This window comes from Mycolicibacterium phocaicum, from assembly GCF_010731115.1.
GTDB lineage: Bacteria > Actinomycetota > Actinomycetes > Mycobacteriales > Mycobacteriaceae > Mycobacterium > Mycobacterium phocaicum.
Map to the genome: position 1 here is coordinate 1 of NZ_AP022616.1, position 56,418 is coordinate 56,418.

The window sequence follows — 56,418 nt, forward strand, 5'->3', positions numbered from 1 at the left end:
CGAAGTCGACGGCAGCCACGCTGCCTGCCAGTTCTTCACCGGGGATGCCGAGCGGGCGGTCGGACTGGGCGCCGATGGCGTAGATGACGGCGTCGTACCGCTCCGCGAGCTCGGCGGCCTGCACGTGCTCACCCACGGTGATGTTGCCGAAGAACCGGAACCGGGGATCGTCGGCCACCTTGTCGAACTGCGCCGTCACGGTCTTGATCTTCGGATGGTCGGGAGCCACGCCGGAGCGCACCAGCCCCCAGGGCGTGGGCAGCATCTCGAGCATGTCGATGCGCACCTCGACCGGGTCATCGGTGGCAGCCTTGGCATCGGCGAATTTCAGCAGTGACGCGGCAGCGAAAAACCCTGACGGGCCGGATCCGACAACCGCCACATGGTAAGGGCGCATATGTATGGTTTGCCTTCTTGTTCTGCTCAGTGCGCGCAAGGGGCTGTCGCGACGCGGCCGAGCGGGTTACACGGCGATGCTAAACCGGTCTAAGCGATCAGGGCTTGCAATGTGAAAGTCCGTCTCACTGGTCGGTACCCTCATCCTTTGTGGACCTCGACCGTCAAGCCGACATTGCCGCCCTCGACAGCACCCTGACGACTGTGGAGCGGGTGCTCGACGTCGAAGGTCTGCGCGCGCGAATCGCCAAACTCGAAGACGAGGCATCTGATCCCAAGTTGTGGGACGACCAGGCCAACGCGCAGAAGGTGACGAGCAGCCTGTCGCACGCACAGGGCGAGCTGCGCCGCGTCGAGGAGCTGCGCGGACGGGTCGAGGACCTGCCCGTGCTCTACGAGCTGGCCGAGGAGGAAGAGGGCGCGGCCAAGACCGACGCGATCGCCGACGCCGACGCCGAACTGGCCAAGTTGCGTGAGGACATCGAAGCGCTCGAGGTTCGAACGCTGCTGTCGGGGGAATACGACGAGCGGGAAGCTGTCGTCACCATCCGCTCCGGCGCCGGTGGCGTCGACGCTGCCGACTGGGCCGAGATGTTGATGCGCATGTACATCCGCTGGGCCGAGAAGCACGGGTATCCGGTCGAGGTCTTCGACACGTCGTATGCAGAGGAGGCCGGCATCAAGAGCGCGACCTTCGCCGTGCACGCCATTCGCCTACGGCACGCTGTCGGTCGAGCAGGGCACCCACCGGCTCGTGCGGATCAGCCCCTTCGACAACCAGAGTCGCCGTCAAACGTCATTCGCCGACGTCGAGGTGCTGCCGGTCGTCGAGACCGCCGACTCCATCGACATCCCCGAAGGTGACATCCGAGTCGACGTCTACCGCTCCAGCGGCCCGGGCGGTCAGTCCGTGAACACCACCGACTCGGCGGTCCGGCTCACGCACATCCCGACCGGCATCGTCGTGACCTGTCAGAACGAAAAATCGCAGCTGCAGAACAAAGTTTCCGCGATGCGAGTGCTCAGCGCCAAGCTGCTGGAACGCAAGCGCCAGGAAGAGCGCGCCGAAATGGACGCCCTCAAGGGCGACGGCGGCAGCTCCTGGGGCAACCAGATGCGCTCGTACGTGCTGCACCCCTACCAGATGGTGAAGGACCTGCGCACCGAGTTCGAGGTCGGCAACCCGGCCTCGGTGCTCGACGGCGATATCGACGGCTTCCTGGAAGCCGGAATCGCTGGCGCAACCGAAAAGAAGATGACTAATTTTTCTCTGATTGCCGCGAGCCAACCGGAGTCGCTCGGTTGGTGGGCCCAGCAGTGGCACGACTTCTGGCGGGGCTCGATCGGCGAATGGATCATCACCCGCGGGCTGCGGATCGTCATGCTCGTCATCGCGGCGATGCTCATCGCGCGATTCGTCGGCTGGCTGACGCACCGGGTCACCGCCCGCATCGATGAACGTTTTCAGGAGAGCGACGCGCTCGTCCGGTCGGAGACCACCAAGCACCGGCAGGCTGTCGCCTCGGTGATCTCGTACGTGGCCATCGGCCTGGTGTCGGTGGTCGTGCTCGTCGACGTCATCGAAATCCTCGGCATCCCCATCGGTTCGCTGGTCGCACCCGCCGCCGTGCTGGGCGCCGCGCTGGGCTTCGGTGCCCAGCGCATCGTGCAGGACCTACTCGCCGGGTTCTTCATCATCACCGAGAAGCAGTACGGCTTCGGTGACCTCGTCGCACTGACCGTCAGCGGTATCACGGTGCCGGCCGAGGGCACCGTCGAAGACGTCACGCTGCGCGTCACCAAGCTGCGCTCCAGTGATGGCGAGGTGTACACGATCCCGAACGGGCAGATCGCCAAGACCGTCAACCTGTCCAGGACTGGGCGCGCGCGGTGGTCGACATCCCGGTGCCCACGACGGCCGACCTCGGCAAGGTCAACGATGTGCTCGGCCGGGTGTGCGAACGCGCGATGGAAGACCGCCAGTTGCGCACGCTGCTGCTCGACAAACCGCAGTTGATGGGTGTGGAGAGCATCGAACTGGACACCGTGAACTTGAGAATGGTGGCGCGCACACTGCCCGGCAAGCAGTTCGAGGTCGGCCGGCGACTGCGGGTGATGGTCGTGTCGGCCTTCGGCCGGGCCGGTATCGAGAGTCCTGCCGACCACGAGCCTGAAGTGGAGGCCATGGTGCATCCGGCCACCGCTGCCGGCGCCGCGGACGAGACCCAGGGGCCGGGGGGCGAGCGATGATGAGTGCGCTGTCCCGCATCGCCGTCAAACGCGCTGACCGCGCCTGGCCCGCATACATCCTGGGGCGGTTCCGGACGTCGACGGTCGGCCTGATCGTGGCCTTCTTCGCCGCGTACTGGCTGCACCAGACCTATGCACCGCCACCGCCTCCGCCGACGCCGCCGCCCGCGGTGGTGCCTCCGGGCTTTGTACCCAATCCCGAGTACACCTGGGTGCCGCGCACCGATGTGAACACCCGCCCGCGGACAACGCCCCGGTCGACGCCGACGGAGACTCCGACCGAGACGACCGAACCGACGACGACCACGACGACAACGACGACGTCGAGCACGACCAGTTCCACCACGTCGGCGCCGCCCACCACGACGGTCATCACCCCGGCGCCGGGACTGCCGCCGGTCACGCTGCCGTTGCTGCCCGGCATGGCTCCGGCACCGACGCCGGCTCCCGCACCGTCGCCGCCACCGGGGCCGCTCCCGGCCGCGGCGCCGCCCGACGGCCCGGTCACGACCACCATCATTTCGCCCGGTGCGGCACCGGCGGCGAGCTAGCAGCAACAGCCTCAGGCGTCACACGTCGGCGTCCGACTACACTGGCGTGCCGTGATGATCACCCTCGACCACGTGAGCAAGAACTACAAGTCTTCGGCACGCCCAGCCCTGGACAACGTGTCGCTCAAGATTGACAAGGGTGAGTTCGTCTTTCTCATCGGTCCGTCCGGTTCCGGGAAGTCGACGTTCATGCGTCTGCTGCTCGGTGCCGAGGTGCCGACCTCGGGTGACATTCGCGTCTCGAAGTTCCACGTCAACAAGCTGCCCAGCCGGCACATCCCGAGCCTGCGCCAGGTGCTCGGCTGCGTGTTCCAGGATTTCCGGCTGCTGCAGCAGAAGACGGTGTTCGAGAACGTGGCGTTCGCGCTCGAGGTGATCGGCAAGCGTCCGGACACCATCAACCGCATCGTGCCCGATGTGCTGGAGATGGTCGGCTTGTCCGGCAAGGCCAACCGGCTGCCCGGCGAGTTGTCCGGTGGCGAACAGCAGCGCGTGGCGATCGCCCGGGCCTTCGTCAACCGGCCGCTGGTGCTGCTGGCGGACGAGCCCACCGGCAACTTGGACCCCGAGACGAGCAACGACATCATGGACCTGCTGGAGCGGATCAACCGCACCGGTACGACGGTCGTGATGGCCACCCACGACCATCACATCGTCGACTCGATGCGTCAGCGCGTCATCGAACTCGAACTCGGCCGCCTCATCCGTGATGAGCAGAGCGGCGTCTACGGAATGGATCGCTAAGTGCGCTTCGGCTTTCTCGTCAATGAAGTCCTGACTGGATTTCGTCGCAACGTCACCATGACGGTCGCCATGATCCTGACGACCGCCATCTCCATCGGCCTGTTCGGCGGTGGTCTGCTGATCGTGCGCCTGGCCGATCAGTCCAAGCAGATCTATCTGGACCGCGTGGAGAGCCAGGTCTTCCTGACCGACGACGTCTCGTCCAATGACCCCAACTGCGACGCCGACCCGTGCAAGTCGCTGCGCAAGCTGATCGACGACCGCAAGGACGTCAAGTCGGTGCGGTACATGAACCGGGACCAGGCGTACGACGACGCCGTGCGGCGCATCCCGGCGTTCAAGGATTATGCGAGCAAGAAGGCGTTCCCGGCGTCGTTCGTCGTCAAGCTCGACAATCCCGAGCAGCACAAGGGATTCGAGGACGCGCTGCGCGGACGTCCCGGCGTGCGCCAGGTGACCGACCAGAAAGAACTGGTCGACAGGCTGTTCGGCATCCTCGGCGGTATCAGCAACGCGGCATTCGCGGTGGCGCTGGTGCAGGCCGTCGCCGCGGTTCTGTTGATCGCCAACATGGTTCAGGTCGCCGCCTACACCCGGCGTACCGAGATCGGCATCATGCGACTGGTCGGCGCCACACGCTGGTACACCCAGCTGCCGTTCCTCGTCGAGGCGATGCTGGCCGCGACCATCGGTGTGGTCGGCGCCGTCATCGGCCTGATCGTGGTGCGGGCCATGTTCCTCGAAGACGTGCTCAACCAGTTCTATCAAGCCGGCCTGATCGCCAAGGTCGACTACGCCGACGTCCTCTTCTATTGCGCGCCAATCATGTTGGCTCTGGGCCTGACCATGTCGGGCGTCACGGCCTACGCGACGCTGCGCGCGTACATACGGCGGTAGCGATGGCCAAGAACGCAAACAAGAAGGACGCCGACAAATCCGGCAACAACGCCGTCGTCGCGACCAACCGCAAAGCGCGGCACAACTATTCGATCATCGACACCTACGAGGCGGGTATCGCGCTGGTCGGTACCGAGGTGAAGAGCCTGCGCGAGGGCTGGCATCCCTGGCCGACGCGTTCGCCACCGTCGACGACGGTGAGGTGTGGCTGCGCAACCTGCACATCGCCGAGTACCACCACGGCACCTGGACCAACCACGCACCGCGACGCAACCGCAAGCTGTTGTTGCACCGCAAGCAGATCGACACGTTGGTAGGCAAGCTGCGGGACGGCAACTTCACCCTGGTGCCGCTGAAGCTGTACTTCTCCGACGGTCGGGTCAAGGTCGAATTGGCGCTCGCCCGCGGCAAAGAAGCCCACGACAAGCGCCAGGACATCGCCAAGCGCGACGCGCAGCGCGAGATCACCCGTGAGATGGGCCGACGTTTCAAGGGCAAGATCTGACCGGGGTTCTGCTGGCGCTGCTGTCAGCGCTGGGCTATGGCATCAGCGACTTCGTCGGCGGCATCGCGGCTCGGCGCGTCGCCGCACTGCGGGTGGTGCTGGTGTCGTACCCGATCGCCGGCGTGCTGCTGACGGTGATGGCGTGCGTTGTCGGCGGCCAGGTTTCGTCGACCGCGGTCACGTGGGGCATCTTGTGCGGCGTGCTGCAGGCGTTCGGTATCTGGTGGTTCTATGCGGCCCTGGGCTCCGGACCGATATCGGTCGTCTCACCGCTGACCGCCATCCTGGTGTCGGCGGGGCCGATCGGCGTCGGCGTCGCGATGGGGGAGCGGCCCAGCGGGCTGGCGATCGCCGGGATCGCGCTGGCGTTGGTCGCGGTCGCGCTCGTGAGCGCACAGGCCACCGATGAGGACGAGACGCCGCACCGGTTCACCGCCAAGGTCGCCTGGCTGACCGTCGGATCAGGATTGACCTTCGGGCTCAGCTTCGCCGTCATCCACCAGGTGCCGCACGAGGCGAAGCTGTGGCCGTTGGTGTTCGCCCGCTTCGCGGCTACCGCGGTGGTGATGATCGCCGCGGTAGCGACCCGCAATTTCGCTCTGCCGCGCGGACTTCCGCTGAAGCTGGCCCTGGTCGCGGCGGCGCTCGACGTCATCGCGAATGTGGGCATGCTGCTGGCGCTGCAGGCCTCGATGCTGTCGTTGGCGAGTGTGCTGATCTCGCTGTATCCTGCGGCGACCGTCGCCCTGGCCATGGTGGTGCTCAAAGAGCGCGTGCGGGCGTGGCAGGCCGTCGGCATGGCGCTGGCCCTCGGGTCGGTCGCGATGATCGCCGCCGGGTAGTTGCCTCCGTTTTCTCCGCGAACAACAGCTGGATGGCTTCATCGCCGCGGTCGCCGAGTCGGTGATTCTGCGTTGAGGGCGTGAAGACCCGGTGGCGGTAACCGTGAGTGCAGGCTCAACATTGAGCCAAATCGACTGCGCATTTTGGCCGTTAGGTACTCGAAGAAAGCCTGCCGCAGCGCACAGTCAACGAACACCCGTGTTGACTGTGCGCTGCAGCAGGAAAAGATCGAGTAGCGAGCAGCGTAGACGCACCGGTCAACAGCCGCGTCTGCTCGCGAGGAAACTACAGCTGATTGATGCGGATCAGGTTGCCTGACGGATCGCGAAATGCGCAGTCGCGCACGCCGTAATCCTGGTCGGTGGGCTCCTGCAGGACGTCGGCGCCGGCGGCTTCGAGGCGCGCGAACAGTGCGTCCAGGTCGTCGGTCGCCAGGGTGACGGCGCCGTAGGAACCCTTGGCGATGAGCTCCAGGATGGTGCGGCGCTCGTCGTCGGTGATGCCCGGATCGGCGGCCGGCGGGTGCAGCACGATCGAGGTGCCCGGCTGCCCGGGCGGGCCGACCGTAAGCCACCGCATGTCTTGGTAGCCAACGTCTTTGCGTACCTCGAACCCGAGGTCGTCGCGGTAGAACTTGAGCGCGGCCTCGGCGTCGGTGTGGGGCAGGAATGCGTAGTGAATGGAGATTTCCATGCCCGTCACGGTAGTGGCGGTCAGTGCGGCGGTGCTTCTTGATTCCTGACCGGTCTGGTGACCTGCCGAGCCAGACAGGCCGGAATGCCGTCGGCCGCCTGTGAATGGTCGCGGCGATACACGCTGGGCGCCACGCCGACCAACTCGGTGAACCGCGTGCTGAACGTGCCCAGTGATGAAAAGCCAACGGCGAAGCAGACATCCGTCACGCTGAGGTCGCCGCGACGCAGCAGCGTCATGGCCCGTTCGATGCGGCGCGTCATCAGGTACGAGTAGGGCGATTCGCCGTAGATGCGCCGGAATTCCCGGCTGAGGTGGCCGGCGGACATGTGCGCGCCGCGCGCCAGTTCCTCGACGTTCAGCGGCTTGGCGTACTCGCGGTCGATGCGGTCGCGCACTTTGCGGATCACCGTGATGTCCCGCAGGCGCTGTGCCTCGGCGCGGTCGTCCCCCATGGGCCCATCGTCGCATGACGAAATTGGGACGCATCGCGGATTTCCCAGTGCGCAGGGTTCTGTCGTCGTACGGTCAGCCGGTGAGCAGCTCAACGCGACCCGTGACCGTCCTCGAGAAGTCCGACGTCTTGCCCGCCCTCTTCGGGGTGTGGGACGACCTGGACACGCTGTTGTCCACCATTTCCGAAGCGGAACTGCTGACCACGCAGACCGAGCTGCCCGGCTGGCATGTCCGCGATGTGGTCGCGCACATCATCGGCACCGAGCTGATGCTCAAGGGTGAACCGGTGCCGGAAGCCGACATGGACGTCTCCGAACTCGACCACGTGCACAACCCCATCGGCGTGATGAACGAATGCTGGAACCGGTCGATGGCCGGGCTCTCGAGCGCCGAACTGTTGGAGAAGTTCCGTGCTGTCACCGACGACCGGCGGGCGACCTTGACCGCGATGTCGGACGAGGAGTGGAACACCCGACGATGACGCCGGCCGGGCAGGACAGCCTCGGTCGCTTCATGCGGATCCGGACGTTCGACTCGTGGATGCACGAGCAGGACATTCGCGAATCGGTGGCGCGCGTGGCGTCGGACGCCGCATTGCAGAAGCCGGAAGCGCGGCTGGCGCTCGACGAGATCGAGACGATGATGGGCTTCGTCGTCGCCAAGCGCGGGGGAGCCCCCGACGGATCGCGCGTCGAGATCCAACTGACCGGTCCCATGGCGCGCACCATCCGCGTCGCCGTCGACGGCCGCGCGGCCGTGGTGCCCGACTTCGGTGGCGCCGAACCGACGACGGTGATCCGGATGGACGGCTGGCAGTTCACGCGGCTGTGCGGCGGACGCCCACTGGGCGCGGTTCGTTCCGTGGCCATCGAATACGAGGGCGACGCCGAGGTCGGGCAGCGCATCGTCGAGAACCTCGGTTACGTCATCTGACCTGCTGGTTTCGGTGGCCTCGGATATTCAGTGGAGCTTGTCGGAGCTACCGGTATGATGGAGTGTCCTGCCGAAAGTCGGCGGGGGTGCGAGGGGCTGAACGGTTTCGACTTCGCGCATCGAATCAAGGGAAGCGTGCCGGTGCAGGCAAGAGACCACCGTAAGCGTCGTTGTAACCAATTAAGCGCCGATTCTCATCAGCGCGACTACGCCCTCGCTGCCTAAGTAGCGACCGCGTGTCTGTCAGACCGGGAGCGCCCTCGGCCCGGACCCTGGCATCGACTAGAGGGACCCACCCACGGGGCCGGTCGCGGGACCCGTGGGGACATCAAACAGCGACTGGGATCGTCATCTCGGCTTGTTCGCGTGACCGGGAGATCCAAGTAGAGGCATAGCGAACTGCGCACGGAGAAGTCTTGAGGGAATGCCGTAGGACCCGGGTTCAATTCCCGGCAGCTCCACAAGGAAGGCCCGGCTCGAATGAGTCGGGCCTTTTCGTTTGGTTGCGTCATCGGGTCTGTCCCACCCGCCCCTCGACTCAGACGTTTCTGATGTCTGCCTTGAGCAGGTGGGGTTCGGTGTCGGTGTCATCGATGCCGAAGCTGATGATGCGACGCGGCGTGATGCGGATGATCGCGGAATCGAGGACGTCTCCCGCGGGGGCAACTCGCCCCGACGCTGTCACGGCCTGCTGGGCGGTGCCGCGTATCTCCAGGCACCGCACGCGCCATGGATTGCGCGAGGCGATGTCATCGACGACGAAAGCCACCTTGTCGTGGTGGGCGAGGTTGCGGTACTTCTGGCTCTTGGCCATGTGGTAGCCCGAGATGTCGATGGTGCCCAGTTCCTCGTTGTAGGTGAAGCCCACTGGGCTGACCTGCGGTGTGCCGTCGGGCTGGATAGTGGCGAGTCGCCCGAGGTCTGCCGCCTTCAGGTATTCGATTTCGTGTGGTTTGAAGGTCATACATTCGACGCTAGGACCTCAACATAGGTTGAGGTCAACCCCGGCGCCACCACACGTTCCGTAGTTTCGATACCACCATGTGGTGAGCGACATTCCGCATTTTCCGTGACAGAAACTGAAACACGTTCTAGTCTCGCGTGATGGGTAACCTGGAGGCGATCGCCGACATTCAACGGCTCAAGTACCGCTACTTCCGCTCCTTGGACCTCAAGGAGTGGGACACCTTCGGGGACTGCCTCGCTGCAGATGTCGTGACCCGCTACGGCACACACGCGATGGGTGAGCCGGTGCATTACGAGGGACGAGACGCCGTCGTCGACTTCATGCGGACGAACCTCGACAACGGCATCATCACGACCCATATCGCCAGCCACCCCGAGATCGACCTCGACTCCGACACCACGGCGCACGGTTCGTGGGTTTTCGAGGACACCGTGATCGTGCCGGGCCACGCGATGATCCGCGGTTCGGGCTACTACTCGGACACCTATCGCAAGGACGAGGACGGTGTGTGGCGCATCGCCAGCACCGGGTACCAGCGCATCTACGAGGCGCTCACGTCGTTGGAGGATATGCCGAGTTTCAAGTTGCTTGCGAACCGCTGGGCGTAGTGCCGGCGCGCCCTGCGCCTAGTTCGTCAACACGTTCAACACGAAGTTGGCGTCGGTCTGATTCGGCACCTCGGGCGGCACCTGCACGGTGCCGTCACCGCGGGCCTTGCTGTATTTGCCGCTGCCGCCGACGATCGACATCGGCACGGTTTCACCCTTGCTGAACACGGCGGCACGGTCGGCAAGAGTCTGGACTGAAATCTGCCCACCGTCGAGGATGAAGGTCTCGGTGCACGAGACGTCACCCGAGGTGGCGTTGCCGCTGAGGGTGGTGCACTGTCCGGCGGTCCGCCCGAGCTTCGTGCCGCCCTGGCGATCGAAGACGTCGCCGGAGAAGATGAACTGGTCGCCGGGTCCCTCCCCGGGAGTCCCGAGGTCCACGCTGGTCTGCCCGGTGTCGTGCTCATAGAAGTGCAGCGTGGTGACGGCCGACTGATCCTTGCCTTTGTCGCCCGGTGAACAGGACATCGTCAGCAGCAGGGCGGGGGTCAGCACGGCCGCCGTGGTACGCAACGTGTTCATGGATCTTCCTCTCGGCGGGGGGTGAACAGCTACTAATGGCCGCAAACCATCGGTTGAGCGGTAAGACCTCCTTATCCATACGATCAGCTGCGAGTTCCCTGTGGGGAACCGTCTGCTGTCGAGCATCCCACTCGCGGGCCGCAATTCATAGCAAACGATTCGGCGGGCGGTCCGCGCCTGGAAAGTTAGGCTTGCTCCGGTGTGCACACGAGTCATCTGGCCTGACGCAGGCGATGCGGTTCTGGTCGGCCGCAACATGGACTTCCATCGCGACCTCATGACGAACCTGTGGAAGCAGCCGCGCGGCGTGACCCGCGACGACGGCGTCACCGGCAAGTTCACCTGGACCTCCAAGTTCGGCAGCCTGATCGCCACCGCCTTCGACATCATCTCGGTGGACGGCATCAACGAGGCCGGTCTGGCAGGTCACGTGTTGTGGCTGGCCGAATCCACTTATGGCACACCAGATGACACCCGGACCCAGTTGAGTCAGGCGATCTGGCTGCAGTACTTCCTTGACAACTTCGCCACGGTCGCCGAGGCGGTCGCGTGGATCAGCGAGACCAATGTGCAGGTGGTCCAGCTGGACGACCCCACCGGTGGCGACCCGCCCACCATTCATCTGGCGCTCGATGACGCCACCGGTGACTCGGCGATCATCGAGTACCTCGACGGCCGGCCGAAGGTGTACCACAGCAAGGACTTTCGGGTGATGACGAACTCGCCCACCTTCGACCAGCAGCTCGAGCTGGTGAAGAACTTCGAGGGTCTCGGCGGCTCGGAGCCGCTGCCGGGTTCGACGTTGGCCGCGGACAGGTTCGCGCGCGCCACCTACTACGTCGGCCGGCTGCCCACGCCGTCCAGCCAGGTGGAAGCGATCGCCGGCATGTTCTCGGTGATCCGCAACGCCGCCCAGCCCTTCCGGATACCGGATCCGGGCAAGCCGGACGCGTCGCAGACGATCTGGCAGGTGGTCATGGATCTGACCAACCGGCGCTACGTCTATGAATCCACCACCCGCCCCAACATCGTGTGGGTCGATCTCGCGGACCTCGACTTCAGCGCGGGCAGCCCGCAGCTCAAGCTCGACCTGATCAGTGACCTCGCTGTCGAGGGCGGCATCGCAGGCAACGTGGGCGGCAAGTTCAAGGACGCGGGACCCATGACCTTCCTGTCGTTGTCGCTGCTGCGCGAACTGGAGAAGGCGAACACAGCGGATTGAGCGGCACGTCCGCCATTGCCATGACGCGCCGGTGACGCTCTGACACGCTGTCGGGATGGACCTCATGTGGCGTGTCGTCGCGTTGACCGTCGCGACGTTCACGGTGCTGCTGGCGGTGCGCCGCATTGTCATGGTGGTCAGCGGGCTGGTGTTCGCACGCTATGTCGCCGTCGGCGGCTTGGCGGCGTTCTCCGTGTACCGCGACGACGCGGCCGACACGTACCGGGTGCGGTTCGAGGTCGGTGGTCCGGCGGTCTTTCACAACGTGACGGTGCAGCTGTTCGGCGTGCCCGCGGGCGCCGCGCCGGCACCACCGGCATTGCGCCACACCATGATCGCCGGTGACGATCCGATCGACTGGACCTTTCGGCTTCCCGCCGGTGTGGCAGCGCAGCCGTGGGTGACGGTCACCTGGGTCCGGCCGTACCTGCAGGGCGTCGAATCCGAAGCGCTTGCGCACTGGTTGCAGGCTGACCGGCCGTACGAATGGCGTTGGTACTCAGAGACGAACCGCTACCTCCGGACCGTCATCCGCTTCGTCGCGCGACGGTGGTCCGTCGGTGGGGAGTCATTGCGCGAGTTGCCGCTGTACGGCCGGTGGCGGCGCACCTCGTCGAACAACAGCGCTGATCTGTTGGGCCCGGCGGCCACCCCGCCACCGAGAACCTAGACATCTTCAGTCGCAACCGTGGCCTCTTCACCTATTTGTGTTGGTGGCGGCCCGATCGCGCGGTGGCTCCGCGCTCACGAAGCCGTGGTAGCCGGGCGCGGCGTCGCGCGCTTTCTCGGTATCCGCCGCCGTCCTTGATCGCCACCTCTGACAGCCGCAGCGGGCCAAGGGCCGTCGAGCCGATCAGCCTGCGAATCCTGTAATCAACCAGGTACAGCCGGTACAAGACCGCAATCAGCAGGGGATTGAGGACTCTGTCGATCGGCCGAATCAGTCGCAGCACGTGGTCAAAGCGGTGCTGGTCCGCCGCGGTCCAGTCCCACCCCATGAGTTCACGGAAGAAGGGCGGCAGGGTCGCGCGGGTGAGAAAGTGGAACTGGCGGCCCAACATTCGCGCGACTAGGGCACCCCGCCATCCCCACGCCTCGGCGAGAAATGTCAAGTCGGCGAGCGATTCGAAATCATCGCGCACCGGCTGTGCTATGGCCATCCGCGGCAGCATGTCGCGCCAGTACTGCTCGAACTGCAGCCAGTTTTGCGGCCAATCGCGTTGCGGCACATTCACTCCGGTTGCGAGGGCAGCGCCCTCCTGAACCAGATGATCCAGCTGTTCGACCGGCAATGAGCCGTAGAGGATCGTGTACTGGTCGATGTAGTAACGGAACAAGCAGGCCGCAACCCAGAGCTGCAGATCCTTGGCATTTGCACTGTATTTCACCGGGCTCTCGTAAGTTGAGTGGACCGGAGTGTGCACCTGCCTGAGCTCCTCCCGCAGCGCAGTACGGTCGGCCTCATTCCCCATCAGGGCAACGGTCAGATACAGCTGCGTTGTGCGTGCTCGCTTGACTGGCCGGCGCCGCGGACTACCCGACGCCACATGGCTCTCGTTGACGCCGTGCCCCACTGGCGGCAACGACAACTGCATGACGATGTTGGCGACGTTGTTGAACGCTCCAACGGTGGTCAACAAGTCGGTCAGCTTCAGCGGGGTCGATCGGGCGCATCTGGCCCGACCCGAACCCCGCGGCGGGTAGGCGGCCTGCAGGTCGACGACGCCGGTTGCGTCGGGCGCGATGCCGTCGGTGTCGGTGCCAGTCATCTCCAGGTGCTCCATGCCGCGAGGCTAATCTCAACGCTAGGTCGCATATAAGTCGCATTTGTGCGAACGGATCAGAGACGAAATGCCGAGTTCAAGGCAGTGCAAGGCGCCGCAACAACTGCGATCCCGGGACATGGTCGCAAAAATCATGTGCGGGGACGGCGCGCCTGTTGCGGTCACAATGCCCCGAAACGGTCATCACGAACCGCATCGCAGGCGTCACGGGGATCTCGGCGACCCAACCGCGACTGAACGTCAAACCCAACTGCCTCAGGGCAGTACGGTGTGCAGCAGCATCACGTTGTACGCCGACCACAGCGACAGCGTGAAGTAGAGGTCGCGTCCGTTGGACCACGGGTGCAGGTACGGCGCGTAGACGCCGCCGGGGAACTGCATGGACGAGACGACCAATTGCTCTGGGCCCCAAGGTCCTTGCGGTGTCGGCGCAGTCCGGATGACCACATCGGACAGGTTGTTGCAATACATCACCAGGTACTGCTTCAGATAGGTGTTGTACTGCACCGACATCTCACCGACCGGTCCGGGAATGATCGGCGAGGCTGCGGCCGGGTTGTTGGGCACCCACGACTGGCTCTCGTTGTTCCAGTACTCGTACTTGCTCATGTCCGGCAACAGGTTCTGCGGTACCCGCGACACGTACGCGGATCCGCTTCGGCCGGAAGGGGTTCCGTACGAATAGATGTAGCCGTCGCTGCCCTTCAGGAATGCACCCTGCTGGAAGTTCTCATTGCCCGGCAGGTAGGCCACGCGCGAGACGCTGTCGGGCGCCATCGGGCGGACGCTGCTGGGGTAGACGCCCCAGTTCTGGCCGTTGTCGTTGGAGACAGCAATCGCCGAGTAGTTGGTGGTCCACGCGCCGGCGCTGTCCCAGTTCTTGATCGACATGAAACTGGCGTACTGCGTCTTACCCACGGAGACACCGGAAGTCGGGATGATGCCCTTCTCGACGGGCGCCCAGCGGATGGTCGGGATGGTCTGCTTGGCCAGGTTCGGCTGCCACTCGGGGGAGCCCGAATACGGGTTGGTCACCGAGCCGGGCGGGATGTGAATCCCGTGCGACAACGTGCGGTCGTTGGTTCGGAACATCGTGTTGTAGCGCCACTGCTGGTTGGGGGTGGCGCAATAGCCGTACGTATCGCCGAACATCATCAGCACCTGGTTGTTCACCGGGTCGCCGTTGTCCCACATGATCCCGAGGTCGGTGCCGGAGATGCCGAACCGTTGCAGGGTGTCGCCGCCCGCGCTCTGGTCACCGGTCACCCAGCCGACCAGAGACGTGGTGCCCGCGTCGATGGGCGGCGCCGGTTGTGCTCCGGGCTGGGGCTGCGCCGCGGCGGGAGCGGGCTGTGCCGCACGTTGTTGAACCGGCGGCTGCGGTACCCGGGGGGTGCCGGGCAGCACGCCGGCCTGCTGTTGCACGGTGCCCTGCGTGAAGACGCTGAGCAGCGATCGGGACAACTTGCCCAGAGTGGGCAGCGGGGCCTTGTCGTTCGCATTGCTCGGTCGGTGGCCGCCCGACGGCGGCCGCATGACTCCGCTCGAGGGAACCCCGTTCGGCGGCAAGACGCCGGCGTTGGGGCCGGTGCACGGTTCGGCGGCTGCGCGTGGCGGCGCGATGCCGACGGCTCCACCGAGAACGACGGCAGCCGTCAAAGCCACCGATGCAATGCGAGGACGCGGCGACACGGTCACACCTTTCGGATGGCAGGCGGCGCTCGGACGCCAGCGAGGGGCTGTTGTGACCATAGTTATCACTGGGGCTGTTGAGGCCCCTGCTGTGCGGATGGGTACCCATCTGTAACCACGTCGCGATCGTTCACCTGGCGTTTGCCCCATGGAGGTGACCCGCGTCGCAGTGTCCGAACGCGACGGCCCGCGCCTCGCTGCCTGATCGTCGCCCGACCTAGACTCCAGCCATGACTGCCGCCCAACGGGAACGTGCCGCCCTCGTCGAATCCCTACGCGAGCACGGGCCCGATGCACCCACTTTGTGCGAGGGCTGGACCGCTCGCGACCTGGCCGCGCATCTCGTGGTGCGGGAACGTCGGCTCGACGCGGCGCCCGGAATCCTGGTGCCGCAGCTGGCCGGTTACACCGAACGAGTTCAGGCGCGGGTGACGGCATCCACCGAGTGGGAAAAGCTGGTCGACATGATCGCCGCGGGCCCACCGCTGTATTCGCCGTTCAAACTGCTCGACCCGTTCGTCAACGTCGCCGAGATGTTCATCCACAACGAGGACGTGCGCCGGGCGCAGCCGGCCTGGGAGCCGCGCGAGCTCGACGGCAAGCTGGTATCCGCGCTGCAGGGACAAGTCGCGAACATGGCGCGCATGGGGATAAGGAACGCGCCGGCGCGGGTTGTGCTGGTGACCCCGGACGGCCGCCGCCTGGCCGAGACCGGCCGCGGTGCCGAGGTGACCGTGACCGGTACACCGGGCGAGCTACTGCTCTTCGCGGCGGGCCGTGGCCCGGCTCAGGTCACCTTCACCGGACCTGACGAGGCTGTCGCCGCGGTCCGGGGCTCGAATCGCGGGTTCTGACTACCGGGAAACGGCCCCGAAAACACAACGCAGCTCGATCCCGGGGGATCGAGCTGCGTTGTTCTGGCGTCTGATCAGAAGTTGTTGCAGGTGTTGGCGACGTTCAGCACCAGGTCGGTGTACTGAGCGGCGCCCGGGGTGTTGTACGCCCGCGTGATCAGGGCCTTACGCTGCTGCGGACCGGAGGCGATCAGCTGGTGCAGGTAACCGACGCCGATCGGGTTTGCCTGCAGCTCGGCGGCAGCACCCGGGTCGAGTGCGGTCAGGGCGGCGATCACCTGCGGGTAGGTGCAGGTCGAGTACATGATCGGGGTGGGGTCCGGCTGAGCGGTGGCGACTGCGCCGCTGGCCATGACAGCGACCAGTGCCGAGCCCGCGCCGACCATCATCCGAGTGGTGAAAGACATTGTGTATTCCCCTCCCGCACCAGCTAACCGATGCGACCAAAGTGATTGATGACTACGTTAGCAGTTCTATCGACCGTCTGTGGCTGAGCGTTACAGCGTCTGAAGGAGCAGTCCGCACGGGTGTTGGGGACTCCACAGCGACCGCTGCCTGACGGTCGGGACGTGGGCATCAGCCACGTTCCGACACATTGACGTAGGCAAACCTAACCTAAGCAATATCGGGTAGGCTCGCCGCTGAAATGACCGAGATTGATCAGGGGCCGGTGCTACCGCGCGAGTTGACCTCACTGTCCGCTGAAGTGCGAGCGGTGGGTGCACCACCCGTTCCGCAGCTCGCCAGTCCGTGGGCCGTGCGCCTCGTCGACGCCGACGCCGATGCCGAGATGCTGTCCGAATGGATGAACCGACCGCATCTGGCGGAGGCCTGGGAGTACGACCGACCGCCGGAATGGTGGCGGCGGCACCTGCAGGCGCAGCTCGACGGTGAGTACTCGCGGCCGTTGCTCGTCAGCTACCAGGACAAGGCCATGGGCTACCTCGAGCTGTACTGGGCCGCCAAGGACTCCATTGCCCCTCGATACGACGCCGAGCCCCACGATCTGGGACTGCACGCCGCGATCGCGGATGAGCGCTTCGTCAACAGGGGACTGGGACCACTGTTGATGCCGCAGGTGTTGGCGAGTCTGTTCGAACTGGTGCCGTCGTGCCGTCGGGTGATGTTCGATCCCGACCATCGCAATACCGGTGCGCGGCGGCTGGTCGAGCATGGCGGCGCCGAATTCCTCGGTGAGCACGACATGGCCAACCGCAGGATGGCGCTGTACGCGCTGGCGCGCCCATCCAGCTGACGTCGGACGCGCCCTGTATATAGAGGGAGTGGCAAAAAGGCTTCTGCTGTTGCTGGCAGTGCTCGCCGTCGTGGGGGTATGCGCGGGACCGTGGTTCTACCGAACTCAGATGGAAGGCGCTCCGGCTCCGGCCCTGACCCTGCCGACCACGCATCGTCCGGCCACGACGAACCTCGACGGCAAATGGATCGTGGCCGCGGGCCCCGACGATGAGGCCAACCGCTCCCAGGCCGGCTATCGCGCCCGGCAACAGCTGCTGTGGGAAACCGTGACCGTCACCGGGCGGACCAACTCTGTCCGGGGTGACGCCACTGTTGCCGGTGGCACGCTGCAGGCGGCGAGCTTCGTCGTCGACGTGGCAACCATGCAGTCGCCGCACCGTGGTCGCGATGACAGGTTCCGCGGCCCCGACGTCATGGATGCCGCCAAGTTCCCGACGGCCAAGCTCGCCGTCCTCGATCCGGTCGACCTGTCGTCCATCTCCGGCGACGGCACGCCCACCACGATGGAGGTTTCGGCGCAGCTGACGCTCAAGGGCGTCGCCCGGCAGGTCGCGGTGCGGCTGGACGTACAGCGCTCGGGCAACGGGGTCGTGGCCGTGGGCCAAATCCCCGTCACCTTCGCCGATTACGGCATCGTCCCACCGGCGCCGCCGGTGGGACTGCTGGCCGTCGATCCGATCGTCACCATCGAATTTCTGGTGAATCTCGTCAAACGATGACCGGTGAGGACGTCACCGCGTCGTACCCTTCGTAGTCGGGCCGCATCCCCGCCGCCACGAGTTCCCAGAGCACCTCGTCGGTCCCGCCGCCGACCCGCGCGAGCTTCATGTCGCGCCACCACCGGCCCAGCGGTGTCTCGTCCACCAGATATCCGGCGCCGCCGAAGATGTGCATGCACTCGTCGACGACCTCGACGCCGAGGCGTGCCGCGGTGACCTTGATGGCCGCGGCCGCGCGCAGGTCCATTCGTCCCTGTGCGGCCAAACCCGCCAGGCCGTAGCGCAGCAGATCGACCCGAGCGTGCAGGTCGGCCAGGCGCATCCGCAGTGCCTGATGCTCGTACAACGTGTGGCCGAACTGCCGCCGTTTCATCATGCGAGCCAACGTGATTCCGATGATCCTGCGGCAATTGGCCTCGATCTGACCGGCGACCGACAGCCGCTCCTGTGCCAATCCCCAGGAGATCGCGGCCAGGCCGGTGCCCGCCCGCGCCACCAACGCTTCTGCCGGCACCCAGGTGTCGATGTGGACCGCCGCGTTATCGAGCGGACCGGCGCCCACCTTGCGATAGGGCGTCTGCACGTCAACCTGAGCGGTCGGCACGGAAATCACCACGACGCTGCCGTGGCGGCTCTCCCGATCGTGGTCGACGCTCCGCGCGACCACCATGATGTGGTCGGCGATGGGCGACATCGACACGAACTTCTTGGTGCCGCGGACCTCGAAACCGCCACGCGCCGAGACGACTTCGGTCTCGACGATCTGCAGGTCCGAACCGCCGGACTCTTCCGACGCGCCGATGCACAACACGGCGTCGCCCCGGATGGCCTGCTCGGTGATGTCGCGCAGATAATCGGACTTGCCGAATCTGCGCAGGATGGCGATGGCAGAGTCATGCAGACTGACTCCGACGCCGATTCCTGCGGATCCGAGCTTGCCCAGTTCCTCGGCGAGTGCGAAGACCTTCGCCACGTCCGGATGCTGGCGCTCGCCCCACTTGGCCGCGAAAACCTCGGACTGGCCCAGGTATTCGATGAGTTTGCGCGGAAAGCGTTCGGATTCTTCGGCTTCCGCGGTCCACTCGCGGACCCGCTCATCGAAGACCTCGCCCAGCAGTTCGCGGTAGCTCTCGGTGGTGCAGGTCTCGAAGGTGGTCATGATCCCACTGCTTCCAGGGTGCGCCTGACCTCGAGACGGCGGAGCTTGCCCGACGAGGTTCGCGGCAGTGACCCCGGTTTGAGGAACACCACGTCTGCCGGCACGATGCCGCACTCGGACGCAACCAGTGACACCACTTGGCTGCGGGCGGTCGACTCGTCGTCGCCCTTGAACTCCGCGGCGATCACCAAACCCTGTCGGGCGCCGGCATCGTTGGCGCTCACCGCCACGACGGCACCCTCGCGCACGCCGTCGGCGCGGGCGGCCACCTGCTCGATCTCGGTGGGAAAGATATTGCGGCCGGCCACGGTGATGAGTTCCTTGAGTCGGCCGCACACGACGAGGCCGTCGTCGGCGAGGTACCCGAGATCACCTGTGGCGAACCAAGTTTCGCGATCGATGGGGTCCTGTCCGAGATAGCCGGCCATCATCGAGGTGCCGCGTACCTGGACTTCGCCCACATCGCGTCCGGCGAGTTCGTGGGGCACATCGGTGGGCGCGATGCGGACCTCCATGCCATCGATCGGCCGGCCGAGTACTGCGTACCTGCGCACCATGGTGTCGCCGTCGACGGCCACGGTGACGTTGTCGCAGCGCAGCCCGCCACCAGGGACGGGAACGGTTACCGCGCAGGTCGATTCGGCGAGGCCGTACGACGGACACAGGGCGTTCGCGTCGAAGCCGAATTTGGCCATCTCGGTCGCGAATCGATTGGTGCCGTCGCAGTCGACGGGCTCGCCGCCGTTGAGTGCGAACCGCAGCGCGCCCAAGTCGACATCGCTGACGAGACGGGCGTACTTGCCGAGCAGCCCGAATGCCATGTTGGGGGCCGCGGTCATGGTTGCCTTGCTCTCGGTCAACCATTTGAGCCAATTGAACGGCGAGGCCGAGAACGCGGTGGTGGGTGCCTGCCACAGCTCGCCGCCGCCGAGCGTCATGGTGAGCATGAACGCCAGACCCATGTCGTGGTAGATCGGCAGCCACGAATGTCCACGGTCGGCGTCGGTGACGCTGATCCGCGAGACCAGTCCACGCAGGTTCGCCAACGCCGCGTCCGCAGGGATCTGGGCGGTGCGAGGCGTGCCGGTCGATCCCGCGGTACCCTGCAGGATGCCGAAGTCGGCGGTCCGCGAGGGTGTGAAGGTTGTCGAACGATGTTCGTGGGCAACGGTATTGACGTCGTGCAGGTCCGCATCGGCGGTGCCGGCGCGCAGCAGTTCGAGATGCTTGCCGTGGCTGAGCACCGCACGGATGCCGATGCCGGCGAACCTGTTCAGGGTGGCGCCGGCCCAGGTGGCGGTGTCGGCCCCGCGTACCGGTCCGGGAAGGATGGATACGGCGGCGCCGGCGAGGATCGCGCCGTAGATGCCTGCCAGGAATTCGACGGTGGGTTCACCGACCAGTCCGATGCGGCTCTGGCCGTCGACGTGTGCGGCGACGTTCTCGGCGCGGGCGTGCACCTCCTGCCACGGATGCCGTTGCCAGTCACCGGTTTTCGGGTCGAGGGTCACCAGGTCACGCGTGGACCGGGTCATCACCTCGGACAGGGCTGATGCCAGACTCGAGGTGCTCATGAGCGTTGGGCGGTAGGCAGTTTCGCGGTGATCGCGTCTTCGAGGTCGCCGACGGTTTCGCTGCTCAGCAGGTCTTCCTCGGACAGTGCGACGCCGAAGCGGTCTTCGATCGCGACCATGCCGACGGCGAAAGCCACCGAGTCCAAACCGACATCGTTGATGAGCCGTGATTCGCGGGTGACGCGTCTGATGTCCACGCCCATGTCGTCTTGCATGATCTTGGCCAAGCCAGTGCTTACCGATTCAGTTGTTGACTCCATGTCGAGGGACCGTAGTCGACCAGAGCGGTTTAGGCTAGGCTTACCTTCTACGTTAGGAAGTGTCCCAGACCGGTACCGCCGTCCCGGTTTCCGTCGTCGACGGAGACCAGCGCCGGCACCCGTTCGCAAGTGACCACCCCATGTTCGGAGGTGACGTCATCGATGAGATCGAAAGCGGTGGCGATGTTTTCGGGAGTATCGACCACGATGGTCGTGACGGGAACCTGGCGGCCCAGCTGAAACAACCTGTCGCCGTGCGGCGTCCGCCCGTCATGGAAGCCCCAGATGCCGCGCAGGACCGTGACGCCGCGGGCGGCCTCGATGGCGCGCAACCGGCGCACGATCTCGCGGTGCACCGGCTCACCGCCGTGCAGCGTGTCCTCGGTGGTGTACACCATGAGCTTCTGCCACAACGACGTTCCGTCGGCATCGTGGGCCGGCAGCGTACCGGGACGGGCCAGTAGCGCTCCTGCCCGCTTGCACAGCTCGGCCCGCTCGACCGTCACCAACGGGTCGGGCAGCAGCCGCTGCAGCTCGGGCAGGACCGCGACGGCGCGGTCAGCGTCGCCGATCGCGATGACCATGACGGGAATGTCGGTGTTCCGGTTCAGGAAGCGGGCCCGCTCGCGGCGGCCACGCACCGTGCCATCGACCCCGAGAAAGACCGAGGCGCAGGCGAATCCGCTGCGGTGGAGCAGGTCGCACACCGCGATGTGGGCCGGCCGGCCATCGATCCGGTGCTGGCGGCCGACATAAACCGTGAGCTTGGTGTGCGTGCCGACCTTTGCGGTGGTGAGCAGGCGGGCGCGTTCGAGCGTGACCAGTCCGCGCGTCGTCAGTGCCACGGTTTGCTCGGCCAGCGCGGCGATCTTGTCGGCGGTGTCCACCGCGGCGATGGCCACCGGCAGATCCTCTGACTGGCTCAGGGTCTGGTCAGTGCGCAGCTGGTGCCGTGGCCCGAAGCCGGCGATGCCGCGCAGCACCACACTGGTGGCGACCTTCTCGGCGCCGTAGAGGTCGAGCAGCTCCTCGGCCAGGAAGCGGCCCCGATAGCGTTGTCGCTCACCGAAATACGTCGTGAGTTTGAGGTAATCCGCGGAGTCGTTCACAGCAGGCCACCCATCCAGATGCCCAGCGCGGCGGCGGCCAGCCCCAGCACCACGCTCGCGACGATGTTGGCCAGCGCGAACCAGACCTGTCGTTCCTCGCCGAGGCGCTGGGTTTCCAGCATCCACGTCGAGAACGTCGTGTAGGCGCCGACGAACGCGGTACCGGCCAGCAGGGCGACATTGGGACTCAAGGCCAGGCCGCCGAAGAAGCCGAGCAGCCAGGCGCCGCTGAGGTTCACCGCGAAGGTGCCGAACGGGAAGCTGCTGCTCTTGCGTTTCGACACCGCGCGGTCCACCAGGAACCGCGTCACGGCCCCCACGCCACCGATGAGTGCGACGCCCAGCCAGATGACGGCTGTCATGCCCGGACCCGGACCCGGACCCGTCGGACCAGGACCGTGGCCAGGTACACCGCGGCCAGGCCGGCGACGATGCTGGCCACGGTATAGCCCGCGGCCAGCCCATAGGCGCCGTGTTGGAGCATCCGCACCGTCTCGACCTGCATGGTGCTGAATGTGGTCAGGCCACCGCACACGCCGGTGCCGAGCAGTGGGCGCTGATAGCTCGACACCGGCAGCCGTTCCAGCAGTCGGGTGGTGAAGTACCCGAGCAGGAATGCGCCGACGATGTTGACGACGAAGGTCGGCCACGGCCAGTGCGCCGGATGAGGCGCGGCGAAGACGGCGAGGGCGGCACGCGCGACGGTGCCGATGGCGCCCCCGACGAACACGGCGGCCAATTCTCGGTTGTCGTGGCCGAACATGAAGCAAAAGTATGGTGGCAGGCCACCGACAGGTGCACACCGGGGGAGAACCGGTAGCAGAATCGAGGCCATGACGGCCAACCCGCGCGCCGGCCAACCGGCCCAGCCAGATGACCTGATCGACGTGGCCCACGTGGTCACCGCCTACTACACCGTGGCGCCCGATCCCGAGAACGTCGACCAGCAGGTGGTCTTCGGCACGTCGGGCCACCGCGGGTCGAGCCTGGACGCGGCGTTCAACGAGCCGCACATCCTGGCCACCACGCAGGCGATCGTCGAGTACCGCGCGGCGCAGGGCACGACCGGACCGTTGTTCATCGGCCGCGACACCCACGCGCTGTCCGAGCCGGCCTGGGTCACGGCGCTGGAGGTACTGGCCGGCAATGAGGTCGTCGCGATGATCGACGCCGCGGACCGTTACACGCCCACACCGGCGGTCAGCCACTCGATCCTGACCTTCAACCGCGGCAGGGAAGGCGACCTCGCCGACGGCATCGTCGTCACCCCGTCGCACAACCCGCCACGTGACGGCGGGTTCAAATACAACCCGCCCAACGGCGGTCCGGCCGACACCGATGCGACGAGCGTGATCGCCAAACGTGCCAACGAAATCTTGCGTGACGGGCTGCGCGACGTGAAGCGGATGCCGCTGGCGCGGGCACTGGGCTCGACGGAGCGGCATGACTACCTCAATGCCTACGTCGAGGACCTGCCGAATGTGGTTGACCTGCATGCCATTCGCGCCGAGGGCGTGCGCATCGGCGCGGACCCGCTCGGTGGGGCCAGCGTCGACTACTGGGCCGCCATCGCCGAACGGCACCAGTTGGACCTGACCGTCGTGAACCCACTGGTGGACGCGACGTGGCGGTTCATGACGCTCGACACCGACGGCAAGATCCGGATGGATTGCAGCTCGCCGAACGCCATGGCGTCGCTCATCGCGAATCGGGACCAGTACCAGATTGCCACCGGCAACGACGCGGACTCGGACCGGCACGGCATCGTCACGCCCGACGGCGGGCTGCTCAACCCGAACCACTATCTCGCCGTCGCCATCGATTATCTGTACACGCATCGAGCGGGCTGGCCGGGCTCCACGGCGGTCGGCAAGACCGCGGTCAGCTCGTCGATCATCGACCGGGTGGTGGCGGGGCTGGGGCGTCAGCTCGTGGAGGTGCCGGTCGGCTTCAAGTGGTTCGTCGATGGATTGCTCAGCGGCACAATCGGATTCGGTGGAGAAGAGAGCGCCGGAGCGTCGTTCCTGCGGACGGACGGGTCGGTCTGGACCACCGACAAGGACGGCATCATCCTGGCGCTGCTGGCCTCGGAGATCCTCGCGGTCACCGGCAAGTCACCGTCGCAGCGCTACGCCGAGCTCACCGAAAAGTACGGTGCCCCAACCTATGCCCGCATCGATGCGCCGGCCAACCGCGAACAGAAGGCCCGGTTGTCGAAGCTGTCCGCCGAACAGGTCACCGCGACCGAGCTGGCCGGTGAGGCGATCACGGCCAAACTCACCACGGCGCCCGGTAACGGCGCCCCGCTCGGCGGGCTGAAGGTGACCACCGAGAACGCCTGGTTCGCCGCGAGGCCGTCGGGGACCGAGGACGTCTACAAGATTTACGCCGAGTCGTTCAAGGGGCCCGAGCATCTGGCGCAGGTCCAAGCCGCCGCGCGGGAAGTGGTGAATACAGTCATAGCGTGAGCGCTGTCACGGAGGGCGACTGTCCGGCCCCGACCCGACTTCCTGCCGAGATCTGGGTTTTGGCCGGCGCCAACATCGTCATCGCACTCGGCTACGGAGTGGTGGCGCCGGTGCTGCCGGCGTACGCCCGCAACTTCGGTGTGAGCATCGGCGCGGCGACGTTCGTCATCACCGCATTCGCCGCGATGCGCCTGATCTTCGCGCCGCCCAGTGGCCTGCTGGTACAGAAACTCGGTGAGCGGCGCGTCTATCTCACCGGCCTGCTGATCGTCGCATTGTCGACGCTGGCCTGCGCGTTTGCGCAGACCTACTGGCAGCTGCTGCTGTTCCGATCCCTCGGTGGTGCCGGGTCGACGATGTTCACGGTGTCGTCGCTGGCGCTGATGATCCGGCTGTCGCCGTTCGACGCCCGCGGTCGCGTCGCCGGGCTGTTCTCGAGCGCCTTCATGATCGGTGGCGTGGCCGGGCCGGTGGTCGGCAGCCTGACTGCTGGGCTGGGTCTATCTGTGCCGTTCGGTATCTACGGGGTGGCGCTGACGGTTGCCGCGGCTGTCGTGTTCGTCAGCCTGCGCAACTCGCCGCTGGCCGCGCGGGAAGAGGCAACCGGGCCGACGGTGTCGGTGCGGACCGTGCTGCGCAACCGCGCGTACCAGGCCGCGCTGCTGTCGAACCTGGCGGCCGGATGGGCCGCGCTGGGCCTGCGGGTGGCGCTGGTTCCGCTGTTCGTCGTCGACGTGCTGCACCGCAGCGCGGGCACAGCCGGTCTGGTGCTGGCGATGTTCGCGGTCGGCAACGTATGTGCGGTGATCCCCAGTGGGCATCTGTCCGACCGAATCGGCCGGCGCAAGCTGCTGATCGTCGGGCTCACGGTGTCGGCGATCTCGACGACGCTGCTTGGCTGGACCACGTCGCTGCCGGTTTTCCTGGTGATCGCGTTCGTGACGGGCGCGGCGAGCGGCATCTTCATCTCGCCGCAGCAGGCCGCCGTCGCGGACATCATCGGCAACCAGGCTCGCGGCGGCACCGCCGTGGCGACCTTCCAGATGATGTCGGACCTCGGCACGATCGTCGGCTCCCTGGCTGCCGGCCAGATCGCGCAGCACATGTCGTTCACCGCGGCCTTCTGTGTCGGCGGGGTGATCCTGCTGGCCGCTGCGGTGTGTTGGGCGCTGGCACCGGAAACGCGTCATTCCGGTGAAGACGAGGAGACCCCGATCTGTCCACTCGGCCACGAGCCGGTGGAAGGGTCGCTCTGACCAGCCGTTTTGTCGACGGTGGTGCCAGTGGTGTAGCTTCATCAGGCACCACTTAAGGGGCTATGGCGCAGCTGGTAGCGCACCACACTGGCAGTGTGGGGGTCAGGGGTTCGAGTCCCCTTAGCTCCACAAGTAAACCCGTTCTGACTTCGGTCAGGGCGGGTTTTTTGTATGTCGCGCACTTTGGGTCGAGAGCCGATATTTGTACTTGCGCCTGGCGCGCTCGCACCCCGGATGCGAGGAGCGGGTAGGTCGTCATCCCGTCGAGCCGTGACGAGTAGCCGATGGCATCTGGCCGGCTACTTCATCATCGTCATCAAATCCTTGACACAGCAAACTTACAGGCCGTATTTTTGCGGCAGCAAAAACTCGGTGGCAGCACAGTTGCCGCCGTGACGAGGTAGCGGGTCTCCCTGGGGCGAAGCGGTTTCCGTGCCGGGCGTGATGCTGTGGCGCGGCGGTGTCGCGCTGCTGATAATGCAGTGAACGTTGTTTGTAGCAAACTAGTGCGGCACCCCGCCCGCATGGTGGTCAACTGCGGGGGCGATTCACCGACGCCCGACACTCCAGACGTTCACGAAGGGACCAGCCCCTTGGACCGTCAGTGCAGAGACGTCATTCTCTACGAGCTCAACGAGGTTCCGTGGGGCGTTGTCGATATCTATGTCAAAAATCGGCCCACCTCGCATATTGCGGCCCTGCTCCGTGAGGGGCAGTCGCTGACCACGGTGCACGAAGATCGTGAAGAGCAGCTGGGCCTGCAGCCATGGCGCACCTGGCCGACGCTGCATACGTCGACCTACGCCCACAACTCGGTCGACCTCGGCCAGGACCCGACGACATTCAAGGGCGACCCGATCTGGGACGTCGCAGAGGCTGCGGGTCTGTCCGTCGGGCTGTTCGGCCCCATGCAGAGCTGGCCGGCCCGGCAGTTCAAGCACGGCGGCTTCTACGTGCCGGACACGTTCAGCCAGGACGCCACGACCTACCCGCGCTCGTTGGAGCGCTTTCAGGCCTTCAACCTCGCGATGACCGGCGCCTACGGCGTTGCTCCCGCCGAGGTGATGAACCGCAAGATGCTCGGTGGTACCGCGGTGGACCTGCTGCGCAACGGCCTGACGTCGCGCTCGGCCGCCACGCTGGCCACGCACCTGGTCAGGGAGTGCAGGGACCCGCGTTACAAAGCATTCCGCTCGGCCATGCAGGCGCCGCTGGGCTTCGACCTGTTCTGGCGTGCGCACCGCAAGCACGATCCTCGACTGTCGATCTTCTTCACCAATCACGTGGCCGGCCTGATGCACCGATTCTGGGGTGACGGGATGCCGGGCTACACCGAGATGTACGAGTACACCCGTGACGAGGTGTACGGCAGCTTCATCCACCACGCCATGGACATCGCCGACCGTCAGATCGGCCGCATCCGCGCGTACCTGGCCAAACACCCACGGTCGATGCTGGTGTTGGCGGCCAGCATGGGCCAGGGGCCTGTCGAAGCGGACACGTTCGGCGGCCGGTGTTTCGTGCTCGACGACGCCGCCGCATTCGTGTCGGGCCTGGGGCTGCACCCGGCCACCGCCGGCCTGGCCATGTACCCGATGGTGTCGTTGGTGTTCGCGTCCGAGGCAGCGGCATCGGCGGCGGTGGTTCCGCTGGAGTCGGTCACCATCGGCAGTCACGGGCCGTTGTTCGGCCGCGTCCGTGCCGAAGGAAAGACGGCGACGTTCGCCATCGATCCGGCGAAGGGTGCCGACGCCGATGCCACCCTGCAGTACCGGGCGGCAGGCTCGGACGCTGTTGCCACCGGCAAGCCCGCCGACCTCGGTTTGCACATCCGGGTGCGCCCCGGCGGTACCAACACCGGGTTCCACATCCCCGAGGGCATCTTGCTGGCTGCCGGAGCCGGGGTGCCCCGCGACCCGTCACGCGCCGCGGTCGATGTTCTGGATGTCGCGCCGTCCCTACTGGCCAATGTCCTGGGCGTCGAGCCGGCACCGTCGATGCAGGGCAAACCGACATTGTTCCGGTAGCTGCGCATTGCGTCGGGTCGATCACCTGGCTCTCGTCAGAGGAACTTACCGCGCGGTAAGATGCCCGCATGACTCAGCGCAGCATGCCGACCGTCGATGGCGTGACCCATGAATATGTGCAGGCCGGCGACGTGAAGATCCACGTCGCGGTGGCCGGACCGGAGGGGGGACGCCCGGTCGTGCTCCTGCACGGCTGGCCGGAGAACTGGTTCATGTGGCACAAGGTCATCCCCGCGCTGGCAGACGCCGGCTACCGGGTGCACGCCATGGACCTGCGCGGCGCCGGCTGGAGCGAGGTCACCCCGAAGGGCTACGAGAAGGAGCAGTTCGCCTCCGACGTGCTCGCCGCGGCGACCGCGCTGGGACTGGACTCGTTCGACCTGGTGGGCCACGACTGGGGCGGCTGGACCGCGCAGTTGGTGGCACTGAAGGCGCCGGCGCGCGTCAAGCGCTTGGCGATCCTCAACATCCCGCCGGTGTGGCAGGAGCCGGGCCGGGTGGCTCGCCATGCCCACAAGCTCGCGTACCAACTTGTCGTGGGCGCCCCCGTGGCCGGACCGCTTACACATCTGACGCCGACACTGTGGTGGTTCATCCGGCGCAGCGGTATGCCGCAGGAGTCGGTGGACTTCTTCCGCAGCTGCTTCCGGGATCGGGACCGTCGGGTGGCGGGTTCCAAGATCTACCGGTCCATGGTCGGTAAGGAGTTCGCGAAACTCGCGCGCGGCCCCTACGACGATCAGAAGCTGCAGATGCCGGTGCGGGTACTGTTCGGTCTCGACGACGTGGCGGTGCACCCGTCGCTGCTGGAGGGCTTCACTGGCCATGCCGACGATCTGAACATCACCGAGGTGCCTGATTGCGGTCACTTCATCATCGACGAGCAGCCGGAACTCGTGATCAAGTGGCTGTCGGACGTGCTGGCCGAGCAGCCGCAGCGTTGATGTTGTTGGGCAGTTCCGGCAATCCGACCCAACTGCCTCGGCCGGGTGCCGGGTGGCGAAGAATGGTCGGATGGTGAACTCCGAGCTCGTACCTTTCGGCGAGAGCTCCAGCGAGCTGGCGGTGATAGAAGAAGCGGAACCGCCTGGCCTTCCGGGCAGCAACCCCACCCTGGCGCTGCAGCATATGGAAGCTGCGCTGGTCCGCGCCGACCTCGAATGTCCCGGCGTCCTCAGCCCGGAGCAGTTCCGGCGCCTGCGCTACCTCTTGAGCTTCGCGCGGTTGACGGTGTTCGAACCGGGTGCGGCCGGGCCGGGCGGCACCCGCGGCCGTGGCGATGTCGCGGTCGGTGACGAGATCCTCGGTTTCCGCCAGCGGGTGATCGACGCGCTCTTCAGTACCTTGCGGGGACGCACCACCGCGCCCGAGCGGCTGGCGGCGGCCAAGGAGGTCCTGGAGACCTTCGCCGCGGACGTCGAGTACGAACGGTCCAGACTGTTGGAGCGGCACGCCAACGACTTCTCGGCGGCCGAGCTCGATGCCGAACTCGGCTACAAGACCTACGTCGCGGTCTTGGGCGGTGGGGGCGGCGCCGGCTACGTCTACCTGGGCGGCATGCAGCGCATGCTCGCGGCGGGTCTGCCGCCCGCCTACATGCTCACCAACTCGTTCGGCGCCATCGTCGGCAGCGTGATGGCGCGCGCGCTGCCGGTGCCGATCGAGGACTACGTGGCCTGGGCGAAGACCGTCACCTACCGCGGCGTTCTGGCTCCGGCGCGGACGCGCCGCCGGCACGGTCTGAACGGGCTGTTCTCACTGCGATTCGACGAATTCGCCAAAGAGATGTTCACCCGCGAAGACGGTGAGCCCATGCGGCTGACGGACCTGGAGATCCCGTACGAGACCGTCGTCGCCGGCGTGCGGAAGCAGTCATTCGATCGGCTGCCTGGTCGCTTCCATCCATCGCATTTCACCCTGATGGGGGTACGGGCACTCGAGCACCTCAAGCTGGGCTACGCGCCGGGTGCCGTCAATCGGTTGTGGCAGATCGGCGCGTTCATCGACTCACGCGTCGTCAAGCCCATCGTGCTGGGTGGCGACGACCTGACTGCCGAATTCAATGTCGTTGATGCTGCGAGCTTTTCGTCGGCGATCCCGGGAATTCTGCATCACGAGTCGAGCGATCCGCGGATGTGGGGTCTGCTCGATCAGCTGTTGGTGGAAAAAGATGTCGCCGCGTTGGTCGACGGCGGTGCGGCCAGCAATGTCCCGGTTGAGCTGGCGTGGAAGCGAATCCAGGACGGTCGCCTCGGCACCCGCAACGCGTGCTACATCGGCTGGGACTGCTTCCACCCGCAGTGGAACCCGAGACACCTTTGGCTGCAACCGATTACCCAGGCGCTGCAGTTGCAGATGGTCCGCAATGCGCCGTTCGCCGATCGCGTCATCCGGTTCAGTCCCACGCTGTCTCCGGTCACGCTGGCCGCCGCGCCGGACGCCATCGACCGCGCTATCCAATGGGGCAACGCCTCGGTGGAGAGTTCGGTGCCGTTCGTGCAGCGGCTCACGGAACCGGTGTGGTGGGAAGGCGAGCAGGCGCCCCAGGTCGATCGGACGCCGATCCGTGTCTCGGCTCCGTTGCAGCCGATGACGACGATTCTGGACGGCGCCCGGCGGGCCGCCGAATATGTACCGCGGGTCACGCGGGTACGGCGTCGGGTCGCGGCCGTCGGCGATCGCATCCGTAGATCGCAGTCCGAGTCCGCTCAAGCCGTCAACGCCAGTGGCGATCACCTGCCACGCAGAGCATGAGGACGGCCAACCACGCAGCGATCACGGGCACTTGTATCCGCTCGACCAGCCCGGCCAAGGCCGTCGACGCCGTCAGGCACATGATGACGTCGACGCTGCCCAGGATCGCGGCCACGGCCGACAGTCCGGACGCTCCGAGCCTGCGGTAGCCCGAGGTACGTGTCAGCACAACCCCGTAGAGGCCGATGGCGCAGACGAGTGCGGTGAACCCGATGAGGCTCGACGCGGTATGGGGTTCCACGAGCTGTGTCGTGTGGATCGTTTCTTTCGTTGCGCGGCAACTCGAGTCGATCGACGGTGCGCACGACATCGGCCACAGGCCATCGACCATCGACGAGACGCCGGCGCCCATAGCGCACAGATGCGCGACCGATGCCTGCCTCGTCGGCTGCCAGCGCATCAGCACATTGGCCATGGCGATGAACCCGACTCCGGCCACGATGTCGCTGATCCGGAAGAACGTGCGCGCCGGCTGGCCTGGCATTCATGTGCGGTCTATACCCACTTCCGCCTGGTGCCCACCGCAAGCCCGGGCCCGCGGTGGGGGCGAAGCCGTCAGGTCGAGGTTATTTCCGTAGGGTCGTCGTGACCGGACTCTGGATGCCCGTCTTGGTCGGGGGTTTCGGAGTGCCTTGCTGAGGCTTCACATCGCTGCCCGGGATGCTGTCATCGCAGAAGCCGTCCGGTCCCTCGCATTGTCCGCTCAGCAGGGCGCCGTTGATTTGGTCTTGCGCCCGCTGGTGTCCGGAGTCGACCTGCTGGCAGTTCGGCGTGCCCTCGTTACAGACGGCGAAAGCGGGCGCAGCCGTCCAGCTCGAAGCGATGAACATGAGGGCGGGGGCCGCTGCTACGCCGACTGCCGCGATGAGCCGGTTGGTCATCGCGTTGTGAGTGAGGTTCATGGCGTGTCCCATTTCCAGGTGGGCCCCACGGTGAGGCTCCGTTCATAGGTAGGAGCGGCCACCGAGCGGAAACGGGACACTTATTGCAGAGTCCGTTTGACGCCGCGCAGTGTTCGGCCTCCAACCCATTTCCAACTGCACGTAGCTACCTTCCTGCCATGACCCGATCCACCGGTTTTCTCGGCACGACCGTCATCGTCGGGGCCCTCACGCTGCAGTTGAGCGCGTGTACCTCGACCATCAAACCGGAAGGCGCCGCGCAGTCGGTGACCGACATGGTGAGCAGCAAGACCGGATTCCATCCGACCGATGTCAAGTGCCCGTCGGGCATCGACGCCAAGGTCGGCGGCGAATTCGACTGCACTTTCACCGGCCCGGAGGGTCCCTACAAGGCGCACCTGAAGATCACCAGTGTCGACGGTGACAAGGTCGGTTTCGACATCAAGACGAACCGGAGTTAGGTCACGCGCGGGCGGCGGTGTCTCCGTGCGGCGACATTGATCGGCGTGGTGTCGGGCCGGCTCACGAGCGCGCTGATCTGCGCGCTCGTGCCGCCTTGGTGTTGGCCGCGATCAGGAGCTCAGCGTGGTCGAGAATGCACTCGAGCCCGAAGTCGAAATTCACCTCGTCCAGAGTGCAGAGTTGCCGACCGTCCCGAAGCGCCTGCGCGAGTAGTGGTGTGGTCCCGGGATCGACAAGGGGAGCGTCCTTGCGCCCGTCCCGTCCCGCTTCGGGGGTCATCTTTTCCCGAAGGCGTTGCAGCACAACCGATCCACGGACGTGAACTGATACCGCTGTATAGACGTCCAACGCAGCCTCCGGTGTCAGCCCGGCTTCGACCAAACTGGAGATGGCGTGCTCGACGGCTTGTACGCCCAAGCCGTCGGTGTGTAGGGCGTGTGGGGATCGAATGAGGATCAGGTCGCACATCACCGGGTTGTCCACAAATATTTGACGCATCGCGCGGGCATGGCTGCGTAACGCGGACCGCCAGTTCTCGGCAACGGAATAGACCGCGGAAAGCGCATACTCTCGCAAGGCGAGGTCCGTCATGGCGTCCAGCAGGTCGTCCTTTTTGCGGAAGTACCAGTAGATGCTCGTGACACCGACGTCGAGATGCTTTCCCAGCATCGGCATGCTGAGATTGTCGATCGAAACCTGTTCGGCGAGTTCGAAAGCACCGCTGACGATGTCGTCGGGATTGATGGAACCTCGTTCGCGCCGCCGGCGCTTGTCTGCGGTTGCCTCTGTTGTCACTGCGGGCACCCCATCTCGAAATCCGTTTCCAATTCTCACTTTGGCGCGGCGAACCCGTTGGCCAAGAAATCCCATAGTTCGTCGGTGGTGATGGAATCTGCGGCTGCGCTGTCGGTGGTCCCACTGGATTGAGCGATGAACATCACCGTCTGCATGGCCATCGCCGCCATTCGAGCCGGATTGGCACTCGGCCGAAGTTCGCCTGCGGCACTGGCATTTTCCATCAACTCGGTGAGCAACGACAGCAAAGGTGCTTGGGCGATTTTGACCTCATCCGGATGCGTGACCACGAGTCGCGGAGCGAAGTCGGTGAACAGTGGCTGCCTGGCCGCTGGGTCGGGTCGGCACAGTTCGAAGAGCAGCTCGATGGAAATCTTGAGGCGATTCAGCGGGTCACTCTCGGGGTCGGCGGCGGCCCGAATCTGGTCGGCTGCGCGGTTCAGCGCATCTTCGAATAGCGCCAGCAGTAATTCATGCTTGCCGTCGAACTGCAGGTAGAAGCTACGCAGCGACTGGCCTGAGCGGTCGACGACCTCCTGGACAGTGAAGTCCGTGGTGCCCTTCTCGAGGATGATCGACTGAGCCGCGTCCATGAATCGTTGGACTCGTTGGGCTGCCCGGAGTTTCGCCGTCTTGACTGAGCGCTCGACCGCGCGTTGTTTCCAGATCGGATCGTCTGTCGGGCTGGTCACCACACGCCCAGGTCATCGGCGGAAAACACTCATGAACTGTACCCGAACCCAGGCTGGCGGATGCTAGTGCCGAGCGCCTGCTTAGCATCATGGCGTCGCCGTCACGTGGTGGAACCGCGAGAATGGCGCCCGGCGGCAGCGGTGGAGAAAGGTGGTGACGGTATGGCATCGGAGCGCAGGATCGCTGGTCCCGAGTCGAAGAACCGCGGAGCCCTACTCGATGCCGCCGAGGCGCTGATGCTCGACGAGGGCTACGCCGCGGTGACATCGCGGCGGGTCGCTGAAAGGGCAGGGCTCAAGCCGCAGCTGGTGCACTACTACTTCCGCACCATGGATGATCTGTTCCTGGCTGCGATCCGGCGCAGGATCGAGCAGGAATTGGCATCGCAGGCCCAGATCCTACGGGCGCCGAACCCGTTGCGGGCGTTGTGGAATGCCCTCATCGACAACCGTGATTTCGGACTGATCACGGAATACACGGCACTCGCCAATCATCGGAAAGCGCTGCGGGCCGAGATCGCGGCCGCAGCGCAGCAGTTTCTGGAAGCGCAGGCTGAGACTGTCCGGTCCGTCCTGTCGCGGCACGGCATCGCCGCCGAGGATCTACCGCCGGTTGTGGCGACGTCCTTGATCGTCGGGACGGCGCAACTGCTGTCCATGCATGCGTCGCTTGGGTTGTCAGGCGGTCGTGACGACATCGTCGAGTTCTTCGATCGACACATCAGCAAGTTCGACGGGACGGCCGAGACGTGATGCCTGTCGGGAGCTAAGAGGAATGCAGCCCGTTGGCTCCACCGGCAGTGCCGAGTTGTGCGGCCCCGGCATCACGAATTGCCTTGGCGCGGTCTGCTTTCCCCGCAGATCTGATGGTGGCTCTGGCCTCGCTCCGCCGTTCGTCGATGAGGCGGCCGAACTCCCGGGACAGTTGGGGCCGGTCGGTGAGCAGGCGCTGGATTTCGTCGTGCTCGATCTGCAGCAGGGTGACTTCGTCGAGGGCGTGCACGTAGGCGAGGTTGGCCTGGTGGGTGAACGCGGCGACGCCGATGAGCGCGCCCTTGTCCAGGCTGCGCACGCCGGCGACTGAACCATCGGCCGTCGGCACGGTCAACCGGACCCGGCCTGACACCACCACGTTGATGGTTTTCGGGACCTCGCCGGGCGCCTGGATGAGCTCGCCGGTGCCGTACCGGATCAGGCGTGCGTACGGGGCGAGAGCTTGCTGGTCGGCCTTGTTCAGCCGGAGTGCGGGCGCCGCCGCCTCCTCGAGCGCTTCGTCGACACGTTTGGGGGTGGAGTAGTCGTCGGCCACACCGTCGAGATGCAGCTTGTCGCGCCGAGCCGCATACCAGGCCCAGCGTAGGAAGGTGGCCTGCACGGCGTCGTCGTCCCCGGGCGATTTCAGCCCGATGGTGGTGCGGTACTTGTGATCGCCGATCGGCACGGCGGTGGGCTCGACGTCGTCGCCGCGGTTCGGCAGGGCGGCCGCGATCCGGGTGAGCATCGCGCACACCTGGTCGGGTGGGTCGGTGGCGGCGAACGTCGTGGTGATGGTGGTGTGCGAGGTGGCCAGCCGGCTCAGGTTGGTGAAGGACGTGCCGGCCAGCACCGAGTTGGGCGTGATCTGTACGCCGGTGCTGGACTCGATGTGGACGGCGCGCCAGTTGACTTCGACGACGCGGCCACGCGCGGCGGCGGTGTCCAGCCAGTCGCCCATCCGGAACGGCTGCTCGAACAGCATGAACAACCCGGACACGATCTGCCCGACGGAGTGCTGCAGCATGAGGCCGAGGACCACGGAGCTGACACCGACCGCGGTGAAGACGCCCTTGACGTTGCTGCCCCAGATGTACCGGGAGATCACCGCCAAGCCCAGGATGATGAGCACCATCCGGGCGACGTCGAGGAAGATGCGGGGGATGCGGCTGCGCCACGAGGTCTCCGGGGCGTTCGCGAACATCGTGTTGCTCAAGCCGGACAGCACCAGCAGCAGCACCAGGAACACCAGGACGGTCGCCACGATGCGGATGGGAACGTCGCGGGCGGGGACGACCGCCACCTTGAGCATCAGCAGCAGGACGGCGATCACGGGGAGCACATACGTGCGCAGGAGCCCGACGGGCGCGGCGAGCGGACTGTGGCGGCGGATCAGGGACCGGCGCCACTCGGTCAGGACGATCAGGCCGACAGGTAGCCCGATGGCGATCGCTGCGACCCACAGGAACCATGACGAACCGGAGGAGTACACGGCCTACCGCCGCCCCGCCAGCCGCCAGATGGGCTCTTCGACATCGTCGACGATGTGCTGCCCGGCCGGCGTGAACCGGTGGGTGTCGTGCACGGCGTCGTACACCCGCCCGGTGATGTAGATCCCGGGCTCGGCACCGCCGGCCTGAATCTGATAGGCCAAATCGACTGCGCTGCCCCACATGTCGTACATCATGGTGGCTCCGCCCACCAGGCCGCTGGTGACGGTGCCGGTGTCGATGCCGGCCCGGAAACCGAGTTGCAGATTGTCCTCGTCGTTGAGACGGGCGACGATGCGCTGCAACTCGATGGTGAAGTTGACGATGCGCTCGACGTTGTCCAGCCGGGGCACGTTCAAACCGCAGCTCGCCGTGTATCCGTTGCGCAGGATGCGCACCGGTTCGACTCCGCTGCGTTCGGCGGCGTCGTCGAACTGGCGCACCAATTCGTTGACCACCGTGAGGAATTGGTCGGCCGGTAGCGCGCTGGAGAGGGCGTCGAGACCGTCGATGTCGGCGAAGAGCACCGCGACGTCCTGATGGTTCTCGCTGATTGTCTCCTCGCCGCTGCGATAGCGCTCGATGACCGATTCGGGCATCAGCGAGCGCAGCAACTGGGCGTTCTCGCGGCGTTCGCGCCGCAGCAGATCGTCCTTGATGCCGAGCAGCCGGCTCATGTCGTTGAATGTCTTGGTCAGATCCCCGAATTCGTCTCGCGTCCGCACCGGGATCATCGCGTCGTAGTCGCCCCGGCTGACCTTCTGGGCGCCGGCCTCGAGCCGTCGGATGGGCCGCACGAACAGCTGCGCGAGTGCCATGGCGGCCAGGCAGTCCAGGATGACGATCGCGGTCACCGCGACGCCCATGGTCCTGGTGAAGACGCGTTCGGGCGCAAAGGCTTCCGCGGTGTCGATCTTCGCGACGATCGACCAGTTGACGTCGGGGCCGACGGTCACGGGTGCATACGACTGCAGCGTTTCCTGACCGAGGTAGTCGGTGGCGATCAGCACCCCCGACTGGCCGCGCTGCGCGGCGCGGGTGGCGGGGCCGCCGACGGGCTGTATCAGCGTGGTACCGCCGAGCCGGACGGCGCGCTCAGCCAACTCGGCGGGTGTCCCGGCCGCGACGACATCGTGTTGATAGGTCTGCCGATTCTCCTCGAAGAGGCGGGAATTCGACCGCATGAGGTCGTCGGTTCCGGCGAGGTAGGTCTCGCCGGTCGAGCCCAGGCCGTTCGCCTGCCACTTGCCGCTGAACGTCATCAGCGCGTTCAGCCCCGAGATCGGGAATTGCAGAGCCACGACTCCCACGGTGCGGCCGCCCGTCACGACCGGCGCGGCCATCCACGCGATCGGATGGTCCGCGGCCGGGTGATAGGTCTGGTAGTCGGTGACGGAGACGTACCCGACGCGGTCGGCGCCCATGGCTTTGGCGTAGGCCTCGTGCAGGTTGCCCTGCTGGTATGGACCGGACAGCACGTTCGTGCCGAGGTCCGCACGCTTCTTGGCCGAGTACACGACGTTGCCGGTGGCGTCGATCAACAGGGCGTCGCCGTAGCCGAACAGCCGCACGATCTCCTGGAAGAACGGGTTGTAGCGGGCCGAGGCGGCGCCCCAGGCGGTGGGGTCGGGTGGCGGCGGTGGGCCGTTGGGCCGTGCCGCGGCGACGGTGTACCGCGCCTGCAGGTACTTGGCCGCGTTGGACGACGGCAACAGCACGTCGAGGTTCAGCTTGGCCCCCGTCGCCCGTTCGACGGGGTTGATCAGTTGCTGGTTGTAGTAGTCGACGATCGCCTGTTGCTCGGCGGGATCGATTGTGGCATTGGCCAATTCGTTGAACCCGGTGCTGAACGCCTGTACGGCTTCGGCCATCGCCGGCCCGCTGGTGTAGATCAGCAGCGCGTTCTTCAGGTTGGTGACCTGGGCGGCGAACTGCCGGGACTGCGTCTCGCGGACCTGTGTCAACCGGTCGAACGCGGCATTACGCAACGAGGCCTGCCCCGTCTGATATCCGATGAATCCCACCACGGCCGCCGACACGATGCTGGCTCCCAGCAGCATCGCGATGAGCTTCGACTGGATGCTGAATCTGCCGCGCACCCGCCGCAACCGGGCCTCAGGCGCCGGTGCCGCGGCGACCTCGTCGCGATCCTCCGGTGGAGGGTTGACCATCGGGCCTCCTGTCGTCGGCAGCAAGTACATCATGACCGGTGCCGATGACTGGCGGGTTATGGCAGGTGGGGCCCGAAAATCGGGCGCTCTGACGCCCTTTCGCGCAAGCCGCGCGGCGTGCGGTCAGCGCACCAGGCGGGCGGCGACCTGGGCGTAGATCTCGCCCAGTTTGTGTGGATCGCGGTGGGTGCGCGACGGGAACCACCGACAGACGTCGACGCACAGTGACGATATCGCCATGACGACGTCGTCGAGGTTGTCGACGTGGAATTCGCCTGTCGCCATACCGGTTTCGATGATGTTGGCGATCACGGCGGTGACCTGGTGGCGCAGTGGGGCGATGGTGCGGTAGTGGGCCGGGGTCAGCCCGTGCAGTTCGTATTGCACGACCCTGGCCTGCTTGCTGTTCTCCGCATGCCAGGCGGCGAAGGCAGCGACCACCGTGTGGAAGCGCTCGGCGCACGGTGCGCCGGCGTCATCGGTGGCACGCAGCGTCGCCAGCAGGCTGCCGTGCCCTTCCAGGGCGATGGCGTAGAGCAGCTCTTCCTTCGAGCGGTAATGCGGGTACATGGCCGTCGCGCTCATGTTGAGGCGTTTGGCGATCTGGCGGGTCGAGCTGCCGCCGTAGCCGGACTCGGCGAACGCCTCGATGGCCGCCCGCCGGATGCGCTCGGCGGCGGCCGAGTCGGTCGTCCGGTCGGTCTTCATGTGCAGGTGATCGTACACACAGTTGACACAGACCCGACCGATAGGCGATATTAGCAATCGCTTAGGAAATGAGCGACTGCTAATGTCTGGCTGCATTGGAAGGTAGAACCCAGTGACTGATTTCATGTCTCGGCGCGACCTGGACTTCTTGCTGTACGAGTGGCTTGACGTCGTCGAGCTCACCAAGCACGAGCACTTCGCCGAGCACTCGCGGGACACCTTCGACGCCGTCCTCGACCTGAGCGCCGACATCGCCACCAAGCGCTTCGCGCCGCACAACAAGAAGGCCGACCACAACCCGCCGTTCGTCGACGAGAGCGGCAAGGTGGTGCTGATCGACGAGATCAAGCAGGCGCTGGACGACTTCAACGGGGCGGGTCTGATGGCCAGCTCGTTCGACGAGCGCGTCGGCGGCATGCAGCTGCCCAACGTGGTCGCGCAGTCGTCGGCCGCGTTCTTCCGGGCCGCGAACCCCGCCACCTTCTCGTACGCGTTCCTGACCGTCGGCAATGCCAACCTGCTGACCGAGTACGGCACCGACGAGCAGATCGACACCTGGGTCCGCCCGATGCTCGAGGGCCGCTACTTCGGCACGATGTGCCTCTCCGAGCCGGATGCCGGCTCGTCGCTCGCCGACATCAGCACCAAGGCCACCAAGGCGGCGGACGGCACCTACCGGGTCACCGGCACCAAGATGTGGATCACCGGTGGTGACCACGAGTTGTCCGAGAACATCGTGCACCTGGTTCTGGCCAAGGTTCCGGGCGGCGGCCCCGGTGTGAAGGGCATCTCGCTGTTCATCGTGCCGAAGTTCCTGACCGATGGCACCCGCAACGACGTCGCGCTCGTCAGCCTCAACCACAAGATGGGCAACCACGGCACGACCAACGCCCTGCTGAACTTCGGTGACGGCAGCCACCAGCCCACCGACGAGCCCGGCGCCGTCGGCTACCTCGTGGGCGAGGAGCACCGCGGTCTGGCCTACATGTTCCACATGATGAACGAGGCTCGCGTGGCCGTCGGCTCCATGGCCACCGCCATCGGCTACGCCGGCTACCTCACCTCGCTGGAGTACGCCAAGGTGCGCACCCAGGGCCGTCCGGTCGGTGACAAGGATCCGTCGCGCGCACAGGTCGCGATCATCGAGCACGCCGACGTCAAGCGCATGCTGCTGGCCCAGAAGTCTTACGTGGAAGGCGCTTTGGCGCTCGGCCTGTACTGCGCACGGCTCGTCGACCAGATCAAGATCCTCACCGGTGCCGAACGTGACGAGGCCGAGCTGATGCTCGAGGTCCTCACCCCGATCGCCAAGAGCTGGCCGTCGCAGTGGTGCCTGGAAGCCAACAACCTCGGCATCCAGATCCACGGCGGTTACGGCTACACCACCGAGTACGACGTCGAGCAGCAGTACCGGGACAACCGCCTGAACGCCATTCACGAAGGCACGCACGGCATTCACGGCATCGACCTGCTCGGCCGCAAGGTCGTCATGCAGGGCGGCGCCGGCCTGACGCTGCTGCAGAAGCGGATCAACGACACCGTCCAGACCGCGCTGCAGTCGGAGGCCACCGCCGGCTACGCGCGGGAACTGCAGGCGCAGACCGAGCGTCTGGCCGAGGTCACCGCGACGCTGTGGGCTGCCGGTGATCCCGAGACCACCCTGGCCAACTCGACCGCGTACCTGGAGGCCGCCGGCCACATCGTGATGGCCTGGATCTGGCTGGAGCAGCTCAATGCCGCCGGCGGTAACACCGGCAACTTCTACGACGGGAAACGTGCTGCCGCGCAGTACTTCTTCCGTTACGAGCTGCCGAAGGTGACGACCCAGCTGGACCTGCTGGCCAGCCTGGACCGCACCACGGTCGAGGCACAGGTCGACTGGTTCTGATCGCCGGTACCTTCCGGAAGTAGACGTCGGACCCGAGGTTCTCCTCGGGTCCGACGGTCGTTTCTGGGCTATGGCACGACCGGTGGCGTGCCCCAGAAGTCGTTGAGCGGCACGGCGTAGGCGTCGTTGTCGGTCAGCGGCTCCAGCTTCAGTGAGTCCTCGATGGTGCGCAGCAGGCTGTAGTGATTGGCGTAGCTGGTGTCGGTGAAGTTCCCCGAACGCATCCCGGCGCTGACCGCGCCCGGAGACGGAATCACCACGGTGACAACACGATTGCCGCCGTTGCCGAAGCCCAGTGACAGGTTGTCGGTGTCTTCGTCGAACGTGACGACGATGGCCGACTTCTGTGTCGGATCGTTCCACACCGCCGAATTCAGAATGGTCGGGATGGTCTGCGCAGCGAACTGGTCGGCCGCCTTGACGTTGTACTGGTGGTTGGTGAGCAGTGCGCCGATGTAGTTGAGGACGCCCTGGACCGAGTCGATGGGGCCTTCGCCGTTGTTGGCCTCGTTGGCCGCGAACCACGCGAAGTTCGGTGTGGTGGCCGATGACGAGAGATCGGTCGCCAGCTGGGTCAGCGGGTGGAGGTGAGCGGTGGCGCGGGCCTGGTCGTTGTAGATGTCGCGGTACGCCAGGAACGGCAACTGGTCGGGCGCGTAATCGCTGGTCGACACGTAGGGGCCGGCCGCGGACATGCCCTGGGCATACCCGGCCCACGTCTTGCCGGCACTTTCGATTCTGTCGGCGAGGTTTGTGGCGTCGATGCAGTTCGTCGCGCAGTTGTAGCTGAGTCCGAAGTCGGAGCCGCCGAGGATCGGGTAGTAGTTCGGATCACTCGGATGGGTCAGCGCGTAGTAGTTGGCCGCGACGCCGTAGGTGTCGATCAGGCTGTTGAGATACGGCGCATTGGGGCTGCCGACGATGTCCTTGTAGCCCTTGTTCTCCAGATAGACCATGAACACGTGGTCGAGCGCGCCGACCGTGGACTTCGGCGGGGTGGGCGGCGGCGGGGTGGGGAGCGCAGCTCCCACCGTGAACGACAGGTCGTCGGCGAACGCGTTGTTGTAGCCGCCGGTCAGCGGGTTCGAGTCCTTCAGCGTGACGACCACCTGCGCGGTGCGGGTGCTGACGGGGATGGTGCCTTCGGTGCTGCGTTCGAGCAGTCCGGTCTGGAACCAGCGTTCGAGGGGACCGACGGGCGCCACTTTGCCGACGCCCAGTTGCGTCCCGGTGGCGTCGAGGAACGTGACCTTGATCGACGCGGCCGAGGGGTCGATCATGGCGCCGCCCAGGAAGCCGCTCAGCTTGAACGGCATCGTGCCGGCATCGATGCCCGCGGCGGCGCCACTGAGATCGACTGTCTGGGTCAGCGTGGAGGTCGCGACATTGCCGCCGCCGAAGAACTGGGTGTCGCCCGGAGTGGGCCGATCGCTGGGGAAGTTGAAGATGGCCGGGAGTGTCGGCCCCGGCGTCGGCAGGCCCAACGGGAGCTGGCGCTTGGTGCCGTAGGGGATGACGGTCGGCGTGCCGGTGACGGTCCAGCCGGGGATGGACACCGTGCTGCCGCCGGACAGCGACGGGTCACCGAACTCGGCGCCGGGGTTGGTCAGCAGGTTCGGGCTCGTCACGTTCCAGGCGGAAACCACATGGGGTGGAAGGAGATTCGTCTCGATCTGCCTGCGTACCCAGGCCAGCACCGTCCACAGGGCGGGCGAATTGGCGGGCACGTTCGACGGCAGCGTCGACACCAGTGGCCGCAGTGCCACACCGATGAGTTGCTTTGCCGCGGTCACGATCTGGTTGATCGCGTTCGGTACGGACGGGGCCGATACGGTGGGCGTGACGACCGTCGCCAGCGGTACCGCCGCGACGCGGGTTACCGACGCCGTTGCGGGCACGGCCGAGGTCGCGGCGACCGCCGGTGTGCGGGAGTGACTGACGGTGGCAGTGGGCCGCGTCTGGTCGGTCTTTGTTGTGGCGCTGAGGGATTCGCTGGGCGTCGCAGTGGGGGCGGCCTTGAGGGCACTGTCGGTGTGGCGGGTGGGGTTCGCGTCACGGTGCCTGCCGGCTGTCTCGGCGCTGTCACGGCTCTTGTTCTTGGGCTGCCGCTTGGGCTTCTGGCCTGACGGCGCCCAGTCGTCCGACGTCGAGGCCGGCGTTGCGTCGGGCGATGCCGCCGTCGCCGGGGTGGGCGCGTGTTTGGGCCCCGGCTTGCTGGGGGCCGCGGCTTGCGTGGCATGCGCTGTGTCCGACGGCTCGGCGGAGGCGAATGCCTGTCCGGAGGTGACCGATACGCCGACTCCGAGAAATACTGCCAGGGCGCCGACCCGGCCGATGTACCGTGAGCAACCCATGGTCGTTCCCTCCGCCCGCGCGCTGTTGGCTGTCAGCGGTAACGGTAGAAAGAATTGACGCCGGATTTAGCATTTCCGCCTGGGATACAGCTGGGAGTATCCGTAGAGTTTCCGGGGATTTGATGGCTGCCGATTGGTCGGTAGTCCCGCCGCGGGCCGCCACCCCGTCAGATCGACGGGGTGGCGGCCGCTTGGTGCGTGCTAGAGGCGAATGAACGCACTGCCCTGCATGTCCCAGACGCCCCAAGCGCCCAGGTCAGGGTTCCAGACCACCTGCATACCGGTGGCCCAGTCCGGGAGCGCCGGTGCCGGTGGAGTACCCATCGGCGGGACCACCGGGACCAGGACCCACGACGGCGTCGCGGTGAACGGGATCCGGTCCTGCGGCATCGGGCCGCCGTGTCCCGGAGGCGGCAGGTAGCCGTGTCCCGGCGGGAGCGGATTGCCGGGTGTGCCGGCATTCACGCCAGGTCCCGTCATGCCGGGAACCGGCGGAGGCGGCGGCATCGGGGTGTGCGGATCTGCCTGCGCGAGGCCGGCGCCGACGCCGAGGCCCGCCAGACCAAGCATGCTGGTAGCGACTGCACGCGCTGCGGTCTTCTTCAAGGTCATGGGTTGAACTCCTTGCGTGTGCTCGTGATGAAAGAGGAATCGCTCTTCCGCGCTGTCCCGCGGCAGAACAACTCCACGACCCCCGCAACACCAGATACCCGGGAGCGGACTCGCGAAACCACGCAATGTGGGGAGCTATGAATTGAATCGGCGCCGACCCGGCGCCAGATGCCCGTGCTGGGACAGGTCCGGCCACGGCGGGCGCCGCAGCAACGCAAGGCAGCCGATCGTCGCGGCCACCAGGCCCGTCACGACGCCGACCAACGCGATCCGGTCCGCATCGACGGCGGGCACCCAGGTCGTGCCGCTGTCGCGGATGACGAAGACGCCCAGTGGTTTTGCCGTCGTTCCGGTGCCGCCGTGACTGACCTTGGCGACGGGAATCACAGTCGATCCATCGGGCGTGTGGTACGGCTCGGCGAACACCCGCCCTGACGCGTCATCGGCGAACTGGTCGAGAAAAGCTTCCGGATTCGGCAACCTGGCCTCCGCATGGATCGGGCGTGGATGCTCGCCAGCGTAGGTCGATGCCCCGGTGAGTGCCAGACCTCCGCGGCTATGACCGGCCGGCTCGGCGGTTCAGCTGCCGGATGTGCCCGCACAACACGGTGGCGAAGGCGCACCACAGCGGATACAGCGCCAGTGGTGCGGCTCGCCCGCCGAGTGCGTCGACGGCCCGCCGTGTCAGATCGGCGCTGCTCACCGTCAGCGCGGCGCTGACCACTGTCGCCGTGCCGAACCGGCGGCGGTTGAAGAACAACCAGGACCACGCGGCGTTGAGAACCAGGTTCAGTGCGAGCCCGTTCCGGTAGGCGTTTCGCTCGATGGCGCGGCCGGTTGCCCCCAATTCGTCGATCGTGGCGCCCGACACCACCGCGATGTCCGCGTACAGCGCCGGCCAGACCACCGGGAATACCTGACGCGGCGGTTGATAGGCCGGCTTGCGCAGCTGCGCATACCAACTCGATCGGACCGCCGGCGTTGTTGCCGCGCCGCCGGCCGCCGCGGTGGCAACGGCCGCGAGTCCGGTGACCAGCAAGGTGGTGATGCGCATGAAAAACCTTCCTTCAACACATGAAAACAGCTATGGCACTGGCCAATTCACATACCCGGAATTCGATGCCGCCACACCCCCGCGCTCCGCACGGTTTTCGCTGATTGCGGACTACGTGCCGCGGCCGCTGAGTGCTTGATAGCGCCGGAGGGCTTCGGCACGTTCTTCGCCGTGATCGACGATCGCCGCCGGGTAGTCCGCCGGGCGCGATCCAGATTTGAGGTGGGCGTCGGCGGCGTCGGCCAACTCGGGAACCCAGCGGCGGACGTAGGCGCCGGTGGGGTCGAATTTCTGCCCCTGCGCTGTCGGATTGAAGACCCGGAAGTACGGCGCGGCATCGGTGCCGCTGCCCGCGCACCATTGCCAGCCATGCTGGTTGTTGGCGATGTCGGCGTCGACGAGCTGCTCCATGAACCAGCGGGCCCCCCACTGCCACGGCAGGTGCAGGTCTTTGACCAGAAAGGACGCCGCGATCATCCGTACCCGGTTGGGCATGAAACCGGTCTGCCGCAGTTGCCGCATGCCGGCATCGACGAATGGAAACCCGGTCTGTCCGGCCTTCCAGGCTTCGAAGAGTCGCTCGGCCTCGTCGTCGGCATCGGTCTCGATGGCGTCGAAGTCACGGTTCCAGTTGTGCCAGGCGCTGTCCGGCCAGCGGTGCAGCACCGCGGCGTAGAAGTCACGAAAAGCGAGCTGGCGCAAGTACGCGGTGTGGCTGCCGTGGTTCAGGTCGAGATCGGCGGCCATGGTGCGCGGGTGAATGGTGCCGAACTTCAGGTGCACCGACATCTGACTGGTGCCGTCGACACCGGGCAGATCGCGCTGTTCGGCATAGTCATCGAGGCCCGCGTCGACGAATCGCCGCCACTGCCGCAGCGCCGCCTCCTCGCCGCCGGCGAAGCCCGGCAGGGCACCGGTGTCCGGGATGTCCACCGGTTCGGCGGCCGTGGCAGCCAGGCTGCCCGGATCGATCCACTGTGCCGACTGCGCCCCGGTGCCGGCCGGTTGCCGCCAACCGTGATCACGCCAGCGCCGAAAGAAGGGCGTGAAGACCCGGTAGGGGCTGTCGTCGTCTTTGGTGACCCTTCCCGGCGAGACCAGGTACGGGGAGCCCGTGGGAATCAGCGGAATGCCGTCCAGGGCGTCCTGCACCCGGCGGTCACGGCGCCGGCCGAAAGGGGAGAAGTCTGCCGAGACATGCACGGCACCGGCGCCGATCTCGTTGGCGATCAGCGGAATTCGCTCTTCCGGGCGGCCGCGGGTGATCAGCAGCCGGCCGTCGAGCTCGGCGCGCAGCTGCCGCAGACAGTCGCCCAGGAACTGCAGTCGGCGCGGGCCCGGCGACGCCTCGAGGCGCGGGTCGAGCACAAAGCACCCGAGTACGTCACGGTCCTGGTCGATCGCGGCGGCCAGCGCCGGCAGGTCATGCAGCCGCAGGTCGCGACGGAACCACAGTAGGGATGGCATCGGTCCATCTTCTATGAACCGGCGGAACCACCGCGGGCGGATTCACGTGCTCCGCTGCGCTCGTGTCGATACGGTACGGACATGGTGGATTTCGCCCTCCGGTCCTGCGGACTCCGCGGCCATGCCACGTTCGCCCCGGATGAACCGGAGCTGGCCGCCCGTCTGCACGTGCAGACCCCGGTCGGTGAGGCGTGGCGATGCCTGCGGTGTGAGACGTTCGTCGTCGGCCCGCCACGCGGGAAGGGGCCGGCGGAATCGGCACCCGAAGTTCCGCGCGGCCGGCTGCTGCGCGACCGCGTGCTGATGCGGGTGCTGGCCGTCGAGCGCGTGTTTCGATTCCTGCTGTTGGCCGCGATGTCCTACGGCGTCTTCAGGGTGCGGGCGGCACGCGTGCACCTGCGGGACATGTTCGAGAAGGACCTGCCTTTGCTGCGGCCGCTGGCGGACCAGATCGGCTGGAACATCGATGGCTCGAAGATCATTCGGCATATCAACGATGCCTTCACCATGTCGGGCACGACCCTGTTGTGGATCGGGATCGGCATCGCGGTGTATGCGCTGATCGAGTTGGTGGAAGCCGTTGGGCTGTGGGGGATGTGGCGCTGGGGAGAGTACTTCGCGGTGGTGGCCACCGGTATCTTCCTGCCACTGGAGATTTACGAGCTGACCGAGAAGGTCACCGCGTTGCGGGTGGCGATGCTGCTGGTGAACATCATCGCCGTGTTGTGGTTGTTGTGGAGCAAGAGGCTGTTCGGCCTCAACGGCGGTGGTGCGGCGTACCGCCGGGAGCACGAGACCGAGAGCCTGATGAGCGTCGAGCGGGCAGGCCTGGCGACGACCGCGCCTTGAGCAGTCCGGGCTAGTCGGTGAACCGTGCCCGGAGTTGTTCGCGCAGAATCTGTTTCGCGATCTTGCCGTTGGTCGTGAGGGGTAGCGCGTCGGCGAACACGACGTGCCGGGGGCGCTTGAAGGCCGCGATGCGTTCCCGCACGTGCGCGGTGAGGACGTCCGCGTCAGGCTGCGTGCCGGCGGTGGGCACGACGACCGCGCAGATCGCCTCGCCCCAATACGGATCGGGAACTCCCACGACCGCAACATGATCCACGTCGGGGTGCGATGACAGCACGTCTTCGACTTCCCGGGAGGACACGTTCTCGCCGCCGGTGATGATGACGTCCTTCAGCCGGTCGGAGACCACGAGCCGGCCCGCGCCGTCGACGTATCCGACGTCGCCGGTGTGCAACCAGCCGTCGTCGGTCGTGGGCGTGTCGGGCCAGTACCGGACCGCCACCTGGTCGCCGCGCACCAGGATTTCGCCGTTCGGCGCGATGCGGATCTGCACACCGGCGTGGGGACGACCGGCGGTGGTGAGCACCGCGGTGTCACCCGCGGCGCCCGCACGATGGTCCTCGGGGCCGAGAAACGTGACGTTGCCGCCGGTTTCGGTCATGCCGTAGCCCTGATGGAATCCCACGTCGAGTCGGTCGAGGGCACGTCGCAACAGGTCGGCGGGGATGGCTGAGGAACCGTAGGCGATGTCGCGCAGCGACGGCAGATCGGTGCCGGTCCGGTCCAGATGGGTCAGCAGGCTGTGCAGCATGGTCGGAGCCAACGAACACGAGGTCACCTGGTACCGGTTCACCGCAGCCGCGAAGGCGTCGGGCCGGAATGCCGCCACCGGCAGCACCGTCGACCGGGCACCGTGGTGCACCAGCATGTTGTACCCGGCGATATGGCACATGGGAAAAGGCAGCAGATAGACGCCGCCCGGGCGGACCGACCTGCCGGCGATGCTGCCCCGAACCGCCGCGGTGATCGAACGGTGCGTGTGCACAACACCTTTCGGCGTTCCCGTGGACCCGCTGGTGAACAGCAGCCAGACGGGGTCGTCGGCGTCCGGCTCGTCGGGCACGGGCCATGCGGCCGATTGCGTTGCCGCAGTCCACTCTTCGCTGTCGAATGAGATTGTCTCGGGCCGGTTCAGGGTCCCCAGATAGCGGCCGTCACCCAGAATCAGGGTGGGAGCCGCGGTGGCCAGTTGCGCGGTCTGCTCGTCGGCACTGAGCCGCTGATTGATCAGGACGAGGATGCATCCGGCGCGGGGCACCGCGTAGTAGAGCGTCGCGTAATCCGGGCCGTTGTCGGCGATCACCGCGACGTGGTCGCCGCGCGTCGTTCGGGACGCGATCCAGCCGGCGACCGCCGCGATCGACCGGTCGAATTGCGCGAACGTCGTGACGGCGCCGTCCTCGGCGATGAGAGCAGGACGATCGGGTACCGCGGCAGCCGCGTCGGACACCAGGTGATGGAGCAATTCACCGTGCCCCACAACGCCTCCCGTGCCTCGACCTGAATGTCCGCATCACGCTACCAGCCCGGATATCGGATATGTCTCCGTCCCAAGGGCTTTGGCCGGACGGCTCAGTGGGGACGCGTGGCGAGGATGACCTTGCCGCGGACATGACCGGCCTCGACGAGGCGGTGCGCGTCAGCCACCTTCGACAGCGGCAGTACCTCGGTTTCCGGCGGCCGGATCACGCCCCTGGCGCACAGTGCGGCCAACTCCATCAGATGCTGGGGCTGGCGCTGGACCACGATCATGTTGGAGACGATCCGCACCCCGCGCTCGGCAGCACGGGCCACCCGCTCCGCGTCGGCGCGCGAGATGAGCGTCTCGATCTCGACGTAGTTGCCGCCGGGTGCCACCAGCTCCTCGGCATGCGGCAGCAGGGTGTCCAGCCCGACAGCGTCGAGCACCAGATCGACGCCCGACGGGGCCCAGGCCCGCAGCTGCGCGACGACGTCGCCGCCCCGGTAGTCGATGGCCAGCTCAGCGCCGAGCCCGGTGACGTAATCGAAGTTCTTCGGGCTGCACGTCACCGCCACCCGCGCGCCCAGCGCCCGGGCGATCTGGATCGCGGCGCTGCCGACGCCGCCGGCGCCGCCGTTGATCAGGACGGTCTGGCCGTCCCGCAGCCCGCCGGCATCGACCATGCCGCCATAGGCCGTGCTGCCCGCCACCGGCAGTCCCGCGGCGTCGACGTGGCTCCAGCCCGCGGGCAGTGGCGCGAGCAGCTCGGACGATGCGAGGCAGTATTCGGCATACGTGCCGTCTGCACCGTTGCGCTGGTTGGACATTCCGAAGACCTGATCACCCACCTGCCAGCGCGTCACGCCCGGCCCGACCGCCGCGACGACACCGGCCAGGTCGAAGCCCAGCACGAACGGGAAGTGATAGTCGATGTAGGCGGAGAGCTTGCCCTCGCGAGTTTTCCAGTCCGCCGGGTTGACGCTGGTGCAGGCGATCTCGACCAGCACCTCGTCGGCCCCGGGCACCGGGGTCGGCAACTCGGCGGCGTGCAGCACCTCGGGGCCGCCGAACTCGGTCAGCACCATGGCGTGCATGGTGTCCGGCGGGGGAGCGATGTGGGAGGTCATCATTCGGTCTTAGTCGGCCCACAGCGACCGTGGAAGGGCGGTTCCCACTCGGTGACACCCCCGGTCGGGATGCGATTTTTGGTGACGGTGGCCTGCGCCCCGTGGGGGACAATGGAGACACCGATGGGAACGGGGGACGGTCCATGCCGTACACGGTGTCGCAGGTGCTGAATTCCGATCCGGAATCGCTGCTGACCGCATCCCTCGGCGCGCGGGCCGCGGCCCAGCGTGTCGACGCCCAGATCGACCGGGCACGAACACAATTCGCGCACCTGGCCGAGGGCTGGACCGGTACCGCCGCCGATGCCGCGCAGAAGCAGGGCCGCGAATCACTCGATGAGCAGACCGCATATCGGAACCACCTCGATGCCGTGGCCGAGCCGTTGGCGACAGGTGGTGCCCAGCTCATCGAGCTGCGCGCCAATCTCAAAAAGACAGTCGACGCTGCCGAGTCGCAGTGGGACGTCGCCGACGACGGTGGGGTCACGCCGGGCTTCTGGCTCCGCTGGTATTCGCGGGTTTCGCCGGTCCAGGCACTGCAGATCGCGGCCAAGCGGATCGAGGTCGAGAACGCGATCAAACTGCTGCTCGCGAAGTTCGAGGCGGCCGACCGGGACACCGGCTATCAGCTCCGCAAGGTCGGTTGGGAACTGGCATGACCGCGCCGTTGACGGTCGTCGTGGCCTCGTTGCGGGAAACCGCGGCGGAGTTGGCGGACCTGGCCCGCGGGCTGTGCAACGACGGTGGCGGCGCGGCACTCTCCGCCGCCGCGGGCCCGGTGGCCGAACTCGACAGCGGCCAGGCGTGTCGAGAAGTGGGGGCTGCGCTCCTGCGCCGTGCGCAGGTGCTCGGACACGGCATGTCCGCGTTCGCGGGGAAGCTCGATTCGGCTGCGTTCCTTTACGAGCACGGCGACCGGGCAGCCGCCGAACGCATTCCGTTCGACGTGCCGGAAGCGAAGGACGCACGAATCGGAGATGATCCCGGGGAAGCCGGGTACGACCCCGTCAACAAGTACGAAGACGCGCTGCGCGACGCGGGTCTGCTGAGTGGGGACAGCGCCGGGTACTACCGGGAGTGGCTGCAGAATGCGGCGAAAAAGGGTGTGCCGCCTCGGGTCATCGTCGACATCGCGCGGCAGCAGAATCTCACCCCGGCGAGTTTCGACATCCTCGAGGGCCTGCAGCGCGCCGTCGACAACCACCGAACGAGCAGCGATCCCAGCGACGACAACACCTACTTCCTGCTATCCCCGGGGACCAGCGCCGACGACGCCCGCCGGGCAGTGTTGATGACGTACATCCTCAACGCGGGCACCAGCTACACCAAGGGAAACCCGACCACCGACTTCGCCGAGACGCCCTACACCGCTGACGAGGTGCGGCGCATCGCCGACCGGCAGTCGGCGAATTCCTGGAGCTACGAACAGGTTCCGCGACTAGCGGGCAGCGGCGGGCGGTTCGCCACCACGCCCAACGGCATGCTGATGGGGCTGGGCGGCGGGTTCATCCAGAACCAGCTGAGCCAGCAGGCCGGATCCACGTACGGTGACGTGTTCCTGATCAACATCGATCACCCGACGGATGCCGGCGACCAACTCCGCAAGATCATCGGGTCGGGTCAGATGTGGTACGACGGACCCGGCGGCGCGCGCCAGCAGGACATGGACATCGACCGCATCCTGCATCACGAAGAGCGGCACTCGGGACAATGGGCCGCGTTGGGACCGGTGGAATTCGCCAAGCAGTACGCGATCAGTCTGGCCGCCGAAAAGCTCACCGGCCGCCGAAATCCGTTCGAGACCAACGCCGGCGCATCGGACGGGGGCTATTCGTGATCCGGCGAATCCGCTGTCTGGGTGTGGCTTTCGTGACACTGCTGGCGTTGTGCGGCTGTGATCCGCTGGGGAAGCCGTCACTACCGGTTCAATTCGGAGTCCGGGTGACCGACGGACAACTGCGGGTGTGGACCGGCTCACCATGCCGCGGCACGACGGCCGTCGACGTCACCTTCAACACCGATGGCCGCGTCAAGGCGGAACTGAAGCTCGAGGTGCCGCCGTTGCCGGCAGCCGTCGGTTCACGCAAGGCTCCGCCGAACCCCGGCGTCGAAGTCGAGTACCTCACCGTCGGCGGGCCCTACCCAGGGTTCGACGTGGTGACGCCGCTGCCCGCCGGATTCGACTGGCGCACCGCGGACACCGTGTCCGTCTTCCCGCAGTCCCCACGATCATTCGGCGCTGTCAGCAAGCTGGGCGAGGCCATCACGGAGTCGGACCGGCATCCGCCGGACACCTACTGGTTCGAGGGCATCGGTTGGCTCAACCCCGCGGAAGTCGCGGCCCGGGACGGCACGAAGTTCCTGGCGCTCTGTTCACGTGACCCTGCGCAGGGGCGGCAACTGCCAAGGGTTTTCGGGGTGCGGGTCACCGACGGGACGTTGCGAATCTGGCCCGGCCGCTACTGCGGTCCGGTGGACGGCGTGATCCTGACATTCCAGCCCGGTCAGACGGATCTGGTACTGGCTGCCGACTCACGCAATGCCGTACCGTTCGACTCCCTGACCGCCACCGGGCCGTATCCGGGCTTCGCGGTGATCCGGCCGCTGCCCGGCGGATTCGACTGGCGGACCCGGAAAACGGTGCTGCTGCGGGTCTACCGCAGCAGCGGGGAGCCGGAGACCACCACAACCGACCTCGGCCCGGCCGTCACCGAGTCGGGCCGGCATGCAGCGGATACCTACTGGTTCCAGGGATTCGGCTGGTTGAGTCCCGCTGACGTCGCAGGCAAGGACGGCACGGAGCTGTTGACCGCGTGTGCGCCCGAGCCGCAGCACCGGTGACATTGCCGGTATCGCGCGCCGCACGTCTTCGACTTGGCCGCGCCGACCGGCTAATGTCCGCGCCATGGCCCGGTTGACGGACGATGTCGCCCGACTGCTCGAGGAGCGGTCGGGCCGGGTGATCGTCGGTCTGACCGGGCCACCGGGTGTCGGCAAGTCGACCGCGGCCGAGCGGCTCGTCGATGAATTCAATGCCACGCAGCGCGATTTCGCCGCCCTACTGCCCATGGATGGGTTTCACCTCGCCAATGGGCAGCTGGCGCGGCTCGGCCGCAAAGGCCGTAAGGGCGCCCCGGACACCTTCGATGCGGCCGGTTTCCTGGTGGCGCTGGCTCGGGTGCGGGACGCGTATCAAACTGCTGATGTCTATGTGCCACGGTTCGATCGGGCGCTCGAGGAGTCCGTGGCGGCCGGTCTGGTTGTGCCCGCGGCGGCCCGGCTCGTGGTCACGGAGGGGAACTATCTGGCGTTGCCGTCCCACGGCTTTTCCGGGGCGCGGGAGTTGATCGATGGGCTGTACTACCTCAGGGGCGCCGACGACGTGCGGCGGCAGCGGCTGCTCGCGCGCCACATCGCCGGCGGGCGGAGTTTGATCGCGGCCGAGCACTGGGTGCGTGCGGTCGACGAGCCGAACGCGCGGTTGATCGCCGAGACCGAGGCGCGATGTGATCGCACCTGGGATATCGATGACGGCGACCGGCCGTGATCGCGACCCTTACCGGGCCTCGCGCGGCGGGCGCGCCGTCTCCGCGGTCTGGCGCCGGTAACCCGACGGTGATCGCCCGCTGAACTGGGTGAAGCAGCGGGTGAACGCGCTCAGGCTCTCGAAGCCGACCGCGGTGGCAGTGGCCTGCACCGACTGTCCCGGTTCTGTCAGCAATGCCATCGCCCGGAGCATCCGGGCGTTGAGAAGGTAAGTCCGCCAAGACAATCCGATGGACTCCTGGAACAGCCGGCGCAGCGTGCGTTCAGATACCGAGACCGCGCGGCTCACCTGTTCGGCCGTTGCCGAAGCGAGATGCGCCTTCGTATAGGCCATTGCCGCGGCGACGATCGGGTGCTCGGACGTCGGCAGGCTCAGCGGTGCTTCGTGGTCCAGCGCCTCGACCACGAGATGTGCCAGGGTGCGAAAGAACCCGTCCGAGACGGCATCGCCGTCCGGCCGGTCGATGGGCCACCGCAACGCGTAGATCATCATCTCGCGGATCAGCGGGGAAACGGCGATGATGCGAGCCCGGTCCGACCGGTCCGAGATCAGGCCGGGATCGAACATCACGGCAACGGTCTGGACGTCGGGATTCATCACCGCCTGATGGGGCAGGCCGGCCGGTATCCAGGCGGCCTGTTGCGGCGGCAGCAGATAGTGGGCGACATCGGTTTCCACCTCGACGAGGCCGTGCAGCGCGTATTCGATCTGGTGCACCTCGTGCGAGTGCCAGCCGGTGATCAGCGCGTCGCCCTCGTAGAGGTAGCTGCCGCCGAGGGCGCGGCCGCCGCGGCGCAGCTCGATCACCGGCCGCGCGGGCATCTTGGCCGTTTGAGATAAACCTCTGTCCGAAAGTGCAGAGACGGTCACGCCTCTAGACGGTACTACTGAGTGTGCAGTCGCGGACGTGAGGAGCAATGTGAATACCGACGACCTGATCCTGGTGAGCATCGATGACCATGTTGTGGAGCCGCCCGACATGTTCGTCAACCATGTTCCGGACAAGTACAAGCCCGAGGCGCCGATCGTCGTCACCGACGACAAGGGCGTCGACCAGTGGATGTACCAGGGCCGCCCCCAAGGAGTGAGCGGGCTCAATGCCGTGGTCTCCTGGCCGGCCGAGGAGTGGGGTCGCGATCCTGCCGGGTTCGCCGAGATGCGTCCCGGCGTCTACGACGTGCACGAGCGGGTACGCGACATGAACCGCAACGGCATCCTGGCCTCGATGTGCTTCCCGACCTTCACCGGTTTCTCCGCCCGGCACCTGAACATGCACCGCGAAGAGGCCACCCTGGTGATGGTCTCGGCCTACAACGACTGGCATATCGATGAATGGGCCGGTTCGTACCCGGACCGGTTCATCCCCATCGCGATCCTGCCGACGTGGAACCCCGAGGCGATGTGCCGTGAGATCCGTCGCGTCGCCGCGAAAGGGTGCCGGGCGGTGACGATGCCCGAGTTGCCGCACCTGGAAGGCCTGCCGAGCTACTTCGACGAAGACTACTGGGGCCCGGTGTTCCGTACCCTGTCGGAAGAGAACGTCGTGATGTGCCTGCACATCGGCACCGGTTTCGGCGCGATCTCGATGGCCAAGGACGCCCCGATCGACAATCTGATCATCCTGGCCACGCAGGTCTCTGCGATGTGCGCCCAGGACCTGCTGTGGGGCCCGGCGATGCGCAACTACCCGGACCTGAAATTCGCGTTCTCCGAAGGCGGTATCGGTTGGATCCCGTTCTATCTGGATCGCAGCGACCGGCACTACACCAACCAGAAATGGCTGCGCCGCGACTTCGGGGACAAGCTGCCCAGTGACGTCTTCCGTGAGCATTCGCTGGCGTGCTACGTCACCGACAAGACGTCGCTGAAGCTGCGCCACGAGATCGGTATCGACATCATCGCCTGGGAGTGCGACTATCCGCACTCGGACTGCTTCTGGCCCGATGCGCCCGAGCAGGTGCTGGCCGAGTTGAATGCCGCGGGCGCAAGCGATTCCGACATCGACAAGATCACCTGGCAGAACTCCTGCCGGTTCTTCGGCTGGGACCCGTTCAAGTTGACCCCGAAGGACCAGGCGACGGCGGGTGCCCTGCGCGCCAAAGCCGTCGACGTCGACACGTCGATCCGGCCGCGCGCCGAGTGGGCAAAGCTGTACGCGCAGAAGCAGATGACGCTCACCTGATCCGGTCCGGCCGGATCAGGTGAGGGCACACCCAGAGTTGCGCGGCGCCGAACTCAGCCGCGGGTCAGTTCTGCGTAGCGGGTCACGTGGTGGTCGGTGGAGCCGTATTCGTACTGAACGGCGGTGAGCCGCTTGAAGTAGTGGCCGATGGCGAGCTCTTCGGTCATACCCATGCCGCCGTGCAGCTGTACGGCGTTCTGGCCGATGAACCGTGCGGCGCGGCCGACGGTGGCCTTGGCCGCGGAAACCGCGCGTGCCCGGGTGTGCGCGTCGGCTTCCAGGTTGAGCACGGCAAGGTACACCGCCGACACGGACTGTTCGAGCTCCATGTGCATGTCGACCATGCGATGCTGCAGGGCCTGGAAGCTGCCGATCGGCTGGCCGAACTGCTGGCGCTGCTTGGCGTATTCGACGGTGTCCGCCAACGCCTTCCGCATGTTGCCGACGGCTTCGGCGCACACGGCGGCGGCGCCCTCGTCGCGGGCCTGGGCGATCGACGGCCACGCCTCGCCCTCGGCGCCGAGGAGCGCGTCGCCCGGCAGCCGGACGTCGCGGAGTTCCAGGTCGGCGGCCCGACGGTCGTCGACGGTGCGGTAGCTGTGCATTACCAGCCCCTCGCGGGGCTCGGAGATGTCGACCAGGAACAGTGAGATGCCGCCGGGTGTCTGTGCGGTGACGAGCAGGTGGGTGGCCAACGGCGCGTTGACCACCATGATCTTGTCGCCGCGCAGCACCCAGTCGTCGCCGTCGCGGGAGGCGGTGGTCTGGACGTCCTGCCACCGGTCGCCGCTGTGGGCCTCGGCCGCGGCAAGCGCGACAACGGCTGTGCCGGAGGCGATTTCCGCCAAGATGGGGCCGGCAACCGGGCTACCGGATCGCAGCAACAGACCGGCTGCGACCACCGCGGTGTCCACGTACGGTTCGATGACCAGGGCGTGACCCAGCGCTTCGGCGATCAGCATGACCTCGACGGGCCCGCCGCCGATGCCACCCGCGTCTTCCGGCAGCGCGGCGCCGAGGATGCCGAGTTCCTCGGCGAACGACTGCCAGATGTCAGGCTGCCAACCGGGCCCCGATTTCGCTGCTGCCCGGCTGGTTTCGAGGTCATACCGGCCGGCCAGGAACTTGGACAGGCCGTCCCGGAGAAGTTCCTGTTCCGCGGAGAAGGTGAAGTCCATCTACAGCCCCAATTCTGCTTTGGCGAGGATATTGCGCTGAATTTCGTTGCTGCCGGCGTAGATCGAGCCGGCGCGGTCGTTGAAATACCGCAGCGGCGCGACCGCCTGCCATGCCTCGCCGCTGACGTAACCGTCTGGGGGAGGGGCGAATTCGGCCACCGGTCCACCGGGACGGGTGGCATGCGGCTGGTACGCCCGGCCGCGGGGGCCGGCGGCCTCCATGGC

At 66.4% G+C, this 56,418-nt stretch carries 55 protein-coding genes, 1 tRNA gene, 1 other RNA gene and 4 pseudogenes (1 of these 61 only partly in view); 30 read left to right on the forward strand and 31 right to left on the reverse strand.

Annotated elements, in window-relative coordinates; translation table 11 throughout:
• On the reverse strand, positions 1–397 hold a 397-nt coding region (locus tag G6N46_RS00005), incomplete at its 3' end, for an FAD-dependent oxidoreductase (protein ID WP_407665068.1).
• A gap of 149 nt (positions 398–546) precedes the next feature.
• On the opposite strand from G6N46_RS00005, the pseudogene prfB reads away from it, so the two are divergent.
• The 7 genes and pseudogenes from prfB (at position 547) to G6N46_RS00040 (ending at position 6,185) form a co-directional block, all read left to right on the forward strand.
• Positions 547–1,659 (forward strand): annotated as a pseudogene (prfB, locus tag G6N46_RS00010) (peptide chain release factor 2).
• Positions 1,652–2,646 (forward strand): annotated as a pseudogene (locus G6N46_RS00015) (mechanosensitive ion channel family protein). Before prfB ends, G6N46_RS00015 begins: the two co-directional pseudogenes overlap by 8 nt.
• Positions 2,646–3,197: an Rv3103c family proline-rich protein gene (locus G6N46_RS00020; protein ID WP_138249928.1), complete on the forward strand. Its 552-nt coding sequence runs from the start codon at positions 2,646–2,648 to the stop codon at positions 3,195–3,197. Before G6N46_RS00015 ends, G6N46_RS00020 begins: the two are co-directional and overlap by 1 nt.
• A 54-nt stretch (positions 3,198–3,251) precedes the next feature.
• Positions 3,252–3,941 carry a cell division ATP-binding protein FtsE gene (gene ftsE, locus G6N46_RS00025; protein WP_020102687.1) on the forward strand — a complete coding sequence of 230 codons (690 nt, stop codon included), beginning with the start codon at positions 3,252–3,254 and terminating at the stop codon, positions 3,939–3,941.
• A complete protein-coding gene (gene ftsX, locus G6N46_RS00030; protein ID WP_043394725.1) occupies positions 3,942–4,838 on the forward strand; it encodes a permease-like cell division protein FtsX in 897 nt (298 codons plus the stop codon). It begins immediately after the preceding gene.
• A 2-nt stretch (positions 4,839–4,840) separates the two neighbouring features.
• Positions 4,841–5,343, forward strand: a pseudogene (gene smpB / locus G6N46_RS00035) (SsrA-binding protein SmpB).
• Positions 5,340–6,185 carry a DMT family transporter gene (locus G6N46_RS00040; protein ID WP_174814098.1) on the forward strand — a complete coding sequence of 282 codons (846 nt, stop codon included), beginning with the start codon at positions 5,340–5,342 and terminating at the stop codon, positions 6,183–6,185. Before smpB ends, G6N46_RS00040 begins: the two are co-directional and overlap by 4 nt.
• A gap of 286 nt (positions 6,186–6,471) precedes the next feature.
• Here G6N46_RS00040 and G6N46_RS00045 read toward each other — a convergent pair whose 3' ends face one another.
• Together G6N46_RS00045 and G6N46_RS00050 are read right to left on the reverse strand one after the other, a co-directional pair.
• The gene (locus tag G6N46_RS00045) at positions 6,472–6,879 is read right to left on the reverse strand and encodes a VOC family protein (RefSeq protein ID WP_138249925.1); all 408 of its coding nucleotides are present in this window, start codon (positions 6,877–6,879) and stop codon (positions 6,472–6,474) included.
• 20 nt (positions 6,880–6,899) lie between these two features.
• Complete coding sequence (locus tag G6N46_RS00050; protein WP_138249924.1) at positions 6,900–7,334, reverse strand: helix-turn-helix transcriptional regulator; 435 nt, start codon at positions 7,332–7,334, stop codon at positions 6,900–6,902.
• Between the two features lie 80 nt (positions 7,335–7,414).
• Between G6N46_RS00050 and G6N46_RS00055 the strand changes: the two are divergent.
• Positions 7,415–8,268: pseudogene (locus tag G6N46_RS00055) on the forward strand (maleylpyruvate isomerase family mycothiol-dependent enzyme).
• 92 nt (positions 8,269–8,360) lie between these two features.
• Positions 8,361–8,732, forward strand: a transfer-messenger RNA (tmRNA) gene (gene ssrA, locus G6N46_RS00060).
• 74 nt (positions 8,733–8,806) lie between these two features.
• Here ssrA and G6N46_RS00065 read toward each other — a convergent pair.
• The gene (locus tag G6N46_RS00065) at positions 8,807–9,232 is read right to left on the reverse strand and encodes a PPOX class F420-dependent oxidoreductase (protein WP_138249922.1); all 426 of its coding nucleotides are present in this window, start codon (positions 9,230–9,232) and stop codon (positions 8,807–8,809) included.
• Positions 9,233–9,372: 140 nt separating this feature from the next.
• Between G6N46_RS00065 and G6N46_RS00070 the strand changes: the two genes are divergently transcribed.
• Positions 9,373–9,843: a nuclear transport factor 2 family protein gene (locus G6N46_RS00070; RefSeq protein ID WP_138249921.1), complete on the forward strand. Its 471-nt coding sequence runs from the start codon at positions 9,373–9,375 to the stop codon at positions 9,841–9,843.
• 18 nt (positions 9,844–9,861) lie between these two features.
• Here the strand turns inward: G6N46_RS00070 and G6N46_RS00075 are convergent, their stop codons facing one another.
• On the reverse strand, positions 9,862–10,365 hold the full coding sequence (locus G6N46_RS00075; RefSeq protein ID WP_138249920.1) for an allene oxide cyclase barrel-like domain-containing protein: 504 nt from the start codon (positions 10,363–10,365) through the stop codon (positions 9,862–9,864).
• Positions 10,366–10,564: 199 nt separating this feature from the next.
• Here G6N46_RS00075 and G6N46_RS00080 point away from each other — a divergent pair, with 199 nt between their 5' ends.
• Positions 10,565–11,587: a bile salt hydrolase gene (locus G6N46_RS00080; RefSeq protein ID WP_138249919.1), complete on the forward strand. Its 1,023-nt coding sequence runs from the start codon at positions 10,565–10,567 to the stop codon at positions 11,585–11,587.
• A 55-nt stretch (positions 11,588–11,642) separates the two neighbouring features.
• Complete coding sequence (locus tag G6N46_RS00085) at positions 11,643–12,257, forward strand: hypothetical protein (RefSeq protein ID WP_138249918.1); 615 nt, start codon at positions 11,643–11,645, stop codon at positions 12,255–12,257.
• 31 nt (positions 12,258–12,288) lie between these two features.
• On the opposite strand, the gene G6N46_RS00090 is transcribed toward G6N46_RS00085, so the two are convergent.
• Both G6N46_RS00090 and G6N46_RS00095 read right to left on the reverse strand, forming a co-directional pair.
• Positions 12,289–13,371 carry an oxygenase MpaB family protein gene (locus tag G6N46_RS00090; protein ID WP_234880717.1) on the reverse strand — a complete coding sequence of 361 codons (1,083 nt, stop codon included), beginning with the start codon at positions 13,369–13,371 and terminating at the stop codon, positions 12,289–12,291.
• A 255-nt stretch (positions 13,372–13,626) separates the two neighbouring features.
• Positions 13,627–15,063, reverse strand: a complete 1,437-nt coding sequence (locus tag G6N46_RS00095) for a glycoside hydrolase family 183 protein (protein WP_167526388.1) — start codon at positions 15,061–15,063, stop codon at positions 13,627–13,629.
• Positions 15,064–15,293: 230 nt separating this feature from the next.
• Here G6N46_RS00095 and G6N46_RS00100 point away from each other — a divergent pair, with 230 nt between their 5' ends.
• Positions 15,294–15,917: a TIGR03085 family metal-binding protein gene (locus G6N46_RS00100; RefSeq protein ID WP_138249917.1), complete on the forward strand. Its 624-nt coding sequence runs from the start codon at positions 15,294–15,296 to the stop codon at positions 15,915–15,917.
• Between the two features lie 74 nt (positions 15,918–15,991).
• Here the strand turns inward: G6N46_RS00100 and G6N46_RS00105 are convergent, their stop codons facing one another.
• Entirely contained in the window at positions 15,992–16,324 is a 333-nt protein-coding gene (locus G6N46_RS00105) for a hemophore-related protein (RefSeq protein WP_020102663.1), read from the reverse strand.
• Positions 16,325–16,563: 239 nt separating this feature from the next.
• Between G6N46_RS00105 and G6N46_RS00110 the strand changes: the two genes are divergently transcribed.
• On the forward strand, positions 16,564–17,172 hold the full coding sequence (locus G6N46_RS00110; RefSeq protein WP_163692515.1) for a GNAT family N-acetyltransferase: 609 nt from the start codon (positions 16,564–16,566) through the stop codon (positions 17,170–17,172).
• A gap of 28 nt (positions 17,173–17,200) precedes the next feature.
• Positions 17,201–17,893 carry a YceI family protein gene (locus tag G6N46_RS00115; protein WP_163692517.1) on the forward strand — a complete coding sequence of 231 codons (693 nt, stop codon included), beginning with the start codon at positions 17,201–17,203 and terminating at the stop codon, positions 17,891–17,893.
• Here G6N46_RS00115 and mbtN read toward each other — a convergent pair.
• Genes mbtN through crcB (G6N46_RS00145) form a run of 6 tightly spaced genes read right to left on the reverse strand, consistent with a single transcriptional unit; the run spans position 17,883 to position 22,758 of the window.
• Positions 17,883–19,052, reverse strand: a complete 1,170-nt coding sequence (gene mbtN, locus G6N46_RS00120; protein WP_138249914.1) for a mycobactin biosynthesis acyl-ACP dehydrogenase MbtN — start codon at positions 19,050–19,052, stop codon at positions 17,883–17,885. The genes G6N46_RS00115 and mbtN overlap by 11 nt on opposite strands.
• Positions 19,049–20,611 carry a long-chain-fatty acid--ACP ligase MbtM gene (gene mbtM, locus G6N46_RS00125; RefSeq protein WP_174814099.1) on the reverse strand — a complete coding sequence of 521 codons (1,563 nt, stop codon included), beginning with the start codon at positions 20,609–20,611 and terminating at the stop codon, positions 19,049–19,051. The genes mbtN and mbtM overlap by 4 nt, the downstream gene beginning before the upstream one ends.
• An 11-nt stretch (positions 20,612–20,622) precedes the next feature.
• Entirely contained in the window at positions 20,623–20,886 is a 264-nt protein-coding gene (locus tag G6N46_RS00130; RefSeq protein ID WP_133428456.1) for an acyl carrier protein, read from the reverse strand.
• 47 nt (positions 20,887–20,933) lie between these two features.
• Positions 20,934–21,995, reverse strand: coding sequence for a putative PII-like signaling protein (locus tag G6N46_RS00135; protein ID WP_138249912.1), 1,062 nt, complete (start codon positions 21,993–21,995; stop codon positions 20,934–20,936).
• Positions 21,992–22,357, reverse strand: a complete 366-nt coding sequence (gene crcB, locus G6N46_RS00140; protein WP_061004654.1) for a fluoride efflux transporter CrcB — start codon at positions 22,355–22,357, stop codon at positions 21,992–21,994. Before crcB (G6N46_RS00140) ends, G6N46_RS00135 begins: the two co-directional genes overlap by 4 nt.
• Positions 22,354–22,758 carry a fluoride efflux transporter CrcB gene (gene crcB, locus G6N46_RS00145; RefSeq protein WP_138249911.1) on the reverse strand — a complete coding sequence of 135 codons (405 nt, stop codon included), beginning with the start codon at positions 22,756–22,758 and terminating at the stop codon, positions 22,354–22,356. The genes crcB (G6N46_RS00140) and crcB (G6N46_RS00145) overlap by 4 nt, the downstream gene beginning before the upstream one ends.
• A 70-nt stretch (positions 22,759–22,828) precedes the next feature.
• Between crcB (G6N46_RS00145) and pgm the strand changes: the two genes are divergently transcribed.
• The 6 genes from pgm (at position 22,829) to G6N46_RS00175 (ending at position 30,500) form a co-directional block, all read left to right on the forward strand.
• On the forward strand, positions 22,829–24,463 hold the full coding sequence (gene pgm, locus G6N46_RS00150; protein ID WP_138249910.1) for a phosphoglucomutase (alpha-D-glucose-1,6-bisphosphate-dependent): 1,635 nt from the start codon (positions 22,829–22,831) through the stop codon (positions 24,461–24,463).
• The gene (locus tag G6N46_RS00155; RefSeq protein WP_138249909.1) at positions 24,460–25,719 is read left to right on the forward strand and encodes an MFS transporter; all 1,260 of its coding nucleotides are present in this window, start codon (positions 24,460–24,462) and stop codon (positions 25,717–25,719) included. The genes pgm and G6N46_RS00155 overlap by 4 nt, the downstream gene beginning before the upstream one ends.
• 56 nt (positions 25,720–25,775) lie before the next feature.
• Positions 25,776–25,848 (forward strand) — tRNA-Ala (locus G6N46_RS00160).
• A 599-nt stretch (positions 25,849–26,447) separates the two neighbouring features.
• A complete protein-coding gene (locus tag G6N46_RS00165; RefSeq protein ID WP_138249908.1) occupies positions 26,448–27,746 on the forward strand; it encodes a hypothetical protein in 1,299 nt (432 codons plus the stop codon).
• 68 nt (positions 27,747–27,814) lie between these two features.
• Positions 27,815–28,690: an alpha/beta fold hydrolase gene (locus G6N46_RS00170; protein ID WP_138249907.1), complete on the forward strand. Its 876-nt coding sequence runs from the start codon at positions 27,815–27,817 to the stop codon at positions 28,688–28,690.
• A gap of 70 nt (positions 28,691–28,760) precedes the next feature.
• The gene (locus G6N46_RS00175; RefSeq protein ID WP_226518869.1) at positions 28,761–30,500 is read left to right on the forward strand and encodes a patatin-like phospholipase family protein; all 1,740 of its coding nucleotides are present in this window, start codon (positions 28,761–28,763) and stop codon (positions 30,498–30,500) included.
• Here the strand turns inward: G6N46_RS00175 and G6N46_RS00180 are convergent.
• Positions 30,463–30,984 (reverse strand): DUF998 domain-containing protein, encoded by a 522-nt coding sequence (locus G6N46_RS00180; protein WP_138249905.1) that lies wholly within the window; start codon positions 30,982–30,984, stop codon positions 30,463–30,465. The two genes, G6N46_RS00175 and G6N46_RS00180, sit on opposite strands and share 38 nt — an antisense overlap.
• A gap of 82 nt (positions 30,985–31,066) precedes the next feature.
• Positions 31,067–31,402, reverse strand: a complete 336-nt coding sequence (locus G6N46_RS00185) for a hypothetical protein (RefSeq protein ID WP_174814003.1) — start codon at positions 31,400–31,402, stop codon at positions 31,067–31,069.
• 158 nt (positions 31,403–31,560) lie between these two features.
• Between G6N46_RS00185 and G6N46_RS00190 the strand changes: the two genes are divergently transcribed.
• Positions 31,561–31,863 carry a DUF4333 domain-containing protein gene (locus tag G6N46_RS00190; protein ID WP_138249904.1) on the forward strand — a complete coding sequence of 101 codons (303 nt, stop codon included), beginning with the start codon at positions 31,561–31,563 and terminating at the stop codon, positions 31,861–31,863.
• A 61-nt stretch (positions 31,864–31,924) separates the two neighbouring features.
• On the opposite strand, the gene G6N46_RS00195 is transcribed toward G6N46_RS00190, so the two are convergent.
• Positions 31,925–32,659, reverse strand: a complete 735-nt coding sequence (locus G6N46_RS00195; protein ID WP_061009876.1) for a TetR/AcrR family transcriptional regulator — start codon at positions 32,657–32,659, stop codon at positions 31,925–31,927.
• Positions 32,660–32,694: 35 nt separating this feature from the next.
• Positions 32,695–33,351 (reverse strand): TetR/AcrR family transcriptional regulator, encoded by a 657-nt coding sequence (locus G6N46_RS00200; RefSeq protein ID WP_064859663.1) that lies wholly within the window; start codon positions 33,349–33,351, stop codon positions 32,695–32,697.
• Between the two features lie 162 nt (positions 33,352–33,513).
• On the opposite strand from G6N46_RS00200, the gene G6N46_RS00205 reads away from it, so the two are divergent.
• A complete protein-coding gene (locus tag G6N46_RS00205; protein ID WP_061009878.1) occupies positions 33,514–34,104 on the forward strand; it encodes a TetR/AcrR family transcriptional regulator in 591 nt (196 codons plus the stop codon).
• 13 nt (positions 34,105–34,117) lie between these two features.
• Here the strand turns inward: G6N46_RS00205 and G6N46_RS00210 are convergent, their stop codons facing one another.
• From G6N46_RS00210 to G6N46_RS00220, 3 genes are all read right to left on the reverse strand, one after another.
• Positions 34,118–35,596, reverse strand: a complete 1,479-nt coding sequence (locus G6N46_RS00210) for a mechanosensitive ion channel domain-containing protein (protein WP_133427109.1) — start codon at positions 35,594–35,596, stop codon at positions 34,118–34,120.
• A gap of 3 nt (positions 35,597–35,599) precedes the next feature.
• On the reverse strand, positions 35,600–37,765 hold the full coding sequence (locus G6N46_RS00215) for an adenylate/guanylate cyclase domain-containing protein (protein WP_138249903.1): 2,166 nt from the start codon (positions 37,763–37,765) through the stop codon (positions 35,600–35,602).
• 123 nt (positions 37,766–37,888) lie between these two features.
• Positions 37,889–38,473 (reverse strand): TetR/AcrR family transcriptional regulator, encoded by a 585-nt coding sequence (locus G6N46_RS00220; RefSeq protein WP_138249902.1) that lies wholly within the window; start codon positions 38,471–38,473, stop codon positions 37,889–37,891.
• Positions 38,474–38,597: 124 nt separating this feature from the next.
• Here G6N46_RS00220 and G6N46_RS00225 point away from each other — a divergent pair, with 124 nt between their 5' ends.
• A complete protein-coding gene (locus G6N46_RS00225) occupies positions 38,598–40,361 on the forward strand; it encodes an acyl-CoA dehydrogenase (protein WP_407665179.1) in 1,764 nt (587 codons plus the stop codon).
• 68 nt (positions 40,362–40,429) lie between these two features.
• Here the strand turns inward: G6N46_RS00225 and G6N46_RS00230 are convergent, their stop codons facing one another.
• The 5 genes from G6N46_RS00230 to G6N46_RS00250 form a co-directional block, all read right to left on the reverse strand.
• Positions 40,430–42,715, reverse strand: coding sequence for an alkaline phosphatase family protein (locus G6N46_RS00230; protein WP_138249900.1), 2,286 nt, complete (start codon positions 42,713–42,715; stop codon positions 40,430–40,432).
• A 201-nt stretch (positions 42,716–42,916) separates the two neighbouring features.
• Positions 42,917–43,327 (reverse strand): hypothetical protein, encoded by a 411-nt coding sequence (locus G6N46_RS00235; RefSeq protein ID WP_138249899.1) that lies wholly within the window; start codon positions 43,325–43,327, stop codon positions 42,917–42,919.
• Positions 43,328–43,462: 135 nt separating this feature from the next.
• Positions 43,463–43,807, reverse strand: coding sequence for a GerW family sporulation protein (locus tag G6N46_RS00240; protein WP_138249898.1), 345 nt, complete (start codon positions 43,805–43,807; stop codon positions 43,463–43,465).
• Between the two features lie 76 nt (positions 43,808–43,883).
• Entirely contained in the window at positions 43,884–44,381 is a 498-nt protein-coding gene (locus tag G6N46_RS00245; protein ID WP_138249897.1) for a TspO/MBR family protein, read from the reverse strand.
• Positions 44,382–44,492: 111 nt separating this feature from the next.
• Positions 44,493–45,848, reverse strand: a complete 1,356-nt coding sequence (locus G6N46_RS00250; protein WP_138249896.1) for a cryptochrome/photolyase family protein — start codon at positions 45,846–45,848, stop codon at positions 44,493–44,495.
• An 81-nt stretch (positions 45,849–45,929) separates the two neighbouring features.
• On the opposite strand from G6N46_RS00250, the gene G6N46_RS00255 reads away from it, so the two are divergent.
• Complete coding sequence (locus G6N46_RS00255) at positions 45,930–46,697, forward strand: DUF2127 domain-containing protein (RefSeq protein WP_138249895.1); 768 nt, start codon at positions 45,930–45,932, stop codon at positions 46,695–46,697.
• 10 nt (positions 46,698–46,707) lie between these two features.
• Here G6N46_RS00255 and G6N46_RS00260 read toward each other — a convergent pair whose 3' ends face one another.
• Positions 46,708–48,147: an AMP-binding protein gene (locus tag G6N46_RS00260; protein WP_234880715.1), complete on the reverse strand. Its 1,440-nt coding sequence runs from the start codon at positions 48,145–48,147 to the stop codon at positions 46,708–46,710.
• A 122-nt stretch (positions 48,148–48,269) separates the two neighbouring features.
• Complete coding sequence (locus G6N46_RS00265; protein ID WP_234880714.1) at positions 48,270–49,286, reverse strand: NADP-dependent oxidoreductase; 1,017 nt, start codon at positions 49,284–49,286, stop codon at positions 48,270–48,272.
• A gap of 143 nt (positions 49,287–49,429) precedes the next feature.
• On the opposite strand from G6N46_RS00265, the gene G6N46_RS00270 reads away from it, so the two are divergent.
• The 4 genes from G6N46_RS00270 (at position 49,430) to G6N46_RS00285 (ending at position 52,833) form a co-directional block, all read left to right on the forward strand.
• Entirely contained in the window at positions 49,430–49,945 is a 516-nt protein-coding gene (locus G6N46_RS00270; RefSeq protein WP_138249894.1) for a WXG100 family type VII secretion target, read from the forward strand.
• On the forward strand, positions 49,942–51,123 hold the full coding sequence (locus G6N46_RS00275) for a type VII secretion target (RefSeq protein ID WP_138249893.1): 1,182 nt from the start codon (positions 49,942–49,944) through the stop codon (positions 51,121–51,123). Before G6N46_RS00270 ends, G6N46_RS00275 begins: the two co-directional genes overlap by 4 nt.
• 104 nt (positions 51,124–51,227) lie before the next feature.
• Entirely contained in the window at positions 51,228–52,127 is a 900-nt protein-coding gene (locus G6N46_RS00280) for a hypothetical protein (protein WP_138249892.1), read from the forward strand.
• A gap of 64 nt (positions 52,128–52,191) precedes the next feature.
• Positions 52,192–52,833 (forward strand): nucleoside/nucleotide kinase family protein, encoded by a 642-nt coding sequence (locus G6N46_RS00285; protein WP_138249891.1) that lies wholly within the window; start codon positions 52,192–52,194, stop codon positions 52,831–52,833.
• 9 nt (positions 52,834–52,842) lie between these two features.
• On the opposite strand, the gene G6N46_RS00290 is transcribed toward G6N46_RS00285, so the two are convergent.
• Positions 52,843–53,703, reverse strand: coding sequence for an AraC family transcriptional regulator (locus tag G6N46_RS00290; protein ID WP_174814004.1), 861 nt, complete (start codon positions 53,701–53,703; stop codon positions 52,843–52,845).
• Positions 53,704–53,752: 49 nt separating this feature from the next.
• Here G6N46_RS00290 and G6N46_RS00295 point away from each other — a divergent pair, with 49 nt between their 5' ends.
• Positions 53,753–55,015, forward strand: a complete 1,263-nt coding sequence (locus G6N46_RS00295) for an amidohydrolase family protein (protein WP_064860411.1) — start codon at positions 53,753–53,755, stop codon at positions 55,013–55,015.
• 53 nt (positions 55,016–55,068) lie between these two features.
• Here the strand turns inward: G6N46_RS00295 and G6N46_RS00300 are convergent, their stop codons facing one another.
• Both G6N46_RS00300 and G6N46_RS00305 read right to left on the reverse strand, forming a co-directional pair.
• The gene (locus G6N46_RS00300; RefSeq protein WP_064860412.1) at positions 55,069–56,193 is read right to left on the reverse strand and encodes an acyl-CoA dehydrogenase family protein; all 1,125 of its coding nucleotides are present in this window, start codon (positions 56,191–56,193) and stop codon (positions 55,069–55,071) included.
• Positions 56,194–56,418: the end of an acyl-CoA dehydrogenase family protein gene (locus tag G6N46_RS00305; protein ID WP_064860413.1), read on the reverse strand. 1,008 nt of this gene lie beyond the right edge of the window; the window shows 225 of its 1,233 coding nt (coding positions 1,009–1,233); the start codon falls outside the window, past its right edge — the gene reads right to left on this strand; it ends in the stop codon at positions 56,194–56,196.

Coding starts and splice junctions, on each gene's coding strand:
- G6N46_RS00020 (WP_138249928.1), top strand. CDS start 2,646: ATGAGTGCGCTGTCCCGCATCGCCGTCAAACGCGCTGACCGCGCCTGG.
- ftsE (WP_020102687.1), top strand. CDS start 3,252: ATGATCACCCTCGACCACGTGAGCAAGAACTACAAGTCTTCGGCACGC.
- G6N46_RS00045 (WP_138249925.1), bottom strand. CDS start 6,879: ATGGAAATCTCCATTCACTACGCATTCCTGCCCCACACCGACGCCGAG.
- G6N46_RS00050 (WP_138249924.1), bottom strand. CDS start 7,334: ATGGGGGACGACCGCGCCGAGGCACAGCGCCTGCGGGACATCACGGTG.
- G6N46_RS00065 (WP_138249922.1), bottom strand. CDS start 9,232: ATGACCTTCAAACCACACGAAATCGAATACCTGAAGGCGGCAGACCTC.
- G6N46_RS00070 (WP_138249921.1), top strand. CDS start 9,373: ATGGGTAACCTGGAGGCGATCGCCGACATTCAACGGCTCAAGTACCGC.
- G6N46_RS00075 (WP_138249920.1), bottom strand. CDS start 10,365: ATGAACACGTTGCGTACCACGGCGGCCGTGCTGACCCCCGCCCTGCTG.
- G6N46_RS00085 (WP_138249918.1), top strand. CDS start 11,643: ATGGACCTCATGTGGCGTGTCGTCGCGTTGACCGTCGCGACGTTCACG.
- G6N46_RS00090 (WP_234880717.1), bottom strand. CDS start 13,371: ATGGAGCACCTGGAGATGACTGGCACCGACACCGACGGCATCGCGCCC.
- G6N46_RS00100 (WP_138249917.1), top strand. CDS start 15,294: ATGACTGCCGCCCAACGGGAACGTGCCGCCCTCGTCGAATCCCTACGC.
- G6N46_RS00105 (WP_020102663.1), bottom strand. CDS start 16,324: ATGTCTTTCACCACTCGGATGATGGTCGGCGCGGGCTCGGCACTGGTC.
- G6N46_RS00110 (WP_163692515.1), top strand. CDS start 16,564: ATGACCGAGATTGATCAGGGGCCGGTGCTACCGCGCGAGTTGACCTCA.
- mbtN (WP_138249914.1), bottom strand. CDS start 19,052: ATGACCACCTTCGAGACCTGCACCACCGAGAGCTACCGCGAACTGCTG.
- G6N46_RS00130 (WP_133428456.1), bottom strand. CDS start 20,886: ATGGAGTCAACAACTGAATCGGTAAGCACTGGCTTGGCCAAGATCATG.
- crcB (WP_061004654.1), bottom strand. CDS start 22,357: ATGACAGCCGTCATCTGGCTGGGCGTCGCACTCATCGGTGGCGTGGGG.
- crcB (WP_138249911.1), bottom strand. CDS start 22,758: ATGTTCGGCCACGACAACCGAGAATTGGCCGCCGTGTTCGTCGGGGGC.
- pgm (WP_138249910.1), top strand. CDS start 22,829: ATGACGGCCAACCCGCGCGCCGGCCAACCGGCCCAGCCAGATGACCTG.
- G6N46_RS00170 (WP_138249907.1), top strand. CDS start 27,815: ATGACTCAGCGCAGCATGCCGACCGTCGATGGCGTGACCCATGAATAT.
- G6N46_RS00175 (WP_226518869.1), top strand. CDS start 28,761: ATGGTGAACTCCGAGCTCGTACCTTTCGGCGAGAGCTCCAGCGAGCTG.
- G6N46_RS00180 (WP_138249905.1), bottom strand. CDS start 30,984: ATGCCAGGCCAGCCGGCGCGCACGTTCTTCCGGATCAGCGACATCGTG.
- G6N46_RS00185 (WP_174814003.1), bottom strand. CDS start 31,402: ATGAACCTCACTCACAACGCGATGACCAACCGGCTCATCGCGGCAGTC.
- G6N46_RS00190 (WP_138249904.1), top strand. CDS start 31,561: ATGACCCGATCCACCGGTTTTCTCGGCACGACCGTCATCGTCGGGGCC.
- G6N46_RS00205 (WP_061009878.1), top strand. CDS start 33,514: ATGGCATCGGAGCGCAGGATCGCTGGTCCCGAGTCGAAGAACCGCGGA.
- G6N46_RS00215 (WP_138249903.1), bottom strand. CDS start 37,765: ATGGTCAACCCTCCACCGGAGGATCGCGACGAGGTCGCCGCGGCACCG.
- G6N46_RS00220 (WP_138249902.1), bottom strand. CDS start 38,473: ATGAAGACCGACCGGACGACCGACTCGGCCGCCGCCGAGCGCATCCGG.
- G6N46_RS00225 (WP_407665179.1), top strand. CDS start 38,598: ATGTCTCGGCGCGACCTGGACTTCTTGCTGTACGAGTGGCTTGACGTC.
- G6N46_RS00230 (WP_138249900.1), bottom strand. CDS start 42,715: ATGGGTTGCTCACGGTACATCGGCCGGGTCGGCGCCCTGGCAGTATTT.
- G6N46_RS00235 (WP_138249899.1), bottom strand. CDS start 43,327: ATGACCTTGAAGAAGACCGCAGCGCGTGCAGTCGCTACCAGCATGCTT.
- G6N46_RS00245 (WP_138249897.1), bottom strand. CDS start 44,381: ATGCGCATCACCACCTTGCTGGTCACCGGACTCGCGGCCGTTGCCACC.
- G6N46_RS00250 (WP_138249896.1), bottom strand. CDS start 45,848: ATGCCATCCCTACTGTGGTTCCGTCGCGACCTGCGGCTGCATGACCTG.
- G6N46_RS00255 (WP_138249895.1), top strand. CDS start 45,930: ATGGTGGATTTCGCCCTCCGGTCCTGCGGACTCCGCGGCCATGCCACG.
- G6N46_RS00265 (WP_234880714.1), bottom strand. CDS start 49,286: ATGACCTCCCACATCGCTCCCCCGCCGGACACCATGCACGCCATGGTG.
- G6N46_RS00270 (WP_138249894.1), top strand. CDS start 49,430: ATGCCGTACACGGTGTCGCAGGTGCTGAATTCCGATCCGGAATCGCTG.
- G6N46_RS00275 (WP_138249893.1), top strand. CDS start 49,942: ATGACCGCGCCGTTGACGGTCGTCGTGGCCTCGTTGCGGGAAACCGCG.
- G6N46_RS00285 (WP_138249891.1), top strand. CDS start 52,192: ATGGCCCGGTTGACGGACGATGTCGCCCGACTGCTCGAGGAGCGGTCG.
- G6N46_RS00300 (WP_064860412.1), bottom strand. CDS start 56,193: ATGGACTTCACCTTCTCCGCGGAACAGGAACTTCTCCGGGACGGCCTG.